The organism is Vogesella facilis (assembly GCF_042648525.1).
Taxonomy (GTDB): Bacteria; Pseudomonadota; Gammaproteobacteria; order Burkholderiales; family Chromobacteriaceae; genus Vogesella; species Vogesella facilis.
The window spans coordinates 1-57,485 of the sequence record NZ_JBHRXN010000002.1; the positions used below are offsets into that span (position 1 = coordinate 1).

At 64.8% G+C, this 57,485-nt stretch carries 47 protein-coding genes (1 of these 47 running past the window's edge); 31 read left to right on the forward strand and 16 right to left on the reverse strand.

Features of this window, described 5'->3' with window-relative positions:
* Window positions 1-250 precede the first annotated feature (250 nt).
* From ACFOLG_RS01180 to ACFOLG_RS01190, 3 genes are all read left to right on the forward strand, one after another.
* A complete protein-coding gene (locus ACFOLG_RS01180) occupies window positions 251-1,219 on the forward strand; it encodes a dipeptidase (protein WP_386087546.1) in 969 nt (322 codons plus the stop codon).
* Between the two features lie 78 nt (window positions 1,220-1,297).
* Entirely contained in the window at window positions 1,298-2,353 is a 1,056-nt protein-coding gene (locus tag ACFOLG_RS01185; protein WP_386087548.1) for a haloacid dehalogenase-like hydrolase, read from the forward strand.
* Window positions 2,354-2,423: 70 nt separating this feature from the next.
* On the forward strand, window positions 2,424-3,278 hold the full coding sequence (locus tag ACFOLG_RS01190; RefSeq protein ID WP_386087550.1) for a glycine betaine ABC transporter substrate-binding protein: 855 nt from the start codon (window positions 2,424-2,426) through the stop codon (window positions 3,276-3,278).
* A gap of 76 nt (window positions 3,279-3,354) precedes the next feature.
* Here ACFOLG_RS01190 and ACFOLG_RS01195 read toward each other — a convergent pair whose 3' ends face one another.
* Entirely contained in the window at window positions 3,355-4,701 is a 1,347-nt protein-coding gene (locus ACFOLG_RS01195) for a sensor domain-containing protein (protein ID WP_386087552.1), read from the reverse strand.
* Window positions 4,702-5,137: 436 nt separating this feature from the next.
* Between ACFOLG_RS01195 and gspG the strand changes: the two genes are divergently transcribed.
* From gspG to ACFOLG_RS01255, 12 genes are all read left to right on the forward strand, one after another.
* Window positions 5,138-5,656, forward strand: a complete 519-nt coding sequence (gene gspG, locus ACFOLG_RS01200; RefSeq protein ID WP_386087554.1) for a type II secretion system major pseudopilin GspG — start codon at window positions 5,138-5,140, stop codon at window positions 5,654-5,656.
* 7 nt (window positions 5,657-5,663) lie between these two features.
* A complete protein-coding gene (locus tag ACFOLG_RS01205; protein ID WP_386087556.1) occupies window positions 5,664-6,854 on the forward strand; it encodes a type II secretion system F family protein in 1,191 nt (396 codons plus the stop codon).
* Entirely contained in the window at window positions 6,851-8,548 is a 1,698-nt protein-coding gene (locus tag ACFOLG_RS01210) for a GspE/PulE family protein (RefSeq protein WP_386087558.1), read from the forward strand. The genes ACFOLG_RS01205 and ACFOLG_RS01210 overlap by 4 nt, the downstream gene beginning before the upstream one ends.
* Entirely contained in the window at window positions 8,529-9,356 is an 828-nt protein-coding gene (locus ACFOLG_RS01215; RefSeq protein ID WP_386087560.1) for a hypothetical protein, read from the forward strand. Before ACFOLG_RS01210 ends, ACFOLG_RS01215 begins: the two co-directional genes overlap by 20 nt.
* Entirely contained in the window at window positions 9,353-9,883 is a 531-nt protein-coding gene (locus ACFOLG_RS01220; protein WP_386087561.1) for a hypothetical protein, read from the forward strand. The genes ACFOLG_RS01215 and ACFOLG_RS01220 overlap by 4 nt, the downstream gene beginning before the upstream one ends.
* Window positions 9,880-10,422: a GspMb/PilO family protein gene (locus tag ACFOLG_RS01225; RefSeq protein WP_386087563.1), complete on the forward strand. Its 543-nt coding sequence runs from the start codon at window positions 9,880-9,882 to the stop codon at window positions 10,420-10,422. The genes ACFOLG_RS01220 and ACFOLG_RS01225 overlap by 4 nt, the downstream gene beginning before the upstream one ends.
* Window positions 10,419-10,919, forward strand: a complete 501-nt coding sequence (locus tag ACFOLG_RS01230; protein ID WP_386087565.1) for a hypothetical protein — start codon at window positions 10,419-10,421, stop codon at window positions 10,917-10,919. Before ACFOLG_RS01225 ends, ACFOLG_RS01230 begins: the two co-directional genes overlap by 4 nt.
* The gene (locus tag ACFOLG_RS01235) at window positions 10,916-12,871 is read left to right on the forward strand and encodes a secretin N-terminal domain-containing protein (RefSeq protein WP_386087567.1); all 1,956 of its coding nucleotides are present in this window, start codon (window positions 10,916-10,918) and stop codon (window positions 12,869-12,871) included. The genes ACFOLG_RS01230 and ACFOLG_RS01235 overlap by 4 nt, the downstream gene beginning before the upstream one ends.
* Before the next feature lie 10 nt (window positions 12,872-12,881).
* Window positions 12,882-13,361, forward strand: a complete 480-nt coding sequence (locus ACFOLG_RS01240; RefSeq protein WP_386087569.1) for a type II secretion system protein — start codon at window positions 12,882-12,884, stop codon at window positions 13,359-13,361.
* Window positions 13,303-13,743: a type II secretion system protein gene (locus ACFOLG_RS01245; RefSeq protein ID WP_386087571.1), complete on the forward strand. Its 441-nt coding sequence runs from the start codon at window positions 13,303-13,305 to the stop codon at window positions 13,741-13,743. Before ACFOLG_RS01240 ends, ACFOLG_RS01245 begins: the two co-directional genes overlap by 59 nt.
* Complete coding sequence (locus ACFOLG_RS01250; RefSeq protein WP_386087573.1) at window positions 13,718-14,359, forward strand: type II secretion system protein; 642 nt, start codon at window positions 13,718-13,720, stop codon at window positions 14,357-14,359. Before ACFOLG_RS01245 ends, ACFOLG_RS01250 begins: the two co-directional genes overlap by 26 nt.
* A 770-nt stretch (window positions 14,360-15,129) precedes the next feature.
* Entirely contained in the window at window positions 15,130-17,151 is a 2,022-nt protein-coding gene (locus ACFOLG_RS01255; protein ID WP_386087575.1) for an Ig-like domain-containing protein, read from the forward strand.
* Between the two features lie 96 nt (window positions 17,152-17,247).
* Here ACFOLG_RS01255 and ACFOLG_RS01260 read toward each other — a convergent pair whose 3' ends face one another.
* Complete coding sequence (locus ACFOLG_RS01260; RefSeq protein WP_386087577.1) at window positions 17,248-18,567, reverse strand: choice-of-anchor Q domain-containing protein; 1,320 nt, start codon at window positions 18,565-18,567, stop codon at window positions 17,248-17,250.
* A gap of 68 nt (window positions 18,568-18,635) precedes the next feature.
* Window positions 18,636-21,623, reverse strand: coding sequence for a hypothetical protein (locus tag ACFOLG_RS01265; RefSeq protein WP_386087579.1), 2,988 nt, complete (start codon window positions 21,621-21,623; stop codon window positions 18,636-18,638).
* Between the two features lie 486 nt (window positions 21,624-22,109).
* Here ACFOLG_RS01265 and ACFOLG_RS01270 point away from each other — a divergent pair, with 486 nt between their 5' ends.
* Both ACFOLG_RS01270 and ACFOLG_RS01275 read left to right on the forward strand, forming a co-directional pair.
* Entirely contained in the window at window positions 22,110-22,844 is a 735-nt protein-coding gene (locus ACFOLG_RS01270) for a DsbC family protein (protein WP_386087580.1), read from the forward strand.
* 727 nt (window positions 22,845-23,571) lie between these two features.
* Window positions 23,572-25,587, forward strand: coding sequence for an NEW3 domain-containing protein (locus ACFOLG_RS01275; protein ID WP_386087582.1), 2,016 nt, complete (start codon window positions 23,572-23,574; stop codon window positions 25,585-25,587).
* Between the two features lie 66 nt (window positions 25,588-25,653).
* Here ACFOLG_RS01275 and ACFOLG_RS01280 read toward each other — a convergent pair whose 3' ends face one another.
* From ACFOLG_RS01280 to ACFOLG_RS01315, 8 genes are all read right to left on the reverse strand, one after another.
* Window positions 25,654-27,453 carry a hypothetical protein gene (locus ACFOLG_RS01280; RefSeq protein ID WP_386087584.1) on the reverse strand — a complete coding sequence of 600 codons (1,800 nt, stop codon included), beginning with the start codon at window positions 27,451-27,453 and terminating at the stop codon, window positions 25,654-25,656.
* A 339-nt stretch (window positions 27,454-27,792) separates the two neighbouring features.
* Window positions 27,793-28,434 (reverse strand): lytic transglycosylase domain-containing protein, encoded by a 642-nt coding sequence (locus tag ACFOLG_RS01285; RefSeq protein WP_386087586.1) that lies wholly within the window; start codon window positions 28,432-28,434, stop codon window positions 27,793-27,795.
* Between the two features lie 12 nt (window positions 28,435-28,446).
* The gene (locus ACFOLG_RS01290) at window positions 28,447-29,220 is read right to left on the reverse strand and encodes a general secretion pathway protein GspB (RefSeq protein ID WP_386087588.1); all 774 of its coding nucleotides are present in this window, start codon (window positions 29,218-29,220) and stop codon (window positions 28,447-28,449) included.
* 10 nt (window positions 29,221-29,230) lie between these two features.
* Window positions 29,231-30,856, reverse strand: coding sequence for an ExeA family protein (locus ACFOLG_RS01295; protein ID WP_386087590.1), 1,626 nt, complete (start codon window positions 30,854-30,856; stop codon window positions 29,231-29,233).
* A 183-nt stretch (window positions 30,857-31,039) separates the two neighbouring features.
* On the reverse strand, window positions 31,040-32,845 hold the full coding sequence (locus tag ACFOLG_RS01300) for an amidohydrolase (RefSeq protein ID WP_386087592.1): 1,806 nt from the start codon (window positions 32,843-32,845) through the stop codon (window positions 31,040-31,042).
* A 131-nt stretch (window positions 32,846-32,976) separates the two neighbouring features.
* Entirely contained in the window at window positions 32,977-34,077 is a 1,101-nt protein-coding gene (locus ACFOLG_RS01305) for a helix-turn-helix domain-containing protein (RefSeq protein WP_386087593.1), read from the reverse strand.
* Window positions 34,078-34,260: 183 nt separating this feature from the next.
* Window positions 34,261-34,632 (reverse strand): gamma-glutamylcyclotransferase family protein, encoded by a 372-nt coding sequence (locus tag ACFOLG_RS01310; RefSeq protein ID WP_386087594.1) that lies wholly within the window; start codon window positions 34,630-34,632, stop codon window positions 34,261-34,263.
* 3 nt (window positions 34,633-34,635) lie between these two features.
* Entirely contained in the window at window positions 34,636-35,310 is a 675-nt protein-coding gene (locus ACFOLG_RS01315) for a M24 family metallopeptidase (RefSeq protein WP_386087595.1), read from the reverse strand.
* Window positions 35,311-35,613: 303 nt separating this feature from the next.
* Between ACFOLG_RS01315 and ACFOLG_RS01320 the strand changes: the two genes are divergently transcribed.
* A complete protein-coding gene (locus ACFOLG_RS01320; protein ID WP_386087597.1) occupies window positions 35,614-36,042 on the forward strand; it encodes a TOBE domain-containing protein in 429 nt (142 codons plus the stop codon).
* Between the two features lie 143 nt (window positions 36,043-36,185).
* On the opposite strand, the gene ACFOLG_RS01325 is transcribed toward ACFOLG_RS01320, so the two are convergent.
* Window positions 36,186-37,430, reverse strand: a complete 1,245-nt coding sequence (locus ACFOLG_RS01325; protein WP_386087599.1) for an NADH:flavin oxidoreductase/NADH oxidase family protein — start codon at window positions 37,428-37,430, stop codon at window positions 36,186-36,188.
* A gap of 286 nt (window positions 37,431-37,716) precedes the next feature.
* Here ACFOLG_RS01325 and ACFOLG_RS01330 point away from each other — a divergent pair, with 286 nt between their 5' ends.
* Window positions 37,717-38,520, forward strand: a complete 804-nt coding sequence (locus ACFOLG_RS01330; RefSeq protein WP_386087601.1) for a type 1 glutamine amidotransferase domain-containing protein — start codon at window positions 37,717-37,719, stop codon at window positions 38,518-38,520.
* A gap of 39 nt (window positions 38,521-38,559) precedes the next feature.
* Window positions 38,560-38,982 (forward strand): MerR family transcriptional regulator, encoded by a 423-nt coding sequence (locus ACFOLG_RS01335; protein ID WP_386087603.1) that lies wholly within the window; start codon window positions 38,560-38,562, stop codon window positions 38,980-38,982.
* On the opposite strand, the gene ACFOLG_RS01340 is transcribed toward ACFOLG_RS01335, so the two are convergent.
* Entirely contained in the window at window positions 38,979-39,947 is a 969-nt protein-coding gene (locus tag ACFOLG_RS01340) for a LysR family transcriptional regulator (protein ID WP_386087605.1), read from the reverse strand. The two genes, ACFOLG_RS01335 and ACFOLG_RS01340, sit on opposite strands and share 4 nt — an antisense overlap.
* A gap of 136 nt (window positions 39,948-40,083) precedes the next feature.
* On the opposite strand from ACFOLG_RS01340, the gene ACFOLG_RS01345 reads away from it, so the two are divergent.
* The 4 genes from ACFOLG_RS01345 to ACFOLG_RS01360 all read left to right on the forward strand — a co-directional run bounded on the left by ACFOLG_RS01345 (window position 40,084) and on the right by ACFOLG_RS01360 (window position 44,249).
* Window positions 40,084-41,232: an iron-containing alcohol dehydrogenase gene (locus ACFOLG_RS01345; protein WP_386087607.1), complete on the forward strand. Its 1,149-nt coding sequence runs from the start codon at window positions 40,084-40,086 to the stop codon at window positions 41,230-41,232.
* Between the two features lie 247 nt (window positions 41,233-41,479).
* The gene (locus tag ACFOLG_RS01350; protein WP_386087609.1) at window positions 41,480-42,922 is read left to right on the forward strand and encodes an MFS transporter; all 1,443 of its coding nucleotides are present in this window, start codon (window positions 41,480-41,482) and stop codon (window positions 42,920-42,922) included.
* A gap of 21 nt (window positions 42,923-42,943) precedes the next feature.
* On the forward strand, window positions 42,944-43,795 hold the full coding sequence (locus tag ACFOLG_RS01355) for an aldo/keto reductase (protein WP_386087611.1): 852 nt from the start codon (window positions 42,944-42,946) through the stop codon (window positions 43,793-43,795).
* A gap of 25 nt (window positions 43,796-43,820) precedes the next feature.
* Window positions 43,821-44,249: a (R)-mandelonitrile lyase gene (locus ACFOLG_RS01360; protein WP_386087613.1), complete on the forward strand. Its 429-nt coding sequence runs from the start codon at window positions 43,821-43,823 to the stop codon at window positions 44,247-44,249.
* 245 nt (window positions 44,250-44,494) lie between these two features.
* On the opposite strand, the gene ACFOLG_RS01365 is transcribed toward ACFOLG_RS01360, so the two are convergent.
* Window positions 44,495-46,582: a TonB-dependent siderophore receptor gene (locus tag ACFOLG_RS01365; RefSeq protein ID WP_386087615.1), complete on the reverse strand. Its 2,088-nt coding sequence runs from the start codon at window positions 46,580-46,582 to the stop codon at window positions 44,495-44,497.
* 130 nt (window positions 46,583-46,712) lie between these two features.
* Here ACFOLG_RS01365 and ACFOLG_RS01370 point away from each other — a divergent pair, with 130 nt between their 5' ends.
* Window positions 46,713-47,798: a PepSY-associated TM helix domain-containing protein gene (locus ACFOLG_RS01370; protein WP_386087617.1), complete on the forward strand. Its 1,086-nt coding sequence runs from the start codon at window positions 46,713-46,715 to the stop codon at window positions 47,796-47,798.
* An 87-nt stretch (window positions 47,799-47,885) separates the two neighbouring features.
* Here ACFOLG_RS01370 and ACFOLG_RS01375 read toward each other — a convergent pair whose 3' ends face one another.
* Together ACFOLG_RS01375 and rsxC are read right to left on the reverse strand one after the other, a co-directional pair.
* Complete coding sequence (locus tag ACFOLG_RS01375; protein ID WP_386087619.1) at window positions 47,886-48,830, reverse strand: RnfABCDGE type electron transport complex subunit D; 945 nt, start codon at window positions 48,828-48,830, stop codon at window positions 47,886-47,888.
* A complete protein-coding gene (gene rsxC, locus ACFOLG_RS01380; protein WP_386087621.1) occupies window positions 48,827-50,215 on the reverse strand; it encodes an electron transport complex subunit RsxC in 1,389 nt (462 codons plus the stop codon). Before rsxC ends, ACFOLG_RS01375 begins: the two co-directional genes overlap by 4 nt.
* Window positions 50,216-51,003: 788 nt before the next feature.
* On the opposite strand from rsxC, the gene ACFOLG_RS01385 reads away from it, so the two are divergent.
* The 6 genes from ACFOLG_RS01385 to ACFOLG_RS01410 all read left to right on the forward strand — a co-directional run.
* The gene (locus ACFOLG_RS01385; RefSeq protein WP_386087623.1) at window positions 51,004-52,278 is read left to right on the forward strand and encodes a quaternary amine ABC transporter ATP-binding protein; all 1,275 of its coding nucleotides are present in this window, start codon (window positions 51,004-51,006) and stop codon (window positions 52,276-52,278) included.
* Entirely contained in the window at window positions 52,275-53,150 is an 876-nt protein-coding gene (locus tag ACFOLG_RS01390; protein ID WP_386087625.1) for an ABC transporter permease, read from the forward strand. Before ACFOLG_RS01385 ends, ACFOLG_RS01390 begins: the two co-directional genes overlap by 4 nt.
* A gap of 188 nt (window positions 53,151-53,338) precedes the next feature.
* Complete coding sequence (locus ACFOLG_RS01395; protein WP_386087627.1) at window positions 53,339-54,217, forward strand: glycine betaine ABC transporter substrate-binding protein; 879 nt, start codon at window positions 53,339-53,341, stop codon at window positions 54,215-54,217.
* 140 nt (window positions 54,218-54,357) lie between these two features.
* Window positions 54,358-55,653: a serine hydroxymethyltransferase gene (gene glyA, locus ACFOLG_RS01400; protein WP_386087629.1), complete on the forward strand. Its 1,296-nt coding sequence runs from the start codon at window positions 54,358-54,360 to the stop codon at window positions 55,651-55,653.
* A 185-nt stretch (window positions 55,654-55,838) separates the two neighbouring features.
* Window positions 55,839-56,723: a dihydrodipicolinate synthase family protein gene (locus ACFOLG_RS01405; RefSeq protein ID WP_386087631.1), complete on the forward strand. Its 885-nt coding sequence runs from the start codon at window positions 55,839-55,841 to the stop codon at window positions 56,721-56,723.
* A 6-nt stretch (window positions 56,724-56,729) separates the two neighbouring features.
* Window positions 56,730-57,485 carry the 5' portion of an NAD(P)/FAD-dependent oxidoreductase gene (locus ACFOLG_RS01410; RefSeq protein WP_386087633.1) on the forward strand. 576 nt of this gene lie beyond the right edge of the window, so the window shows 756 of its 1,332 coding nt (coding positions 1-756); the start codon lies at window positions 56,730-56,732; its stop codon lies off the right edge, out of view.

Sequence of the window (57,485 nt, forward strand, 5' to 3'; positions counted from 1 at the left end):
GTTCCTGATCATCCGCCGCAGCTTTGCCGACTACCTGTGGCTGTTGCTGCGCAAGGTGGCAGCGCCGTATCGCTTTGCGGTGACCAAGCTGCCGGAATCCGGCAGCCACCCGCTGCTGCGCTTGCTGGACAGCCAGCACGGCACGCCGTCGCGCAAGGCGGTCACCGCCTGATCCGTCACTGTTAATCCTGTCTCGGCGGCGCGCCTGGCGCCCCGCTGCGGCCAACTCATGCTCAAAGGAAACGCCATCATGTCATTGCATCAAGACAGCGTCGTCATCGACGGCCTGATTATTGCCAAGTGGGAGCGCTCGGTCTTCGAGGACATGCGCAAAGGCGGGTTGACCGCGGCCAACTGTACCGTGTCGGTGTGGGAAGGCTTTGCCGATACCGTGAGCAACATCGCCGAGATGAAGCAGAAGATCCGCCAGTACGACGAGATTCTGTCGCTGGTGCGTACCACCGACGACATCCGCCAGGCCAAGGCCGACGGCAAGACCGGCATCATCCTGGGCTTCCAGAACGCGCATGCCTTCGAGGACAACATCGGCTACATCGAGGCCTTCGCCGACATGGGCGTGCGCGTGGTGCAGCTGTGCTACAACACGCAGAACCTGATCGGCACCGGCTGCTACGAGCGTGACGGCGGCCTGTCCGGCTTCGGCCGCGAGGTGATCGCCGAGATGAACCGCACCGGCATCATGGTTGACCTGTCGCACGTGGGCGGCAACACCTCGAAAGAGGCGATCCTGGAATCCAAGAAGCCGGTGTGCTACTCGCACTGCCTGCCGTCCGGCCTGAAAGAGCACCCGCGCAACAAGAGCGACGAGGAGCTGAAGTTCATCGCCGACCACGGCGGTTTCATCGGCGTCACCATGTTCCCGCCGTTCCTGAAGCGCGGCATCGAAGCCACCGTCGACGACTACGTCGAGGCAATGGACTACGTGATCAACCTGGTGGGCGAGGACTGCGTCGGCTTCGGCACCGACTTCACCCAGGGCTACGACAAGGGCTTCTTCGACTGGATCACCCACGACAAGGGCCGCTACCGCCGCCTGACCAGCTTCGGCACCATTCTCAACCCGGAAGGCATCCGCACCATCGGCGAGACCCCCAACCTGACCGCCGCGATGGAAAAGGCCGGCTGGAGCGAAAGCAAGATGCGCAAGGTACTGGGGGAAAACTGGCTGCGGGTGTTTGGCGAGGTGTGGGGGGCATAAATTCATCCCGACCCGGCATGTCAGGCATGCCGGGTTTTTTGTTGTCGGCAGTTTTGTCCCCACCTACAGGAGTTGCTGATGAATCGTTTCAAACGCCTTGCCGTTTCACTGTCATTGCTGCTGGCCGCCGGCGGCAGCCAGGCCACCGAGTTGCAACACTGGCCGGCCGAGGTGGCCGGCAAGCTCAACGGCTTGATTGCCAAGCACGCCAACAAGGGCGAGTACGCGGTGTTCGATATGGACAACACCAGTTACCGCTACGACCTGGAAGAATCGCTGCTGCCGTACCTGGAAATGAAGGGCGTGCTGACGCGCGACAAGCTGGACCCGTCGCTGAAGCTGCTGCCGTTCAAGGACACGGCGGGCTTCAAGGAAAGCCTCAATAGCTACTACTACCGGCTGTGCGAGGTGGACGACCTGGTGTGCTACCCGTGGGTGGCGCAGGTGTTCTCCGGCTTCACGCTGAAGGAGCTGAAGGGCTATGTCGACGAGCTGATGGCCTACGACAAGCCGATCCCGATCAAGTACTACAGCGGCGAGCAGGTGGTGGAGGGTACGGTGAACCGGCCGCGCATCTACACCGGCATGCAGGAGCTGTACAACAAGCTGCGGGAAAACGGCATCGAGGTGTACGTGATGACCGCCGCCAGCGAGGAGCTGGTGCGCATGGTGGCCAGCGATCCCAAGTATGGCTACAACGTCAAGCCGCAGAACGTGATCGGCGTGAACCTGCTGCTGAAAGACCGTGCCAGCGGCGCGCTGACCACCTCGCGGCTGCAGATCAAGAAGGGCAAGTACGACGCTGCGGCCAACCTTGGGCTGGAGCTGACGCCGTTCCTGATGAACCCGATGACCTGGTACGAAGGCAAGCTCGGCAGCATCGTCGGCTGGATCGACCAGTGGCGCAAACCGGTGCTGGTGGCGGGCGACACGCCGATTTCCGACGGCTACATGCTGCTGAACAGCACCGACGTGGACAAGGGCGGCATGCGGGTGTGGGTGAACCGCAAGGCCAAGTACATGCCGGCGATGCAGTCGTGGTGGGAAAAGGCCGCGCAGCAGCAGCAGGCGCTGGGCCAACCGGTGACCGCCGACAAGAACTGGCTGGTAGTGAAGCCGGAAGACATTCAATAAGAAGTGCCATACAGGCATTCGCAGTGGGCAGTTTCTCGTCATTACTTACATAACAGGCTGAGGAATAGAGATGAACACGAATCGCAAGTACTTCACCCGTATGACCTTGCTGGCAGCTGCCGTGGCATGTAGCAGCGGCGCCTTTGCCGCCGACAAGCCGACGATCAAGCTCGGCTACGTGGAGGGCTGGTCCGACAGCGTGGCCACCACCCAGGTGGCGGCCAGCATCATCAAGACCAAGCTGGGTTACCCGGTGGAACTGGTGCCGGTAGCTGCCGGCATCATGTGGCAGGGCGTGGCGCGCGGCGATCTGGACGCCACGCTGTCGGCCTGGCTGCCGGCCACCCACGGCGACTACTACCAGAAGCTGAAGGACAAGGTGGTGATCGCCGGTACCAACTACCCGGGCGCCAAGATCGGCCTGATCGTGCCGGAATACGTGCCGGCCAAGAGCATTGCCGACCTCAACAAGTTCAAGGAAGTGTTCCAGGGCCGCATCGTCGGCATCGATGCCGGCGCCGGGGTGATGAAGAAGACCGAGCTGGCGATCAAGGACTACGGTCTGGATGTGAAGCTGCTGCCTAGCTCCGGCCCGGGCATGGCCTCCGAACTGGCGCGCGCCATCAATGCCAAGCGCCCGATCGCGGTGACCGGCTGGATTCCGCACTGGATGTTCGCCAAGTGGCGCCTGCGCTTCCTGGAAGACCCGAAAAAGGTCTACGGCGAGGAAGAGCACGTGGATACCGTGATGAACCCGGGCCTGGCGACCAAGGCGCCGCAGGTGGCCAGCTTCCTGAAGAAATTCAGCTGGAAGGCGGAAGAGGTGGGCAACGTGATGCTGGACGTGGAGAACGGCATCAAGCCGGCCGCGGCAGCGGAAAAATGGGTGGCTAGCAACGGCACCCGCGTGGCCGGCTGGCTGTAAGCCACGCCGCCAACGCAGTACAAAGCCCCGGTAGCGCAGGCTGCCGGGGCTTTTTGCCGTCCAGGGTTGGCCGCAGTCAGAGCGCGGGCAGGCCGCGGCGCTGTTTTTTCATCTGGTACATCATGTCGTCGGCGTGGCTGAGCAGCTGCTGCCCGTTGCTGCCGTGCTCCGGGAAGTGGGCGACGCCGACGCTGACATTGATGTGCAGCGTGCTGGTCTTGATGTCGATCGGCATGGCAAACGCCTGCTGGATTTTCTCCGCCACCAGGCTGGCGTGCTCCTGGCGCTGCAGGTCTTCGATCAGCACGATGAACTCGTCGCCGCCGATGCGCGCCACCGAATCCGCGCCGCGCACGCACTGGCTCAGGCGCTGCGCCACCGCCTGCAGCAGCAGGTCGCCGGCGCTGTGGCCCAGGCTGTCGTTGATGTGCTTGAAGTTGTCCAGATCCAGGTACAGCAGCGCCACCCGGCTGTTGTGGCGGATCGCCTTGGCCAGCGCATCCTGCAGCTTGTCGTTCAGCAGCGCGCGGTTGGGCAGCCCGGTCAGCGCGTCGTGCTGCGCCATGTGCTGCAGGCGGCTGTGCAGCTGCTTGCGCTCGATGGCGGTGGCCACCTGGGTGGACACGTATTGCAGCAGCTCCTGGTGCTGCCGGGTGTAGGCCATGCTGACATGGTAGCTTTTCAGGATCAGCACGCCGATCACGCCCTGCTTGGTGCACAGCGGCACGCCCAGCCAGCTTTGCAGCAGCGGGTCGCCCAGCGCCTCGCAGTCATCCGCCGGCTGCGGCGGGCTGCGCTGCCACAGCAAAGGTTGGCCGCTGCCGATCACCTGGGTGCCCAGTTCGCACAGATCCGGCGGCGTCAGCGGCGTGTCGGCCGGCCGCGTATCCACCTGGTAGGGCACGCTCAGCTGCCGGCTGGCGGCGTCGTACAGCGCGACCGCGAAATTCTGCGCCGGCAGCAGCTCGCCGATGATCTGGTGGATGTGCTGATACAGCGCCGACAGGTTCTCGGCGGCGTGTGCCGCCTCGGAGATGGCAAACAGCGCGGCCTGCATGGATTCCGCCCGCTTGCGTTCGGTGACGTCGCGCGCCACGGCAATGCGCATCTGGTTGGATTCCGACCAGCGTGCCGACCACATGATGTGCACCACCTGGCCGTCCTTGCGGATGTAGCGGTTCTCGAAATGCGGGTTGGGCTGGCCGGTCATGATCTTGCCGGCGGCGGCCAGCGTGCGCTCGCGGTCGGCGGGGTGGATGAAGGCCAGCATGGAGCGGCCGACCATTTCTTCCGGCGGGTAGCCGAAGATCTGCTCGCCGGCGGCGCTGACAAACACAAAGCGGCCGTCGCTATCCACCGCGCACACGGCATCCAGCAGCAGCGCCATGAAGGAGGCCGGGTTGAGCTGCTTGTTCATCGCCATGGTGGAATCCTGCGCAGTGGTTGCTTTGCCGTGCGGCAGCGGGTTGGCCGCATCTAAACGGGCGCGCCCAATACGACAATACAATACCCGATGGGCATTGTCTGCCCGGAAATGCCTGGCCGCCGCGCTGTGTTTGGCGGCGCTTTGCGGCCATGCGGCCAACCTTGTCGCGCGGTGGCGCCGTGCGCCGGTCTGGCGGCGGGTGTTTCGCTGGGGGAGTTTCCGGGCTGACTCATGCCGGCGGTCTGACTTGGGCGCGTATTCCGTGCGCCATCGTGGTTGATGCTTATTGCAATGAAATTGACACTTCCATTAATAATTAATTACGCGATTTAATTATTATTATTGCATTGATGGCGTTATGCTTTTTAGCGCAGGTTAACATGAATTTCGTGGCGGAAAGCAATAGCTGCGCTATAAAGAAGCCAAGCTAAATATGCAGCATGCGCAATCTATTGCAAACCATGATGAACAGCTGCATTGCTTTCCCGAACTTTATGTTTGCAGGGAGTGCTGCGTGTTATTTTTTTCTATTGCACCCGCGCACAATGCCAGGCAAAGCGGTTTTACCTTGCTTGAGCTGCTGGTGGTGCTGGTCATTATCGGCTTATTGGCCGGCTATGTCGCGCCGCGCTATTTTGCGCAGGTTGGCAAGGCCGAAGTAAAAACGGCGCGGGCGCAAATAGACGCCTTCGAAAAAGCGCTGGATCAATATCGCCTCGATACCGGCCATTATCCATCCAGCGAGCAAGGCTTGACGGTGCTGTATGGCAAGCCAGGCGACGAGCCGAACTGGCAGGGGCCGTATCTGAAAAAAGCCGCGCCGCAGGACCCTTGGGGGCGTAATTATATTTATCGCTTTCCCGGTGAGCATGCCGAATTCGACCTGTTCAGTTATGGCAAGGATGGCCAGTTAGGGGGTAGCGGCGAGGACGCCGATATCGGAAATTGGTAGCGCAGCCATGCAATTCGAGATCAAGGCAGTCGATAGGATCGGCAAGATACAGCTGCTGACACTGGATGCGGCAAGCGACGACGATGCGCTACGCCAGGCCGGCGATCAGGGCTATGCGGTATTGGCGATGAAGCGCCAGTTGCGTGGCGGTTTATTGGCGGCCAGGAAACATGCCGGTTTTCAATTGAACCTGTTTACCCAGGAATTACTGGCATTGCTGGCTGCCGGCCTGGTGCTGGTCGAAGCCATTGAAACGCTGAATGAAAAAGAACAGCGCGCCGAATCCCGCCAGGTGTTATTGCAGATTGTCGGCCTGCTGAAGGAAGGTAAATCATTCTCCGATGCCCTGCAGTCTTTTCCGGGTATTTTCCCGGCGCTGTATATCGCCACCGTGCGCGCCAGTGAAAAAACCGGCGATCTGCAACAGGCATTGCGCCGTTATGCCGCCTATCAGGAGCAGGCAGACCAGGTAAAGAAAAAACTGGTGAATGCCTCTATTTACCCGGCGCTGCTGATGCTGATGGGTTCGCTGGTTTTCCTGTTCCTGCTCGGTTATGTGGTGCCACGGTTTTCCCGGGTGTATGAGGCGGTGGGCAGCGAGCTGCCGCTGTTTTCCCGCCTGCTGCTGCAGTGGGGGCAGTTTATCGAGGGCCACGCGCTGACGCTGTTGCTGCTGGTGGTGGCCGGGCTGGCGCTGCTGGGCTACCTGCTGAGCAGAACCGGCATGCGCCACTGGCTGTTCGATCGCCTGTGGCAGCTGCCGGTGCTGGGCGTGCACATGCACCTGTACCAGCTGGCGCGCTTCTATCGCATGCTCGGCATGCTGCTGGTCAGCGGCATTCCGGTGGTGCCGGCGCTGGGCATGGTGGCGGGGCTGCTGCAGTTTTCGATGAGCGACCGCCTGCAGCTGGTGGCGGCGCAGATTGCGGAAGGCAAGCCCTTGTCGCAGGCGATGCACGGCAACGACCTGACCACGCCGGTGGTGCTGCGCATGTTGCGGGTGGGGGAAAAAAGCGGGCAGATGGGCGCGATGATGGAGCACATCGCCAAGTTCTATGAAGACGAAATTGCCATGACCGTCGAGCGCTTCACGCGCTTGTTCGAGCCGGTACTGATGGCATTTATCGGTTTGCTGATCGGCGCGGTGGTGGTGCTGATGTACCTGCCGATTTTCGAGCTGGCCGGGAGCATACGATGAGCCAGGACGCCTTATTGCCCAGCCGCAGCCTCGCGTGGTCGGATGCGCAGTTGCGCGAGTCGCGCGAGCAGGCCCGGCTGGGCAGCCGGCCGCTGATTGCCATCCTCGAGGAGCGTTCCGGCCTGGCGCCGGAGGCGTTCGTGGCGGCGCTGGCGCAGAGCTTTCACTACCCGGCGCGCGATATGGCGGACTTGCAGCAGCTGACGCCGGCCTTCGACATCGTGCCCTACCTGGAAGCCGCCCAGCACGAGTGCATGCTGTGCCGCAGCGCGGACGGCGCGCTGCAGCTGCTGTTCGTCGACCCGTTCGATGCCGATTTCCGCGCCTGGGCCAACTGCGCGGTACCGGCCGCGGCCAACTGGTGCCTGGTGCACCATGCCGATCTGGCCGCCTTCCTGCTGCGCTCGGAGGAATCCTGGCGCGCGGTGGACCTGCTGCTGGGGCACGACGGTACGGCGCAGGTGGCGTCGACGGCGATCGAGGACATTTCCTACAAGTCCATCAGCGAGGACACCAGCCAGGTGGTGAAACTGGTGCACTCGGTGATCTATGACGCCCTGAAGATGGGTGCCAGCGACATCCACCTGGAAGCCGAGGCCGGCGGCCTGGCGATGAAGTACCGGGTGGACGGCGTGCTGCTGCCAGCCGGCAGCCTGCGCGGCGCGGATCTGGCCGAGCAGATGGTGTCGCGGGTGAAGGTGATGTCGGAGCTGGACATCACCGAGCGGCGCATCCCGCAGGACGGCCGCTTCAAGATCGCCATGCAGGGCCGCGAGGTGGATTTCCGCGTCTCCATCATGCCCAGCCTGCTGGGCGAGGATGCCGTGTTGCGCATCCTGGACCGCCAGGCGCTGACCGACCAGCTGCATGAGCTGCGGCTGGACAGCCTGGGTTTTGACCAGGGCCTGCTTACCGAGATGCGCCGCTACATCTGCGAGCCCTACGGCATGGTGCTGGTCACCGGGCCGACCGGCAGCGGCAAGACCACCACGCTGTATGCCGCCGTTACCGAGATCAATTCCGGCCGCGACAAGATCATCACCATCGAAGAGCCGGTGGAATACCAGCTGCCCGGCGTGCTGCAGATCCAGGTCAACGAGAAAAAAGGCCTGTCGTTTGCCCGCGGGCTGCGCTCCATCCTGCGCCACGACCCGGACAAGATCCTGGTGGGCGAGATCCGCGATACCGAAACCGCGCAGATCGCGGTGCAGGCGGCGCTCACCGGCCACCTGGTGTTCACCACCGTGCACGCCAACAACGTGTTCGATGTGATTGGCCGCTTCGTGCACATGGGGGTGGAACCGTACAGCTTCGTGTCCGCGCTGAACTGCATCTTCGCGCAGCGGCTGGTGCGGCTGAACTGCCCGCATTGCTCGCACCCGGAGCAGCCGTCGGCGGCACTGTTGGCCGCATCCGGCATCACCGCGGAGCAGACCGCTGCGGCCAACTTCCGCGCCGGCAGCGGCTGCGGCCATTGCCGCGGCACTGGCTTCAAGGGCCGCCGCGCGATCGGCGAGATGCTGCGGCTGACGGACGAGATTCGCGAGCTGATCGTGATGCGCGAGCCGATCCGCACCATCAAGGAGGCGGCGCGGCGCAACGGCACGCGCTTTTTGCGGGAGGCCGCCATGGACATGGTGGTGCGCGGCGAGACCACATTGCAGGAAGTCAATCGTGTTACTTTCGTGGCATGACCGGCTATTGCTGGCAATCACCCCCGAGCAGCTGGTGCTGCGCCATGCCAAGGCCGGCTGGCGCCCGCAGTTTGCCGACATCGCGCTGACGGTCGACACCGCCGCCACGCCCGGCTGGCAGGCACTGCTGCCGCAACTGGAGCAGCTGCTGCACAGCCGGCAGTGGCAGCGGCCGGTGCTGAGCGTGGTGCTGTCCAACCGTCTTGCGCGCTACCAGTTGCTGCCGTGGAGCGACGAGCTGCACGGCGCGGCCGAATGGCTGGCGCTGGCGCGACATAGCTACCGCCAGGTGTTCGGCGAGTTGGCCGCAGGCTGGCGCTACCGCTTGTCCGGCAGCGGCTATGGCCGCCCGGTGCTGGCCTGCGCCATCGACGAGGCGCTGCTCGCCGGCCTGCAGGGCATCTGCGAGCGGCTGGCGATCCGCCTGCAGCTGGTGCAGCCCTATCTGATGGTGGCGTTCAACTTGTGGCGCAAACAGCTGAACGTGCAGGATGGCGGCCTGCTGCTGGCCGAGCCGGGGCTGCTGAGCCTGGCCAGCTTCCGCCAGGGCAGCTGGCAGAGCCTGCTGTTTGAAACCCTGCCGGCCGGGCAGCCGGGCGCGGCGTCGCTGGCGCTGCACCGCATGCTGCTGCAGCTGGAGCAGGCGCAGCTGCCCAGCGAACTGGCCACCTTTACCCCCGGTCATGCCATCGCGCCGACGCGGCCAAGCCCGCGCCTGCGCGCGCTGCAGCTGCCGGACGATGCCGGCCGGCCCGGTGCGGCGTTGGCCGCATGCTATGGCATGGCCGCCAGCGGAGGAGGCCGATGATGCGCGCCCTCGAACTCGATTTCGTGCCGGCCCGCGGCGTGCGCCTGGGGCGCGTGCTGTGGCTGCTGCTGGCGCTGGCGGCGCTGCTGGCCACCGGCTGGCATTACCGGCAGTCGCTGCGCAGCCTGCAGCAGTTGCAGGCGGTCGCCAACCATAACCAGCAGAGCCTGCAACGGCTGAATGCCGGCGGCGAGCAGAAGCCCGACCCGGCGCTGCACAAGCAGATCGTGCAGGCCAACGCGGTGTGGGATGCGCTGTCGCAGCCGTGGGATGCGCTGTTCGCCGAGCTGGAGACCGCGGCCAACAAGCAGGTGGCCCTGCTGGCGCTGGAGGCGGACGGCAACAAGCGGCTGCTGCACATCACCGCCGAGGTCAAGCAGCGGCAGGCGCTGCTGGACTACATCGCCCGGCTGGAACGGCTGCCGGGCCTCAGCGCGGTGACGCTGCAGGAGCATCACATCAATGTGCAGGACAAGGAACTGCCGATCCGCTTCACGCTGCAGGCGCACTGGGAGACGGCATCATGAGCGCCGCCCGCTGGCGCTACCTGCTGGCGCAGACCGACCGCGCCGTGTGGCTGTTGCTGCTGGTGCTGCTGGGCTGTGCGCTGTTCTACCTGGCGGTGAGCCGGCCGCTGCAGGCGCAGCTGACGGCCACGCAGCAGCAGATCCAGTCGCAACGGCAGGTGCTGGCCAGGCTGCGCTACCAGCATGCCCACCCGGTGGCCAGCCCGCAGCTGCGGCTTGGCCAGTTTTACCGCTCCTTCCCGGCGCAGGGCGAGGCGGAACTGTGGCTGCAGAAGGTCTATGCCGCGGCCGATGCGCAGCAGCTGCTACTGCCGCGCGGCGACTACAAGCTGCAGCCGCAGCCGGGCAGCCAGCTGCTGCGCTACGAAATCACCCTGCCGCTGCGCGGCAGCTACCGCCAGCTGCGCCAGTTCCTGACGCAGGTGAGGCAAGACAACCCGGCGCTGCTGCTGGACGACCTGCGCTTCAAGCGTGACAACATCGGCCAGGAACAGCTGGAGGCCAGCCTGCACCTGGCCATGCTGATGAGGGGGAAATGAGCATGCTGACCCCACGGCAACGTTTCCTGCTGCTCGCCGCCGCGCTGCTGCTGACGCTGGGGTTGGTGGTGATGGCGCCGGACGACGAACCGCAGGCGCCGGCGGTGGAAGCCAGTGGCGAGCGGCTGCGCCCGGCCCGGGCCGCAGCACCGGCGCCGGAGCTGCGCGCGCTGTCGCTGGCCAGCCTGTCGCGGGCGGCGGCACCGGCCGGCACTGCGGCCAACCTGTTCCCGGTGCAGAGCTGGTATGTGCCGCCGCCGCCGCCGAAACCCGCCCCGCCGGCCCCGCCGCCGTTGCCGTTTACCTATCTTGGCAAGCTGATCGACGGCGAGCAGGTCACGGTGTTTGTCAGCAACGGCAACCGCAACCTGGTGCTGAAGAATCATGATGTCATTGACGGCACCTACCAGGTGGACGCCATCACGCCGCCCGTCATGCGGCTTACCTATTTGCCGCTCCAGATGCAGCAAACCATGAATATAGGAGGCGCAAATTGAAACGCTTAATCGTGTTGCTCCCCACCGTGCTGCTGCTGTGGGCTTGCGCCAGTAACAAGGAATTCATGGAAGGCAAGCAGCTATTGCTGGACGGCCATGTCGAGGAAGGACTGGCCCGCCTGGAGCGGGTGGTCAAGGCCGAGCCCGGCAATGCCGAGTACAAGAGCTACCTGTTCACCCAGCGCGAACGGGCCGTCAACCAGTGGCTGGCGGCGGCCAACAGCGCCCAGCTGAGCGGGCAGCTGGACGACGCCGAGCAGCTGTACCAGCGCGTGCTGCGGCTGGATGTGCAGAACCAGCGGGCGCTGGGCGGGCTGGAGGCGCTGACGCTGGCCCGTCGCCATGCCCGCCTGCTGGACGAGGCGCAACAGCAAATGCAGAAAGGCGACCGCACCGCCGCGCTGGCCACCGTGCAGCAGGTGCTGACCGAGAACCCGCGCCAGCGCGACGCCCGGGTGCTGCAGCGCAAGCTGTATGACCAGCAGGGCGCCCCCTCGCTGCTCAGCCCGCAAATGCAGAGCGCGATGTCGCGGCCGATCACCCTGGAGTTTCGCGATGCGGCGCTGCAGGCGGTGTTCGAGGTGATCTCGCGTACCGCCGGCATCAATTTCGTGTTCGACAAGGACGTGCGGCCGGACCTGCGCGCCACCATCTTCGTGCGCAATACCCGCATCGAGGACGCGGTGCAGCTGCTGCTGGTGACCAATCAGCTGAGCCAGCGCGTGCTCAGCGACAACACCATCATGGTGTACCCCAACAACCCGGCCAAGCTGAAGGACTACCAGGAGCTGGTGATCCGCAGTTTCTTCCTGGCCAATGCCGAGGCCAAGGATGCGGCCAACCTGATCCGCTCGCTGGTGAAAACCCGCGACGTGTACGTGGACGACAAGCGTAATCTGGTGGTGATGCGGGATACCCCGGAGGCGGTGCAGCTGGCGGAAAAACTGCTGGCCACCCAGGACCTGGCCGAGCCGGAAGCCATCCTGGAGGTGGAGGTGCTGGAGGTGAACCGCGCCCGGCTGCAGAACCTGGGCATCGAATGGCCGGCGCAGATCGGCTACGGCCTGCTGGATAAAGGCAGCACCACGTCTTCCACCACCGGCGGCGTGATCGTGTCGTCGTCCACGCCCGGCGGCAGCCTGTCCACGGGCATGATCGACCTGCGCGCCAACCCGCTGGGCCTGACCACCTTCATTCCCAACCCGGCCATTCTGGTGCGGCTGCGGGCACAGGACAGCAATGCCAACGTGCTGGCTAACCCGCGCATCCGCGTGAAAAACCACGAGAAGGCCAAGATCCACATCGGCGACAAGGTGCCGGTATTTACCAGCACCGCGGTGGTGAATGCCGGCATCGCGCAGTCGGTGTCCTATCTGGATGTGGGGGTGAAGCTGGAGGTGCAGCCCAGCATCGGCCTGGATGACGACGTCACCATCGATGTCGGGCTGGAGGTGAGCAGCATCGTCAAGCAGGTGGACTTTGGCAGCAGCACCGCGTACCAGATCGGCTCGCGGGCAGCGGATACCGTGCTGCGGCTGCGCGATGGCGAGACGCAGGTGCTGGCCGGGCTGATCCAGGACGAAGACCGCAGCTCGATCACCAAGGTGCCGGGCCTGGGCGATCTGCCGCTGCTGGGCCGGCTGTTTTCCAGCAATAACGACAACCGTTCCAAGACCGAAATCGTGCTGCTGATTACGCCGCACATCGTGCACAACCTGGCGGTGCCGGACCCGCGCTTTACCCAGCTGCGGGCCGGCACCGAAAGCACGGTGGGCGGTGGCGGCGGGGCGGCCGGCAGCACGCAGCCGGTGACCATCGTCGCTACGCCGGCCATCGTGCCGCCACCGCCGCCGCCCAGCATGGTGCCGGTGCCGGGCATCGTGCCGTTCCGGCCGACGCCGGCCGTGCCACCGGCGGCAGCGCCGCCGGGCGGGGCCGCCCCGGCGCAGTAAGGGAGTGACGATGTTTGCGCGGCGGATGCAGGGTTTCACCCTGGTGGAACTGGTGGTAACGGTGGCCATTGTCGCCTTGCTGGCCAGCGTGGCGCTGCCGCTGGCCGAGCTGACGGTGCAGCGGCAGAAGGAGCAGGAGCTGCAGCTGGCGCTGCGGCAGCTGCGCGGCGCCATCGATGCCTACAAGGTGGCGGTGGATCAGGGCAAGATCCCGCGCGCGGCGGATGAAAGCGGCTACCCGAAAACCCTGGCGGTACTGGTGGACGGCGTGGTCGACCCCAAGGACCCGGATGGCAAGCGCCGCTTCTATTTCCTGCGCCGCATTCCCCGCGACCCGCTGGCCAGCAACGAGCAGGCGCCGGGCGAGAGCTGGGGGCTGCGCAGTTATGCCAGCCCGGCGGACCGGCCCGAGGAGGGCGAGGATGTCTACGATGTTTACTCATTGGCGCAAGGCGTCGGGCTTAACGGCATCCCCTACCGGCAGTGGTAGCGGCCGGCGGCGTGGCACGGCCGGTTTTACCCTGATCGAGCTGATTGTGGTGATGCTGATCATCTCGCTGCTGCTCACCATTGCCGTACCCCGCTACCTGGATAGCGTGGCCAGGGCACGCGAGGCGGTGCTGCTGAGCGATCTGTCCACCATGCGCGACGCCATCGACAAATACTACGGCGACCGCGCGCGCTACCCGGACAGCCTGCAGGCGCTGGTTACCGATCGCTACTTACGCAAACTGCCGGCCGATCCGTTTACCGATACCGAGACCAGCTGGGTGGTGGTGCCGCCGGAGGATCCGAGCAAGGGCGCGGTCTACGATGTGCGCAGCGGCGCGGAAGGGGAGACCCGAGATGGCACGCCGCTACGCGAGCTGTAGCCGCCCGGTGCCAGCGTGTCGCAGTTGGCCGCGCCGGCAGCGCGGCTTTACCTACCTGGGCCTGCTGGCGGTGCTGCTGGTGCTGGGCTGGTGGCTGGCCGCCACCGGGCAGCTGTGGTCCACGGTGGCACGGCAACAGCGCGAGCAGGAATTGCTGTTCATCGGCGATCAGTTCCGGCAAGCCATCGCGCAATACTATGAACAGTCTCCCGGCGGCGCCAAACGCTTCCCGCCGAGCATGGCCGCGCTGCTGCGTGATCCCCGGCTGCCATTTACCCGCCGCTATCTGCGGCGGATCTATCCAGACCCGTTTACCGGCAAGACGGAATGGGGGCTTATTCGCGCACCGGATGCCGGCATTGCCGGGGTATACAGCCTGGCGGAAGGCAAGCCGCTGAAGCGCGATAATTTTGCCCCGCAATACCGCGAGTTTGCCCAGGCCGACAGCTACGCCGATTGGCGCTTTGCCTATAGGCTGGTGACATCCGCCGCCGGCACCCCCGAGCCGGTGGCTTCCCAGCCCGCCACAGAGGCACCTTCCGCGTCGGCGGTAACTTCCACGCCCGCCCCGCCGGCCGAGACGGGGAACGACACGGGAGAACTCTCGCCCGAATAACGGCCCGCCGCTTGCCGGCGATCGCGTTTTTGATCCGTTTTGTTTTGCAATTCGAATAACCGCCGCCAGTTTGGCGGCTTTTTTTTGCCTAAAACTGGCTGTTAAGTAATGATTGCAAATTTTTATAAAAAAGCACGCGTGTATTTTTGCTTGCAACTGCCGAGATGGCTTATTTTTTTGATTTGCATGCAATATGATATGCCACGGTTTTTATTTTAGGAATAGATGGATGTAATTAGCTGCTCGATAATGGTCACCATTTGTGTGACGGTGTGTGTAGGCCGTGTATTAGTTTGTTGACTGCCCGGTGTTGTAAAAAATAACACGGTAAGTGGGTGATTTTGCAGTATTATTCTTTTTGAAAAATGCCAATTTAATAAATATACAAACAGTATTTATTTTATGTGCTAATTTTGTCATAAAAAAAATTGCCTGTTTTTTTTAAAACTGAGCTGTGTATAGTAGGGGCTAGATCCTAAACAAAGCGCTGGGAATTCAGCAGGGGTCAGGCCCGGTTGGGTATGATTTCTGGTTAATTAGCGTGATGGATCGAATTGAAAGCTTTGTTATCAATTTTGGAATCTAACAAGCAATATATTTAAAATAGTCGCGAGGCTTTTTCTGCTTGTAGAACTTTAAACCGAATGATCTCGTCGTAAATAGGCTGGGTAATTGGATAAAGTTGCAGAAAAAAGCGAAAGTCAGCGCCCTTGCGGCGCATGGCAACAGCGGCAAGCAGGTTCCAGGGCATTTGTGAAAGGAAGTAGTCGATGTTTACCCAAGCCAAAACCACCGCTCGGCAGCTAGGTCAGGTTTTTCAGGTCGCACTGGCATTGCCATTGCTGGCCGCCGCAGGCGGTATCACCCCGGTGCACGCGGCGCAGCCGCTGCAGGCGCAACAGGCCGCCGGCAAGGTGGAGATGGAAGGTGAGCTGGAGGTGCTGCATGTACACAATGCAGACAAGACAAGCGGCTATCGCTATTTCCTGCATACCAGCAAGGGCCGTGTCGAACTGAAGTTCAAAGGCAAGGGGCCGCGCCAGCCCAGCGGCAGCAAACTGCGGGTGAACGGCAGCCAGAGCGGCAACGTGCTGGCGCTGGATTCATCCACCTCGGGCAGCGTGCAGGTATTGGCGTCGCCGGAACCGAATACCTTCGGTGCGCAAAACACCGCAGTACTGCTGGTGAATTTCCAGGATAACCAGACCCAGCCCTATACCAAGGACCAGGCCAACACGGTGGTATTTGGCGAGGGCAACAGCTTCATCAAGGAAAACTCGTCGCAGCAGACCTCGATCAGCGGCAGCGTATTCGGCTGGATCACTATGCCGATTGCGCAGACCTGCGATTACATGGTGATTCGCGATGCGGCGCTGCAAGCGGCAAGCAATGCGGGGGTGAACCTCTCCGCCTATGGCCGCCACGTGATTGTGATGCCGAAAAACAGCACCTGCTCCTGGGCGGGCCTGGGCACCGTGGGCGGTGCGCCGTCTACTGCCTGGATGAATGGCAACCTGACCCGCAAACCGTTTACCCATGAATTCGGCCATAACCTGGGCATGTGGCATTCGCATTCGCTGGAATGCGGCAGCACCACGCTGGGCAGCAGCTGCACCCGCAGTGAATACGGCGACTGGTTCGACACCATGGGCGGTGGCGAGGGCGTGCACTACAACGCGTTCCAGAAAGAACGCCTGGGCTGGCTGAACTATGGCGTGTCGCCGGCGATTGCCACCGTGCAAAGCGGCAGTGCCACCGTGATGATCGAGCCGTATGCGGCCAGCAGCAACGGCACCAAGGCGGTAAAACTGCTGAAGTCCGTCAATGCCACCACCGGCCAGAAAAGCTGGTACTACCTGGAGTATCGCCAGGCCGTGAACCTGGATGCACCGCTGGTGAACCGTCCGGGCGTGACCAGCGGGGTGCTGGTGCACATGGCCACCGAAGGGGATGGCGACAGCAGCGATCTGCTGGACATGACCCCGGCCAGCAACAGCAACATCGCTTACGAGTGGAATGATGCCCCGCTGGCGGTGGGCAAGACCTACACCGATGCCAATGGCGTCAGCATGACGGTACTGTCGGCCGACAGCACCGGTGCGGCGGTGAGCGTCAGTACCACCGGCCAGGTAACGCCCAGCTGCGTGCGGGCCAACCCGACGGTGACCTTGACCAGCAGCCAGAGCGGCAGCGCCACCCCGGGCAGTGCGGCCAACTACACCCTGAGTGTGACCAATACCGATGGCAGCGCCTGCAGCGGCAGCACCTTCAACCTGGCATCGGTCGTGCCTTCCGGCTGGAGCGGCAGCCTGGGCGCCGCATCGCTGACCCTGGCGGCAGGCGCCAGCGGCAGCACCACCCTGACCGTGACTTCGGCCACCACCGCCAGCAACGGCAGCTACAGCATCAATGCCAATGCCAGCAATGTGTCGCAGTCCGGCTACCAGGGTACGGCCAGCGCCAGCTTCAGCGTGCAGGCCACTACCAGCAGCGGCGGCAGCACTACCACTCCCAACCTGGCCCCGGTCGCCGTGAGCGATAGCGCCGCCACCCGCATCGGCACTGCCGTGAGCATCGTGGTACTGGGCAACGACTACGACCCGGAAGGCAAGGCGCTGACCGTTACCGCGGTAACCACCCCCAGCAAGGGCAAGGTCAGCATCAACAGCAACGGCACGCTGACCTACACCCCGAACAGCAAGGCCAAAGGTGGCGACAGCTTCAGCTACACCATCAGCGATGGGGTCAACAAAGCCAGCACCAGCGTGGCCGTACAGATCAACAACCGCTAACAACCGTATGAATGCCCTGTTGTGCCCGGCAAGCCTGCCGGGCATTTTTTTTTGCGCCGCCGCCAGCGGCAGCAGGCGCGACGAAGGGGCGGCGGCTTAGTCCTGCACGGCAATGCCCAGCAGCTGCAGCTTGCCGCTGCCGGCAAACGCGGCCCCGGCGCCGCGCAGGGTGATGGCGGCACAGTTGGCCGCATCCAGGGTCAGCGGCGTGCTGGGCGCGGGCAACGGCGTGGCCAGCGTGATTTGCAGGGGCGCGTGGCAGAGTTGCGGGTCGAAGCGGATGGTGGCGGCCTGGCCCATGGCCTCGGTCAGGCTGAGGGCGCCACGCAGCGAGCAGTCGCCGCGCGTGCCGCTACAGGCGGCGGCCGGGCTGTCGTCCAGCGCGTTCACCACCAGCCGGGGGTAGGCCTGCACTTCGAAGGCGCCAATGTCGACGATGCCGGCCACAATGCGCGGGTCGCCGTTGCCGCGCTGATCCCACTCCAGTGGCTGCGCCTGGGCGTCGGTGGCTGCCGCATTGCTGCCCAGGTTGATGGCCGGGCTGCCGCCGCCCAGCGGCAGCGTGGGGGTCGGGCCATTGTAATAACCCAGCGCCTCCAGCCGCGGTTCCTGCTGGCTGACAGGTTGGCCGCAGCCCTGGTGTTGCATGATCAGGTTGTGGTCGCTGGCCGGGTGCAGGCTGCCGGACAGCTCGCAGTCGCTGGCGCTGTCGCTGTTGGCCAGCAGGCTGTTGCGTAGCCACAGCCCGCCCAGGCTGTACAGGGCGCCGCCAGCGCGCGCGGCATTGTGGGCAAAGGTGCTGTTGCCCACCTGCAATTCCCCGCCGGACTGCGCGATGCCGCCACCGTAGCGCCCGGCGCGGTTACGGTAAAAGGTGCTGTTGACGATGCTGGCGTGGCCGGCGACCTGCAGGATCGCGCCGCCATCGTCGTCGGCCTGATTCTGCAGAAAGCTCACGCCGCTTACCTGCAGCTGGCCGCGGTTCAGAATGGCGCCGCCGCCCGGTGCCCGGCCTTCGGTCAACGTCAGGTCGCTTAGCGTCAGCTTGCCGTCGGCGGCGACTTCCAGCAGCCGGAAGCGCTGGGCGCCGCTGATGATGATGCCGCCGCTTTGCCAGAGCGGGCTTGCCTGCCCCTGCAGTGTCAGCTCGCCATGCAGCAGCGGCAACGGCGAGCGCAGGGTGAGGGTGGCCGGTGCGGCCAACGTGTCGAGTTCAAAGCGCACCAGCTGCGCGCCGCGGTGCTGCTGGCTGTCCAGCAGTGCCTGGCGCAGCGAGCCCGGGCCGCTGTCGTGCACATTCAGCACCCGGTGCAGCAGCGGTGGCGGCGGCTCGTTGCCCAGGGCAACGGTGGCGATCAGGCACAGCAGCAGTAGGGCGCTGGCGGCTGCCGGCCGCAAAGGTAGGGGGGACAACATGGCCGCTCTCCCATCGGGATGAAAAAAGGCCGGTCCGAAGACCGGCCTGCCTGGTTTGGCGACTACGCTCAGTTGCAGTCTGCCACCGGGATGTAAGCACCCTGACGCGAGGCACGCGGGTCGGCATGGTTCACCACGGTGCCATCGGTATCGATGATGGCGGTGTTGTCACCAGAGCCGTTGTAAGTACCCAGCAGGTCTTTCAGACGCAGGATGTTGTTACGGTCACATACCGTGCTGCTGTTATTGTCATAGCAGTAGGTTAGTGCCTGTTGCTCGGCTTTTACGATGTCCAGTCCGGATTTCGGATCAATCGGGAGCGATTTACCGTTATCCAGGGCCGAGTTGAGGATGGCGGCAAGCAACTGGAAGGATGCCAGTTCCGTAGCCTGACACAGCTGGCTACGTTTCGTGCCGTTGCTGGTCTTGGCCGGGCTGGCCCAGAAGATGCCCATTACATCGCTGCACTCTTCAAGGTTCCGCCATCCAAGGCTGATACTGCCAGCCAGATGCTCTTCGAACACGTGGCAAGTGTAGCCATCGGTGAAGCCATGGGTCTGCCAGAAGCCCGGGGTGCGGGTAGCGCCGCCTTGTTGCACCGTGCAACTTGAGCTTGCGCTGTGGTTGATCACATTCGGCAAGCCATACTGCGCCGGCAGGGTGGCGGTGGCGTCAACGGTGTTGCTTACGCTGGTGCCGGTGGCGATCATGCTGCCTTGTGCCAGGTAGCAGCCGTCAGCGGCGTTGTTGTCGTAAACGCAGTTGTTGTTCACCACTTTGCCCAGCGAGATGCCGCTCAGGTTGATGCCGGTTGCCGGGTCGCTCAGGCCGAGTACCAGCGGGATATCGCCGGTATTCATTACCTTGATGTCGAAGTTGGCGCTGGCACCGGCCGGAACCGGATCGTTGACGCAAGACTTGCTAACCGTGTAGGCCGGATGTACCAGGTCCACTGCGTGCGATGCCGTGGCCGTAGCGGTGTTGCTGAATGCATCCAGCAGTACCACTGTCACGGTATTGTTCAGCGGATCCGGGTCGCCAGCCTGTATGGCGCGCGAAGCGGTAAAGGTACAGCTGTCACCGGGGGTGCCGGCGGCGGTCAGTTGATCGGTGCCACAACCGGTAACAGCTTTCATGTCGTCCAGCAGGTCACCCAGCACGGTATCGGTGAGTGAGGTTACTGTGGTCGGCACATTGCTGCCGCTGGTTACTTTAAAGGTGTAAGTGGCGGTGTCGCCCACCTTGGCGTATTGCGGACCGGATTTCTGGACCGTCACATCCACTGTTGCCAGTGTTACGACGACTTTGGCGCTTGCTTGTTTACTCAGCACGTTCGGCCAACCTGCTGGCGAGCAGGTAGCTACCGCGGTGTTGGTGCATTCCACCCCTACCAGGCCAGCTTTACACCAGCTGAGTGCGCTTGGGTTGTTGAACAGGAACTGCGGTGTCAGTTCCACTTTGTCGTTTGCCACCAGCGATACCGTGCCCTGAGCAGGGTAGGTTATGCCCAGCATGGCGTCGGTGATGGTGCAATCGAGATTAGGCGTATCAGACGAGCTGGTGTTGGTCAGCGTGATCTTATAGTTCACGGTGTCGCCTTGCAGGATCGCAGTCGGGTCGGCGGTTTTGGTCAGCGTGATCGAAGGCTGGAACAGGTTGACTTCGTGGCCGGAGGTTTCCGTCAGCGAGGTGCCTGTCAGGTTCGATTTTTCACGGTAGGTTGCCGTTGCCGTGTTGGGCAAAGGATCGGGATCCCCGGCTTGTACGGTACGACGCAGGGTTACGACGCAGCTTGCGCCACCAGCCAGGCTGGCACCGCAGGTGTTGCCGATAACATAGCTGTTGCTTTGATCCACACCGTTGACGGTGATGGCGCCCAGTACGCTATCGCTGATGGCCTGTTTGTACAGGGTCTGTATCCCGGTGTTGGTGATGGTGATGCTGTAGTCGACCGGGTCGCTGACTTTCGACAGTGTGTCACCTGTTTTGGCCACTGCCAGACCGCAGACGTTGAATTGGCCCATGGCAAAGTCTTTCAGCTCGGCACTCAGCGAGTGCGAGGAGCGGGTTTCTGCCATGAAGGTGCTGAAGCAGCCCAGATCCAGCCCCAGGGCGGTCAGGTCTATGCCGGCTTCAAACAGGGCAGCCTTCTGGTAGCTGTGCTGGCCATCCTTGTTGGTGTAGCCCCAGGGCGGGGTTTCACCGGCGATATTGTTGATGACACCGCACGCCTGATCGCCGGCACCTACCAGCGAGCAGTCGGCGCCACTCTTGTCTGCTACCAGCGTCATGGTTGGTACGCCGGTTGCGCTTACCGCGCTGACTTTATAAATGGTGATGTTGCCGACATCGCCACCACCGACAAAGTCCACCAGTACCAGGATGTCACCTACGGCATGTACGCCGACAAAGGCGGGTTTCACACCCAGGCTGATCGGGTTGCGGAAGAACCAGAAACCCATCTCGGCATCACCGCTGGTATCGAAACGATCGGCACCAAAGTAGAAAATGATGTGATCGTCCGCTGCCTTGTATGCGGCGGCAAAAGCATGGGCAATGTCATCCTTGTCGGGGACAACATCATTGGCGTTGTCGTACTGCCAGGATTTGTTGGCACCTAGCGAGGTGTCGATAGCTTCCTCATCTTTGGAACCGCCACCGGTGTAAAAGCTGGTTTCTGCGGAACCGGTTGGATCGTCAACGAAGGCACGGGCAAAGGCGTGGTCGTTGCCGCCGTAGACATTGGCCCAGTCATCCGGCGAGCCGGCGGGGCTGTCTGCTACGTTGGCCGCACCACAATTGACCGTGGTGTCCTGGCCATTCACTTTCACCGTACAGGTGGTGGGTTGGTCAAGCTCAAACAGGTTGTCGTCGTGAACTGCCCAGACCGGGCTGGCTGCCAGGCTGGCCAGGATGATTGCCAGAACGGCCGGGGCACGCCGTATGTGTGCCATTAGCCGGCTCTGGACGCCGGGTTGTGGTGGCGCCGTACACCAGCTGTCTGTCGTGGAACAGGCAGCGGGGGTGTCCGGCAACCCCGTGACTAGATGACTCATGATTACACCTCCAGATACTTATAGAGGCGGTTCCTGCCAGGAATCGCTCGCCGATTCCCCTGTGACAAATCGAGCAGTGAAGAAGTAGCAACGCAGTTTTTTGTGCTTATGGGTTGGTGCCGCTTGGGAGGCAAGGTCGCCGACGGGCGCATGAGCAAAGGGTTCACACATCTGGTCGGGACAGCCCGATTTTAGGTTTTGCTGCAGTCAAATTCAACCGTTTGTTAAAAGTATTATTAATAAGTGTGATGTATGGTTAAGTATGCAACCGTCTAATGACAGCCATTTTCAGCGTCGGCATTTGTTGAAACTGTACTAAGCATCTGGCGATTTTTATTACTACAGCCGTGCCATTGCGCTGGCCGGGGCCGGGCGCGGGCTGGCCGCGCGTGCGGCGCCAGCGGCGTGCGCAATGCAGGAATGGCTGGCCGTGCAGCAGCAAACTGCTTGGCTATAGTGGTGGGGTAAATCGGTAGAGGAGGACGCATGATGAAGCACAAGGCGGGCTTGATACGGTGGCTGATAGCAGGTGCGCTGCTGGCGAGTAGTGCCAGCGTGGCGCAGGCCGACGAAGCGCAGGTGGCGCCGCTGCTGGAGCAGCGCTTTCCCGGCTTGAAAGTCGAGCAGGTGCGCAAGGCGCCAATGCCTGGCTGGTACGAGGTGTTCAGCAACGGCCAGTTGCTGTACGTGGATGCGGGCGTGGATTTTGTGCTGCAAGGCAGCGTCTTCGACGCCAAGACGCGGCAAAACCTGACCGCAATGCAATTGACCAAGCTGACGGCGCTGCCGTTCGACAAGCTGCCGTTCGCGCAGGCGATCAAGATCGTCAAAGGCAACGGCAAGCGCAAGATGGCGGTATTCGAGGATCCGCATTGCCCGTATTGCAAGCAGCTGGAGGGCGAGCTGCGCTCGGTCGACAACGTCACCGTCTACGTGTTCCTGTACCCGATCGAGCAGCTGCATCCCGGCGCCACGCTGAAATCGCAGCAGATATGGTGTGCCAGCGACCCGGCCAAGGCATGGTTGGCCGCAGTCAATGACGGCGTGGCACCTGGCGGCAGTGGCGACTGCGCGAACCCGGTGGCGGAGCTGGAGGCACTGGCGCGCAAGCACCGCATTACCGGTACCCCGACCATGTTTTTTGAGAACAACGAACGCGTGGCCGGGGCGGTGTCGGCGGCGCGCATCGAGGAGTTGCTGAACGCGGCCGCCAGCCGCTGAGTCATTTCCACCACTACTTCTGCACTGTTGCCTGTTTGCGGGCCGGGTGTTTGCCAACACCCGGCCCGCAGTCTTTTGTGCTTGTCTGCCGGCGCCTCGCAGCGCTTGCGCTGGCTGGCGCATTCAATATTTTTCCTTGCCGATTTAGAAAAAATCAAAGCTTCGTCATGGCTGTTTGGCGCGTAAGCCTTGCTGTGGTGGGCTAATTTTTTTACCCTGTAAAGCTTGGGTATTTTTTATCTGCTTTAAATTTATCTTTTTCGGATATTAATTGAAATATTAATTGCCGATTTGATTTTTTATGATGATGAAAATTTGCGGTGTGCATGCCTTCTGGCAAGTGGTTTAATATTGTCACTTACCTTAATCATATGAATTTAAACGGTAAATTATTTTATCGTAGGTGTATAGGTTGTTTTGCAGACAGGCTGGAAATAGCGTTGCAATTCATATTTTTCTCTGTATATTCTGGCCTTGTGTGTTAAGAAATTGTTGGAAGCAAAATTGTGGCGGACGAGGGCGTGATGTTGAATCTGGTGCTGCTTATTGCAGGTCGGTTATTTTAAACAGAACCCTAATTGTCTAAAAAGCGCTTTGCTTGATAAATATCGGGCAAATTGCCGGCTTGGTGAATATCGGGCCGGTGGCGCAGTTGGCCGCAAGCTGGTTTCCAGGGATGCAAAGGAATAAGTCAGTGCGTAATTCTCGATTCTCGTGCGGCCAACGTATGGCCAGGTGGGCAGCCTTGCTGGCCGGTTTGTTGCTGGCTGGCCAGGCCGCATCGCTGCAGGCGGCAGTGCCCGCCGCGCAGGCGTCGGCCCAGGCGCAGGTCGGCAGCGCGGCAGCGGTGGACCTGGAAGGCGAACTGCAGGTGCTGCACGAGGATGACCTCAAGAACCGCAAGAGCCGTACCCGGCATTTCCTGAAAACCGATGCCGGCGAGCGTCTGGAGCTGCACTTCAAGGGCGCGGCCGCGCGCTATGCGACGGGCAGCCGCGTGCGGGTGCGTGGGCAGCAAAGCGGCAGCCAGCTGGCGCTGGACAGCAGCAGCGGCAGCGTGCAGGTGCTGGCACAGGCGGCCGGCTCCAACCCGCTGGGCGTGCAGAATACCGCGGTGCTGCTGGTGAACTTCCAGGACAACCCCGGCGATCAGCGCTGGACCCAGGAGCAGTGGCGCACGCTGGTGTTTGGCCAGGTAAGCGACTTTGTCCGCGAGAACTCCTTCCAGCAGACCTCGCTGACTGGCCAGGTGTACGGCTGGTATACCCTGCCGATCAGCAGCACCAGCACGTGCGATACCGATGCCATCGCCACGGCGGCCAACCAGGCGGCTGCCGCGGCAGGGGTAAACCTGGCCGCCTACACGCGGCTGGTGTATGTGTTCCCGCCGGTTGCCAGCTGCGCGTTTTCCGGTGCCTCCACCATTGGCGGCGTGCCGTCCAAGTCGTTCATCAACGGCGACAACAGCTTCCGCGTGGTGACGCATGAGCTGGGGCATGGCCTGGGGCTGGACCATACCCATGCCAATGACTGTGATACCAGCCCCACCGGCGCCACCTGCACCTACTACGAGTACGGCGACCGTGCCGACGTGATGGGCTCCGGGCAGGGGCATATCAATGCCGCGCAGAAAGAGCGCCTCGGCTGGCTGAATAACGGCGTCGCCCCGGCGGTGACTACCGTGCAGCAGAGCGGCACCTACGTGATCGAGCCGTATGAAAGCAGCGGCAGCAGTGCCAAGGCGCTGAAGATTCTCAAGGGCGTGAACCCCACTACCGGCCAGCGCAGCTGGTACTACCTGGAATACCGCCAGCCGCTGGGCGCGGACAGCTACCTGGCCACCGACCCGTATCTGAAAACCGCCAACGTGTTCAACGGGGTGACGGTGCATCTGGATACCGAGGGCAGTGTGTACGACAACTACCTGCTGGACATGACGCCGGGCAGCCTGTCCTGGTACTCGCGGGCCGACCTGGACGACCCGGCGCTGGTGGTGGGGCAAAGCTATACCGACAGTGCCGCCGGCGTGACCATTACCCCCACCTGGGCCAACAGCAGCGGTATCGGCGTGCAGGTAAGCTTTAGTGCTGGCAGCTGCACCCGCGGCCAACCTTCCGTGCTGCTGTCGCCGCTGCAAAGCACCAGCGTGTCTGCCGGTGCGGCGGTGGGGTATAGCGTGGTCGTCAGCAACCATGACAGCAGCGGCTGTGCCGCCACCACCTTCAACCTGGCCTCGGTATTGCCGAGCGGCTGGTCCGGCACGCTGGCTGCCAGCAGCCTGAGCATTGCTGCCGGCGGCAGCGGCAGCACCACGCTGACGGTAACCTCGTCCGGCACGGCCATTGCCGGTAGCTATGGCGTAACGGCCTCGGCCAGCAACGTGGCCGCCAGCCAGTACAGTGCCAGCGGCACCGCCAGCTACAGCGTGCAGGCGCAGGTCGGCACCCTGGCGGTGAAAGTGGCGACCGACAAAGCCAGCTATAGCCTGGGGGCCACCGTCACCAGCACGGCAACCCTCAGCAATGCCAGCGGGGCAGTGGCCAATACGCCGGTTACCCTGCTGTTTACCAAGCCCAACGGCAGCACCGTCAGCCAGACGGTAACCAGCGACAGCAAGGGCGTGGCCAGCTACAAGCTGCGTCTGGGCAAGCAGAAAGACGCGCTGGGCAGCTACCAGGTGCGGGCCAGCGCCAGCAGCGGCGGACAGAGCGCCAGCGCGACTACCACTTTTGCCGTGCAATAAGGCCGGCGGAAATGAAAAAGGCGGAGGGGTTACCCTCCGCCTTTTTGCTGCCGTAGACAGGCAGGCTTAGTTGGTCGGAATCTCCAGCACGTCCGGGACGCCATCGACATCCAGGTCGCACAGGTAGCAGGTGGCGTCATCGCTGGCTGTACGCGATACACCGGACAGCACGCCGGTAGCGGTTGCCGTGGCAGTGTCCGAGAACTTGGCGTTGGACGGGCCACTCGGCACATCGGCCGCGGTCGGCACATACGAACCAGCCCAGCAGGCCTGGTCTCCCGGCTTCAGTTGGGTTGGTGCGGTGGCGGCGGTTTTGTAGTCGCTGCACAGTACCGGTTTCAGATCCGCGGCTTTGACCTTGGTATCGCTTACCAGCAGGCCATCCACCGCCTCGTTACCGCTGTTGGATACCTTGATCTTCACATCGGTTGCCAGGGTCAGCGGGTTGCTGCCGTTGACTACCAGGCGCATGCCGGCGCAATCCTTGACTACATCCAGCACGGAGTTCGGCGCGGCCTTGCAGGCATTGGCGCCAGTATCTCCGACTGTGGCAGAGGTCGACAGATCGCTGCCACCGGCTGCCGAGCCGGCAGTGACGGCAATCGAGTTGTTGAAGCTGTTCTTCGAGCCATCGCAGCTGATCGCTACCGTGACGGGCGCCGAACTATCCAGCGTATCGGCCACTTTCACGAAGGTATTGGCTGTTAGCGGGCCAGCTTTGGAGGTGTCGCCGTTGACGCTGACAATCTGGCAGCTTTCCCCAGTCAACGCGTCGGTTTCCTTGAACTGCACATTGTTCACCGCACCAGCCCCGGTGCTGTAAATCTTGATGGTGAACGGGCTGATGAAGGACACCGCATCACTATCCACCGTTGCCTGGCCGCAGGTTTTCTCGGCGCGGATGCCGCACAGTTTGAAGTCACCGACGGTGAAGTCGAACAGGGTGGAATTAGGCGTGGCGGAAGAACGAGTATCGGCCATGAACAGCGAGAAGCAGCTGGACAGATTGTTGGCGGTCAGGTCGATGCCGCCTTCAAAGAACATGCCCGTATCCAGGTCGGCCGCAGTCAGCCCCGGCTCGCTGGGGTTGGATTGCTTGGCCTTGGTCAGCCACGGGATGTCGGTACCGGCTTTCAGCGCCTTGCTGTTGACGGTGGCGCAGATGGTGCCGGTGGTGTTCTTGCAGTCCGCCCCGGTTACCACCGGGTTGTTAACGTCCAGGCTGCCATTGGCGCCGCCGTTCCAGCGGAATGCCTTGATGGTGCTGACGCCGCCACCCTTGGTGTACTCGGAGACGATCAGCAGGTCACCGTCCTGGTGGTTACCGCTGAAGTTGGTGGCCTTGGTGCCGGCAGTACAACCCACGGTGCCGTCTTTCAGAAACCAGAAGCCCACATCCTTGGTGCCCTCGTTGGAGGCCACCTCCATGGCGAAGTAAATGATGATGTGGCCGTCACCCGGGTTTTTGTACGCCACTGCGTACGCGTTCAGCACATCGGTCTTGTCGTTGACGTTATTGCTGCCAACGCACTGCCAGCCGCCACCGCCGATATTCAGGGTGTCCTTACTGCCGGTGGTGAAGGTGGTGCTGTCCTTGTTGGAGTTCGGGTCGAAGTCCCGCGAGAACGTGGGAGCAAAGAAGTTGGTGGGGGGCGACGTCTTGGGGATGCCGATGCCGCCGGTGACGGTGTACATGTCGGCCCAGTCGTTTGGCGCTGGGTTGAGGCTGTCGGCGATGATATTGCCGTCCATCTCCATATCCAGCTGATTGACGTTGGCCGCCGCCGCAGGTGTCAGGGTGCCCAGCATCATGGCCAGGCCCATACACACTGCCTTGAGCGTGCTGCTCAGTGTTGAAGATTTCACGATGACCTCCTCTGAATTCTCAAAGGCGGTTCCTGCCAAGGAATCGCGCGCGTGATCCCCCGCTCGCGGCAATGGTCGCGAGAATGTTCAAACCATATTGCTTGCTGTCGGCCACCGCTTCAGACAGCTGGTGTCTGCAGTTGGCCGCGGGTTGATGTGCTCGTTGACGACGCCTATGGACAGGTCGCGTATCCACCTCCTTCCAGCCGGATGGTATTAGGCACGCTTTATCCTAGGTTATTGTGAATTGAGTTTCAAAACTATGTGTAAAATATCCTGCTGGCAACAGTCGGCCATAGTCGTGCGCGAGTTGGCATGTTTGCGGCAGATCAGCGGGGTTCAGGGGCGCTGCAGGTTGCGGCTGTAGTGGTCCAGCACGCGCGGAATGTAGTTGCGGGTTTCCTGGTATGGTGGCACGGCGTTGTTGTAGCGCAGCACCGCCTGCTCGCCCGCGTTATAGGCGGCCAGCACCAGGTGCAGATTGTTCTGGAAGCGCGTCATCAGGTCGCGCAGGTACAGGGCACCGCCACGCATGTTCTGCTCCGGGTCGAGCGGGTCGGCCACGCCGTAGCGCTGCGCGGTGGCCGGCATCAGCTGCATCAGCCCGAGCGCGCCTTTCGGGGACACCGCCTGCGGGTTGTAGCCGGATTCGGCGGCGACCACGGCATGCAGCAGCGCCGCGTCCATGCTCAGGTCCTGCGCGGTGCGATCCACCAGCCCGCCCCAGCGCTGGCGCAGCTGCTGGCTGACGGCCAGATGCCGGCCGTGGCCCGTCGCCTGCGGCGGTTCGGCGGGGCCGCGCTGCAACAGGCGGTAGCGGTGATCCTGCGGCACATTGCTCAGATGCACCACGCCGTCGCTGTCGGTAAAGGCGTAGATGTCGCCGCTGCCGCCCCGCGCCAGGCCGCTGCCTGCCAGCATGAGCAGTGCCAGCAGCACTGGTCTGGTCAGCTTGGGGCGGGGTGGGGGGCGGCGGAACATGGCCATCTCCGGTCAGTACAGCCCGCGGCGGAAGCGGTAGCCCTTGTAGCGCAAGACGACGCCATCGGCCTGGATGCGCTCCAGTGTCATGCCGGCAATGATGTCGTCGCCGGTGCGGCGGGCACGGTCGTTGATGATGGCCAGCTGCTCGCCGTTGTCCGGCGACAGCGACAGCCCGGACACCACCACGCTCTTGTCCACCTCCTGCCGTAGCGCGGGCGGCAGCTCGCTGATGTCCAGCACCCGGTCACCATTCGCCGTGACGCCCTCGGCGGCGGCAGTCGCGGTTTTGGGCGGCACCTTGCTTGCGGGCGGCGCAGCGGGCAAGGGCGCAGCCTTGGCCTGCCGCTCGGGTTCGCGCCGTGCGCTCGTGCTGGTCGTTGTGGTGGCGGGTGGCGCGGCAATGGCGCGGCGTGGGGTGGCTTCCGGTGCGGGCGGCGGGACTGGCGCTGCCTGCTCGTCCGCGATGGCGGTGGGCGGCGCGGCGGGGGCGGCGGCTTGTGCGGCCAACGTTACGGGCGGGTGGGCGGCGACGGCTGCCGCCGGAGGTGGCACCTCGGCCACCTTGGCGCTGCTGGCGGGGGTGACGGCGGGACGCGGCCACCAGACTGCGGCCAACCCTGCCGCACACAGCAGCGCGCCAAGTGCCAGCAGGGCCGGTCGTGGCCGCTGCCGGCGCAGCGCGCGGCTCTCCGCCGGCTGGCTGTACACGCTTTGCAGCGTGGGCGCCGCCGCGCGCTGGCGTTCCTGTTCGGCTTTCAGCAGGGCATCGAGAATGTATGACATAAGCTGTTCCTCAGGCCGAGGTTGGCCGCAGCGTCAGCTGCGGGGCATCACGGCTGTCGTCGCCGTGCGCCAGCAGGATCAGCGTCAGCGGCCCGGCAATGCCGTCGGCGGGCACCCCCATGCGTTGCTGGAATTCGCGCAGCCGCTGTTCCAGCTGCTTGTCGAAGATCACGTCCCAGCGCTTGGGCGCACTGCTGCCGGCTTGCCGCTCCAGCCGTTGCCACAGCCAGGTGACGCCCAGGCCGCGGCTGCCCTGGCTCATCGGCCCCAGGTAGCCCGGCGGCGGGCGCCACAGCAGTTGATAGTTGCCATCCCACGCCGTCTGCAGCAGGCGGGTGGGCACGCGACGGCGCTCCTGGCCATTGCCGAGGATGGCCTGCTCCTGCTGCAGCTGTTCCAGCAGCAGATAGCCGTCTTCGCCGGCGATTTGCACGTGCAGCAGCGCCGGCAGGTTCAGCTGCTGCAGCAGCGCCAGATCGCCACGGCCGTGCAGGCAGGCCAGGCCGGCGAGCGCCACTTGCTGGCAGAATTCGTCCGCCGCGCCGCTGCCGGCGCTGAGCTGCCATTGCTGCAGCAAGGCAAGGTTGGCCGCCGGGGCGGCGGCCGGGGCGGGCAGGCTGTCGGCGGTCACGGGTGCCGGCGGTGTGGCGGTGGCCGGCCGCGGCGCCGGCGGCGCCTTGGGCGCGGTGCCGACCACGGCGACCGGCCGGGCCGGCGCTGGCGCCGTCGTCGGCGCCTGGCGGTACAGCAGCAGGGTGGAGGCGAGCGCGGTGGCGCTGACCAGCAGCGCGCCGGCGGTCAGCAGCTTCTGCCCGCGGCGGTGGCGCAATTCCGGGCCGAACACCTCGCTGGCAGCGGTGCGCAGGGTGGCCTTGTCGACCTCGCTCTTGCCCTGCACATAGCAGCCCAGCAGTGCGCGGTCGCACAGCAGGTTGAGCTTGCGCGGTATGCCGCCGCTGTAGCGGTGCAGCAGCGGCGTCAGCTTGTCCGGGAACAGGCTGCGGCTGCAGTCGGCTATCGCCAGCCGGTGATGGATGTAGTCGGCGATTTCGGCCGGCGGCAGCGGCCCCAGGTGGTAGCGCGACACGATGCGCTGCGACAGCTGGCGCAGCGACGGCTGCGCCAGCTTGTCGCGCAGCTCCGGCTGCCCCAGCAGGGCGATGTGCAGCAATTTGCGCTGGTCGGTTTCCAGGTTGGTGAGCAGCCGGATCTGCTCCAGCACGTCGTCGTCCAGGTTCTGCGCCTCGTCGATGATCACCAGCGTGGTGCGGCCCCTGGCGTGACTGTCCAGCAGGTAGCGGTTGATCCGGTCGAGGTATTCCTTGGAGCCAGGCGTGTCCGGCAGCGGAATGTGCAGCTCTTCGCACAGCGTGGACAGCAGCTCCTGCGCATTCAGCTTGGGGTTGAAGATCAGCGCGACATCGCATTCCGCCGGCAGCTGCTGCAGAAAGCAGCGGCACAGCGTGGTCTTGCCGGTGCCGATTTCACCGGTCAGCAACACGAAACCGCCATTGCTCATCGCCCCGTACATCAGGTGGGCAAGCGCTTCGCGGTGCTGCTGGCTCATGAACAGGAAGTGCGGGTCCGGCGCGATGGAGAACGGCAAGCCAGAGAAACCATAATGGTGTGTGTACATGATGGTTGGCTTCGGAAAAGCAGTACGGCTGATGTCAAAAAGTATAGTTAGCGCGCGGCAAATTACTAAGCGCCGCGGCGCGCATGCGGCCAACCTGGCCGGGCGGAAAGGTTGGCCGCAACCGCCAATCGCCGCGCGGCCGGCAGCATGCTGGCTGCCGGCCGCGCCCGGCTTGGGCCGCCGCTAGTGGAACGACGGCGCGCGCCACACCGTGTTGCCGCCCACTATGGTCAGCAGCACGCGGGTGGCGGCCAGTTGCGCGAGCGGGGCGCGCATGAAGTTCCGGTCCAGCACGATCAGGTCGGCGTACTTGCCCGGCTCGATGGAGCCGACTTGCCGCTCCAGCCGCAGCTCATAGGCGGCATGCATGGTAATAGCGCGCATGACATCGGCGCGGGACAGCAGCGGGTCGAGGTTGAGGCGGCCGCGGTACTCGGCGCCAAAGCCGGCCGGGTGCTGCGGGTCGCCGCTGCGGGTAACGCCGACGCGCAGATTGTAGAAATAGGCCATCGGGTCCACCGGCCAGTCGCTGCCGTAGGCGATGCGGGTGTCGGCACGGCGCAGGCTGCCTTCCGGCTCCATGCGGGCATAGCGCTGCTTGCCCAGCTGCTTTTCCACCGCCTCCACCGAGTACGGCGCGCGCTGCGCCCACTGGAACGACATCACCGCGCTGGTGTTCAGCTGCTTGAAGCGGCGGTAGTCCGCCGGGTCCACCAGCTCGGCGTGGGCAATCGCCGGGCGGAAGTCCTGCAACCCCGGCTGGCTGCGGGTGTGCGCCACCGCGTCCAGCGCCTGGCGCACGGTGGCGTCGCCGATGGCGTGCATGTGCACGTCCAGCCCCTGGCGCGCCGCCTGCAGCAGCACGGCGTTCACCTGCTGCTGGCTGAAGTAGCCCTCGCCCAGCTGCTGGCCCGGCAGCCATTCGGCATGCTTGTCCTTGGCCGCTTCCACCCGGTACGGCGCCAGCAGGTGCGCGGTCTGCGCCGGCGCCTGCAGCACGCCGTCCATCCACAGCTTGATATTGCTGACGCGGATGCCCGGCTGGCTGCCGGCGTCGGCATTGTATTTGGCGGCGATGGCCTTGACGCCGGCCACCGCCGCCACCGGGTCGTTGGCCTCGTCCGGGGTGACCTTGATCGCGAACTGCGCGCGCGCGGTCAGCGCCTGCTGCCGCTGCAGCGCGGCGAACACCTGCACCTCGCGCTCGTCGCTCAGCGCCGACAGGAAGGTGGTGACGCCGGCCTCGCCGAACTTGCCCAGCGCCAGGCGCGCAAAGCGCTGCTGTTCGCTGTCGCTGGCCTGCGGCTTGCTGTTGTCGCTGAGCAGCACCGCGCCGTCTTCCAGCATGCCGCTGGGCTCACCGTTGGCCGCACGGCCGATCACGCCGCCCGGCGGGTTGACGCTTTGCGCGGTGATGCCGGCCGCCTGCAGCGCCGGGCTGTTGTTGAGGCGGGAGTGGTTGTCGATCGAGGTGACGATGATCGGGCGCTGCTGGCTGATGGCATCCAGATCGGCCTTCACCGGGTCGCGGTCCAGCTTCACCGTGGCCTGGCGATCCCAGTTCACCACCTCCAGCCAGGCGCTGTCCGGCGTGCCGGCCTTGTCGGCGAGACAGGCGCGCACCTTGTCCTGCAGCTGCGCCACCGTTACCGGCTTGTAATCCAGGCTGCACTTGGTCATGCCCTCGCCACCGGTCAGCGGGTGCACGTGGCCGTCCACCAGGCCGGGCATCAGCATCTTGCCGCGCAGGTCGATCTGCCGGGTGTGCGGGCCGATGTAGCGGGCCAGCGCGCGGTTGCTGCCGACAAACACGATGCGGCCATCCTTGACCGCCACCGCCTGGCGCACGGTGTCGTGGCGGTCGACGGTGTAGACGTAGCCATTCTTGAATACCGTGTCGGCGGCGGGGGCGGCGTGGGCCTGCGCCGACAGCAGGCTGATGATGGCCAGCGCCAGCGGCCGCTGGCAGGCAAACTGGGGATGCGACATGTTCTCCTCGTCTTTCTAATGGTTGGCCTTGCCGTGCCGGGCGGCATGGCAAGTGTGTCCACTATATGAAACGAGGGGTGGCGGCCGGGTATCTCCTCGCCTGGATTGTGTAGCCGCAGGCGCGGTGCGCGTCAGGTGCCGGCCTCGCGGGCAAACTGGCGCGGCGTTTTGCCGGTGTAGCGCTTGAAGGCGCGGAAAAAGCTCACCCGCTCGACATAGCCAAGCCGCGCCGCGATCTGCTCGATGCTCAGCACGCCCTGCCGCAGCTCGGCGCAGGCATAGGCCATGCGCACCTGTTCCAGCAGCGCGGAGAAGCTGGTCTGTTCGTCGCGCAGGTGTGCCTGCAGGGTGCTGGGCGCCAGGTGCAGTGCCTGCGCCGCCTGCTGCAGCGTGGGTGTGCTGCAGGCAATGGCGCCAGCCAGCCAGTGCAGCAGGCGCTCCCGGCTCGATGCCTCGCGGCGGCAGGCGGCCAGCTGTTTTTCGCAGGCGCGCAGCACCGCCGCCTGGGTGTCGGCATCGTACGACAGCAGCGGGGTGTCGACCCAGGCCAGCGGCAGGGTCAGCTGGTTGTGCCCGGCGGCGAACTGGATGTTGCCGGGAAAGCAGCGGTACATCTCGTCGGCGTAGCCGGGCTCGGGGTAGACGAAGGACAGCTCGGCCTGCTGCATCTCGGTGATGTACGGCAGCAGCTCGGCGATGCCGGTCCACAGCGAGAACATCCAGTCCTCGATCAGGCAGCGATGCTCGATGGCCGCCTGCTGCGGAAACTGCAGCACCAGCCGCTGCGGGGTGTAGTAGACCTCGAGCCCGCTGTAGCCGGCCAGCGTCTGGTAGCGGCGGGCGGTGGCGAACAGCTCGCGCAGGTTCCGGCTGCTGTGCAGCGCGTAGCCGAAGGTGCCGAGGTCGGTCAGCCGGCTCATCGCCCCCATGCGCACGCCCAGCGCCGGCAACGGTAGCTCGTTGACCAGCAGGGTCAGCAGCTGCGAGAAGTGGCGGGTCTCGAACGCCGGCTGGCCGTCCGCACCGGTGGCCGGCGCCGGTTGCAGGCGCGCCAGCCAGGCGGCGCGGTCGACGGTGAACTTGCTGCCGGCCAGCTGCAGCAGCAGCTCCATCCAGCGCGCCACGGTATCGGGCGCGGGCAGCTTGATCGGTGGCCGCTTGTGATCCAGCCCCTGGATGAAGTCGTAGCGGATGGGGCGGTCGGGGGTGTGGTCGGGTGTCTTGGGCGGCATAGGGTGCGAGCGGGGGCCGCGGCGGGATGCGGCCAACTTGGTGCCGTCCGGGGCGGCGCGGCGATTACGGCACAGGCTACCAACAAGCGGCGGCGGCAACAACGCGGGCGGGTGGACTCCCTGGCTGTCGCCTGCCCCGGCGAGTGCGCCACGCTCGCCCGTTGCGCGCCGGGGCCGGGCGCGCTATGCCTCCGCCGCCGGCTGGGGCGCGGCGGCGTAGACCCAGGCCTGGCGGCCCGATACCAGCTGCACCGCCACCCGGCTGTAGGCGGCCACCTCGTAACCATCCGCCGCCTGCAGCTCGGCGTCGGTCAGCAGCAGCACGGCGCCGGCCACGCTGTCTGCCGGGTTGCCGCTGGCGCGGATGATGGGATGGTGGCGCTTGCCGCTGGTCCTTATCACTTCCGGGTCGTGGATTTCCAGCTGTTCCAGCCGGTAGCCGGCGAGCACGTCCGGCCGGGTGTCCAGCTTGCGGCCGAAGGTGGCCAGCTGCACCTGTTCCAGTTGCAGGGTGCCGTAGGAAAACAGCGCTTGCGTGGCTTGCGGGTGGGACATCGCTTACTCCTCGCGGACCAGCAGGTCTTCGTAAAAGGCGCCGAACTGGCCGGCGGGGTCGGCAATCTGGATTTCCAGAATCCACAGCCCGCTGTCCGGGCAGGCGGCAAAGTCGCCCAGGCTGCCGGCCTGGTAGATGGCATGCGGAAAGTCGGACACCCGGTGGCCCTTGATGTCCAGGTTGAGCTGCCAGCCCATGGCCTGGGCGCGCTGCTCGGCAAAGTGGTACAGCGCCGGGCCGGCCAGCTGCTCGCGCAGCCATTTTTCCTTCACCTCCTGCCACAGCTGGCGTGCCGCGTGGGCACAGGCCAGTTTGCGCGGGTCGTCGCCGAGCACGAAGCTGTCGCCGGCATCGCCTTCGTGGCCTTCCCACACCACGCCCAGGTCGATGAAGAAGATATCGTCCGGCTGCAGCACATTGTCCGGGTCGATCGGCTGGTTGAAGGTTTTCAGCGTGCTGCGGCCAAAGCGGATGATGCTGCCGTGCCAGATGCGCTGCATGCCCATGCGCTCCAGCTCTTCCTTGGCCAGCTGCTTGGCCTGCAACTCGGTGATGCCGGGCTGCAGCAGTTTGGCGATGCGCTGCACCGCCAGCATGGTCTGGTCGCGGGCGATGATCATCTTGTCCAGCGCGAAGGCGGCGCCAGTAGCTTCCGGCGGGTAGGTGGCAACTGTCATGGCGGGGTGTCCGTTGAGGGGGAGCCACGAGTGTAGGGCCTGTCAGCGGGCGGCGCATGGGTAGTGCTGCGCCGCCGTATGCGGCCAACCTTGCGGCGTTGCTAGGGTGCCACGGCGGCGGCCTACGCCGGAAGAGGTACAGGCAAGGCAAACCCGGCGGCATATACTGCCGGGGCATGCCGAGGCACCCCGCGTTCCCCGGCGTCGCCGACACAAGCCCCGGCCAGCGCCGCGTTTGCCGAGCCTGGCGCAACGGTGTCGGCGCCTGTTAATGACATCACTCGGATTGCAAGGAATACACACATGCTGACCAGCGCACGTAACCAGTTTGCCGGCAAGGTAAGCGCCATCAAGCCCGGCGCCATCAATGACGAGATCGACCTCACCCTGCCCGGCGGCGATGTCATCACCGCCGTCATCACCCAGCAGAGCACCGTGAACCTGGAGCTGCAGGTGGGCAGCGACGCGCTGGCCATCATCAAGGCACCGTGGGTGATCCTGGCCAACCCGGATTCCGGCATCAAGCTGTCCACCCGCAACCGCCTGGAAGGCAGCGTAACCGCCATCCAGCAGGGCGCCGTCAATGCCGAGGTGGAGATCAAGCTCAACGGCGGCGACAAGCTGGTGGCCATTGTCACGCTGGACAGCGCTGCCGGGCTGGGCCTGGCGGTGGGCAAGCCGGTGGTGGCGTTCTTCAAGGCGTCGCACGTGATCGTGGGCGTCAAGGGCTGAGGCCCGCGCGCCGCCATTGCCTGCTGCCCCCGCCGCATCTTGCCGCCAAACCCCCGTGCCAAGGCCGGGGGTTTTTGCTGCCGCGCCGCGGCCAACCCTGGTGCCGCATGGCACGCTTGAGGGGGCCGAGCCGGCCGGGCGGCTCAGGTGGGGAGGGCGGCGGCCTGGGCCGCCATCCAGCGCCGATAGCGGTAGTTGCGCAGCTTGGTGTCGCATTGCTGCTGCAGCAGCGCCAGCGCCGGGGCCACCCCGGGGCGGCTGGCCAGGCCGCGGCTGAGGCGACGCAGCTGGTATTTCACCATTGCCATATAGCCGACCGAGGCCAGCACCTTGTTTTTCCAGGGGATGGCGCGCAGCTGCGGCGAGGCCGCGGTGTCGGCGCGCCAGGTGCGCGGCAGCTGCGGGTCGATCGCCAGCGCGGTGGCCATGCCGGCCACCGCCACGCCGCTTTGCAGCACCTGCTCTACCACCGGGTAACGGCGGATGCCGCCGGTGACCATGATGGGCATCTGCGCCACGGCGGCGATGTCGCGGGCGAACTCCAAGAAGTAGGCCTCGCGTGCCAGGGTGCGGCCGTCGCGCGTCTGGCCGTGCATCGCCGGTGCCTCGTAGCTGCCGCCGGACAGCTCGATCAGGTCCACCCCCAGCGGATTCAGCATCGCTACGACCTGTTTGGCGTCGTCGGCGCTGAAGCCGCCGCGCTGGAAGTCGGCCGAGTTGAGCTTCACCGCCACGGCAAAGCCGGGGCTGACCGCGGCGCGCACGTCGCGCACGATGTCCAGCAGCAGGCGGGCGCGGTTCGCCAGGCTGCCGCCCCAGCGGTCGCTGCGCTGGTTGCTCAGCGGTGACAGAAACTGGCTGAGCAGGTAGCCGTGCGCGGCGTGGATCTGCACACCGTTGAAGCCGAACTGCTCCGCCAGCTGCGCGCTGCGCACAAAGCGCGCCTGCAGCGCGGCGATGTCGGCTGCCGTCATGGCGCGCGCGGTGCGGAACTGTCTGGAGAACTTGCCCAGCGCCAGTGCCACCGCCGACGGCGCGATGGTGTCCTGCCCCAGCGCGGCCGGCATCTGGCGGCCGGGGTGGTTGAGCTGCATCCAGACCTGCGCCCCCTGCGCGCGGGCGGCGGCGGACCACTGCGCAAAGCGGGCGCCGTGCTGCGCCGACTCCAGCACCACGCCGCCGGGGCCGGTCATGGCGCGGCGGTCCACCATCACGTTGCCGGTGATCAGCAGCCCCACGCCGCCTTCCGCCCAACTGCGGTACAGGCGGATCAGCTCGGCGGATGGCGCGTGATCCTGGTCGGCCATGTTTTCCTCCATGGCGGCTTTGGCCAGGCGGTTTAGCAGCTGGCTGCCGTTGGGCAGCGGCAGGGTGGTGAAGGGGCTCATCGTGGTCTCCCGGGTAGCGAAGGCGGCACGATAAGCTTGAAGCGCGCTGCAAGGTCAAGCGCGGTGCGGCACGCATTTCGCCACGGCCGGCGGCGGCAGCATGGCGACACCGCAGTGGCGTGCATTGCGATTTTTGCCGGGATGGCGGCATGGAGCTGGCAAGCAAGGCGGGCGCTTGACATTAAAGTGCGCTGCAAACTTAGCATCGCGGTTGCCAGTTGCCGCACTGGCCGGCGCGGCCGGTGGGGGGCGGGCGAAATGTTCTACCATGGGGAGGAAATAACCGATGTCCATGTGCTACCGGCTTGCCTTGCTGCTCACGTCGCTACTGATGATGAAAACCGCCATCGCCGCACCCACTCCCGCATCGTTCGCCCGCGCCGGCAAGGTGCTGGTGGTGATGACCAATCACGACCACTACCCGGGCCGGAGCCAGCGTACCGGGCTGTGGCTCACCGAGTTGACCCACGTGTACGACGCGCTGCAGGGCGCCGGCTATGGCGTGGATTTCGTCAGCCCGCATGGCGGGGCGGTGCCGCTGGATCAGCGCAGCCTGGGCTGGCTGTATACCGATGCCGCGGCCAGGGCGCATCTGCAAGACCCGGCCTTCATGGCCCTGCTGCAGTCGACGACGCCTGCGGCCAACGTTGACCCCACCGCCTACCGCGCCATCTTCTACACCGGGGGGCACGGCACCATGTGGGACTACCGGGGTAGTAAGGAACTCAAGCGCATTGCCGAAGGCATCTACCGCCACGGCGGCATTGTGTCGTCGGTCTGCCACGGCGCGGCCGGCCTGCTGGACCTGCAGGCCGCGGATGGCAGCCCGCTGCTGGCCGGGCGTAGCGTGACCGGCTTTTCCAATGTCGAGGAGGCGCTGTCCGGGGTGAAGGACCAGGTGCCCTATCTGCTGCAAAGCGAGCTGGAAGCCAGCGGCGCCCGCTACGAGAAGTCGCTCATCCCGTTCGGCCGCTTCGTGCTGACCGATGGCCGCCTGGTCACCGGGCAGAACCCCGGCTCCAGCAAGGCGGTGGCGCAGGCGCTGCTGGCGGCCCTGCAGCAACAGGCCGCTGCGCGCCGCCAGCCCTGAGCCGGCCGGCATTCCGCTAATCGTTGCAGAGGAAAACGCATGAAAATCGGCGAACTGGCCAAGCGCAGCGGCATGGCGGCCTCGGCCATCCGCTTCTATGAATCCCGTGGCCTGCTGCCGCTGGCGAGCCGGCAGACCAACGGCTACCGCGACTACCCGCCGGAAGCGCTGGCGGTGCTGGCCATCATCCGCGATGCGCAGCAGGCCGGTTTCTCGCTGGCGGAAATCAAGCAGATCCTGCCGGCGGACATCACCGCCTGGCAGCACGACGCACTGCTGGCCACGCTGCGGCGCAAGGTGGCGGAAATCGAGGCGCTGCAGGCGCGACTGGCGCAAAACAAGGCGCACATCCAGTCGCTGATCGCGCTGATCGACGCCAGGCCGCAGGACATGGACTGCAAGCACAACGCCGCGCGGGTGATGGCCAGTCTGGGCATTGCCGGCGACAAGCAGGCCGGCTAACCGCGCATTGCCGCCAGCCCGGCGCCATTGGCCTGGGCCAGTTCCTTGCCGCTGAGCACGAAATCGGCGCTGTCCAGCAGCCGGTCCACTGCCAGGTCGATGAAGCGGCGCACCCTGGCCGGCTGCGCCGCGCGGCTGCCATAGTAGACGAACAGGCTGTAATGATCGGCCATGTGCTCCAGCAGGATGGGCACCAGCCGGCCGCTGCGGATCAGCGGCGCGGCGGTGGGGGCGGCCAGCTGGCCGATCACCTCGCCGGCCAGCACCGCGCGCAACTCCATGCCCTCGTCGTTGGTGCAGAACGCCGGGTTCACCGGCTGATCCTGCATGTTGTCGCCCACCCGTACCCGCCACGGCACCACCCGGCCGTCGCTGGCCCGGCGGAAGGCGCTGCAGCGGTGCGAACTCAGCTCGTACAGGCTCTGTGGCAGGCCGTGCTTGCGCAAATAGCTCGGCGCGGCGCAGATGATCAGCTGCATCGGAAACAGCCGCCGCGCCACCACGCCTTCCTGCGGCGAGTTGCCCAGCCGGAAGCCGACGTCGATGCGATCCTCCACCCAGTTGCCGATGCGGTCGTCCAGCTGCACATCGAGCTGCACCTCGGGGTAGAGCCGGCAGTATTCGTCCATCACCGGGCCGATCACCGACTGCAGCACCGAGCGCGGCCCGACCAGCCGCAACGGCCCGGCCAGGTCGTCCTTGCTCTGCCGCACGGCCGACAGCGCCTGCTGGAAGCCGAGTAGCGACGGCTGCACCGCCTCCAGAAAACGCTGGCCCTCCTCGGTGAGCGACATGCTGCGGGTGGTGCGGTGGAACAGCCGCACCCCCAGATGCTGCTCCAGCTGCCCCAGTGCCTTGCTCGCCGCCTGCGGCGAAATCTGCTGCGCCTCGGCGGCCTTGCTCAGGCTGCCGAACTCGGCGGTGCGCACGAAGGTGGTAATGGAACGTAGCTCGTTGATGGACATCGCCTGGCACCGTCAATCCGATTAACATCGAAAAGTTGTAGATAATTCAAATAATAGCCCACTAGTTTCATGCTTATCCAGCCACTAAAGTGGCGGCCATCAACTATCCCGCTCATCACGGAGCAAGAGGCCCAGCATGGACAACTTTACTTTCTTCAACCCCACCAAAATCGACTTCGGCACCGGCAAGGAGCAGCAGATCGGCCAGCACCTGGCCGAGCACGGCGTGCGCAAAGTGCTGCTGTGCTTCGGCAGCGAGCGCATCAAGCGCGACGGCCTGTTCGCCAGCGTGAGCACGAGTCTGGCCGCGCATGACATCGAGTGGGTCGAGTTCGGCGGCATCGTCAGCAACCCGGTGCTGTCCAAGGTGCGCGACGGCATCGCGCTGGCACGCGGCCACCAGGTCGGCGCCGTGCTCAGCGTCGGTGGCGGCTCGGTGCTGGACAGCAGCAAGGCCATTGCCGCCGGCGTGCCGTACCAGGGCGACGTGTGGGACCTGTTCATCGGCAAGGCCGCCATTGACGCGGCACTGCCGGTGTTCTCCATTCTCACCCTGGCCGCCACCGGCAGCGAGATGAACAGCGGCGCGGTGGTGACCAACGAGGCCACCAAGGAGAAGTTCGCCATCCAGTCGGTGCATTCCTTCCCGCGGGTGTCCATCGTCAACCCGGCGCTGATGCAGACCGTGTCGCGCGACTACCTGGTGTATTCCGCCGCCGACATCATCGCGCACTGCATCGAGGGCTATTTCACCGCCACCGTGCAGCCCACGCTGCACTCGCGCATGGTGGAAGCCATCATCAATACCGTGATCGACACCACCGAGACGCTGCTGGCCAACCCGGCCGACTACGCCGCGCGCGCCGAATTCGCCTGGGCCTCCACCCAGGCGCTGAACGGGCTGATCTACGCCGGCACCGCCGGCTTCAACTACCCGAACCACATGATCGAGCACGCGCTGTCGGCGCTGTTCAACGTGCCGCACGGCGCCGGGCTGTCGGTGATCATGCCGGCGTGGATGAAGTGGTATCACCAGCGCAACCCGGCGCAGTTCCAGCGCCTGGCGCACTACGTGTTCGGCGTGGATACCCCGCAGCAGGGCATCGCCGCGCTGGAAGCCTGGTTCGACAAGATCGGCACCCCCACGCGCCTGTCGCAGCTGGGCATCGGCGAGGCGGACCTGCCGGCCATTACCGACAACGTGCTGGGCAATGCGCAGTGGTTCGGCATCGCCGACATCTACAGCCGCGAGGTGGTGGCCACCATTCTGCGTAACGCACTCTGAGCACGCTGCCGCAGCGGGCGGCGGCTGGTGTCTGCCGCCCGTGGCCAGCCGCCTGGCCGCCAGCGGCCTGCGGCCAACCTTTCGCCACCGCCGCGCCCGCTACGGCGCGGCGGAAGACAAGCGCACGGATAGCCACACATGCACCGACTACTGAACCTGGGCGCGCGCCGCAGCATCCCCGACGGAGCGCCGGCCCGTCGCCTACGCCGCGCGCAGCTGGCCGCCGCCAGCCGGGAGTGAACACGCAATGAGCAGCAAACCAAGCCTGCCCGCCAACCGCCGGGCGGTGCTGGCCATCATCATGGCCAGCTATCTGATGATCCTGATCGACGTCTCCATCGTCATTACCGGCCTGCCCAAGATCCAGGCCGGGCTGGGCTTTGGCGCCGCCGGGCTGTCCTGGGTGCAGAACGCCTACACCCTGGCACTGGGCGGGCTGCTGCTGCTGGGCGCCCGCGCCGGCGACATCCTCGGCCGCCGCCGCATGCTGCTGCTGGGGCTGGCGATCTTCACCCTGGCCTCGCTGGCCATCGCGCTGGCGCAGACGCCGGCCTGGCTGTTGGCCGCACGGGCGCTGCAGGGGGCGGGTTCCGCCATCCTGGCGCCGGCGACGCTGGCGCTGCTGTCCACCCATTTTGCCGAAGGGCCGGAGCGCACCCGCGCGCTGTCCTTATATGCCGCCACCGCCGGCATCGGCGCCACGCTGGGGCTGGTGCTGGGCGGGCTGTTTGCCGAGCTGTTTTCCTGGCGCGCCGGCTTTCTCATCAACCTGCCGATCGGCGCCGTGCTGATGCTGGGCGCACGGCGCTACCTCCACGAAACCCCGCGGCAGGGCGGGCGGCTGGATATCGCCGGCGCCGCCAGCTCCACCCTGGGCATGACCGCGCTGGTCTACGGCCTGGTGCGGGCGGCGGAGCAGGGCTGGGGCGACTGGCTGACGCTGACAACGTTGGCCGCAGGGCTGCTGCTGCTGGGTGCTTTCCTGCTGCTGGAGGCGCGGGTACGCCAGCCCATCCTGCCGCTGCGGCTGTTTGCCAGCCGCGAGCGCAGCGGCGCCTACGCCGCGCGCATGCTGTTTCTGGGCGGCATGGTCGGGTTCTGGTTCTTTACCACCCAGTTCCTGCAGGGCGTGCTGGGCTTCACCCCCTTGCAGGCCGGGCTGGCGTTCCTGCCCACCACCTTGCCCAATTTCGTCTCTGCCATGCTGGTGCCGCGGTTGACGCCGCGGCTCGGCGGCGCCCGGCTGCTGGCCATCGGCTTGCTGGCGTGTCTGGCCGGGCTGGCCTGGCTGGGGCAGGTATCGGCCGGCACGCACTACTTCAGCGGTATTGCGCTGCCGATGCTGTTGATCGGCCTGGGCCAGGGGGTGGTGCTGCCGCCGCTGACCGTGTTCGCCGTCGCCGGGGTGAGCCGCGACGACGCCGGCGCCGCCTCGGGGCTGGTCAACGTGGCGCACCAGCTGGGTGGCGCCATCGGCCTGGGCGTGCTGGTGGTGGTGTTCGCCGCCGCGGTGCCGGTGCAGCTGGCCGGCGCGCCGCTGCTGGCGCACCGCATCGCCATGGTGATGGACGGCAGCGCGGTGATGCTGGCACTGGCACTGCTGGTGACGCTGCTATTGATCCTGCCGGCGCATGCCCGAGCGCGGGCGCCGCAGGCCGACAACGCGCAGTTGGCGCGCACGAAACCATAACGCTGCGAAAGGAAAGACCGCATGCAGACCACCACACTGAACAATGGCGTGCAGATGCCGCTACAGGGCTTCGGCGTGTACCAGATGAGCGACCCCGCCGAGTGCGAGGCCAGCGTGGCCGCCGCGCTGCGCACCGGCTACCGCCTGATCGATACCGCCGCCTCCTACGGCAATGAAGCGGCAGTTGGCCGCGCCATCGCCGCCAGCGGCATCCCGCGCGAACAGCTGTTCATCACCACCAAGCTGTGGCTGCACGACAGCGGCTACGACAAAACCCTGCAGGCGTTCGACCGCTCGCTGGCGCGGCTGCAGCTGGACTACCTGGACCTGTACCTGATCCACCAGCCCTACGGCGACGTGCACGGCTCGTGGCGGGCGATGGAGGCGCTGTACCAGGCCGGCCGCATCCGCGCCATCGGCGTCAGCAACTTCCAGCCGGACCGGGTGATGGACCTGGTGCTGCACAACCAGGTGCTACCGGCGGTGAACCAGATCGAGACCCACCCGTTCTGCCAGCAGAGCGCCAGCGCGCAGTTCCTGCAGCAGCTGGGCATACAGATCGAATCCTGGGGGCCGTTCGCCGAGGGGCGCCACAACCTGTTCGGCAATGCGCTGCTGCAAGACATCGCCACGCGGCATGGCCGCACAGTGGCGCAGGTGGTGCTGCGCTGGCTGCTGCAGCGCGGGGTGGTGGCCATTCCCAAATCGGTGCGGCCGGAACGCATGGCCGAGAACTTCGCCATCGGCGATTTCGAGCTGAGCGCGGCGGACATGGCCGCCATCGCCACGCTGGATACCGGCAGCAGCGCCTTCTTCGATCACCGTGATCCGGCGATGGTGAAGTGGCTGTATGAAGCGCATCGCCCGACCTGAGCCAGACTGCAAATAAGGAACCAAGATGACTGAACAAACCATCCCCACCGCCGGCAAGCTGGTGGTGGCCCGCGCCGGTGCGCAAGCCTCCTACCCGGGGCCGGCCGAATGCTTCACCGGTAGCGTGCGGGTGGACCCGCTGTTTGCGCCGCAAGCCCCCGCCGCCGGCTCCGGCGCGCTGGTGACCTTCGAACCCGGCGCGCGTACCGCCTGGCACAGCCACCCGCTAGGGCAGACGCTGATCGTCACCGCCGGCTGCGGCCGCGTGCAGCAGTGGGGCGGTGCGGTGCAGGAGATCCGCCCCGGCGACGTGGTGACCATTCCGGCCGACTGCAAACACTGGCACGGCGCCGCACCCAGCACGGCGATGAGCCACATCGCCATCCAGGAGCAGTTGCAGGGTAGCGCGGTGAGCTGGCTGGAACAGGTCAGCACCGCGCAATACCGGGGCTGACACCGGGGCGTGCTGCCCGCAAGCGGGCCGGTAGCATGCGGATCGCCGCTGGCCGCGGCGTTAAGGGCGTGCACCGTGGCCTGTCGCCTTGGCGGGCGGTAGAGCGTGGTCGCGCCAGCCATGCGGCCAACCTTTGCGCCGTCGTGCCGTCAGCGCGGCACGCTGCCCACCGCAAAACACCCCGGCCAATGGCCGGGGTGTTGCTTGGCCTGGCGCGCTAGCCGGGCCGGCGCTGGCGGCAAGGCTCAGAACGACAGCCGGGTCTGTACGCTGATCTCGCGCGGGTCGCCGATCTTCACCTGCAGCGCGCTGCCGCTGCTGGAGCTGTAGTAGGTCTTGTCGAACAGGTTCTTCACGTTCAGCTGCACGTCCAGTTTGTTGGCGCCCAGCTTGCTCTGCCAGGCGACGAAGGCGTCGGTCACCTGGTAGCGCGGCAGTTCGAAGCTGTTGCTGGCGTCGCCCTGGCGGGTGCCGACATAGCGCATGCCGCCGCCGGCACGCCAGCGCGCACCCTGCGCGTCGCGGCCGAAGTCGTAGGCCAGCGACACGCCGCCGCTATGGCGCGGCACGTTGAACAGCTGCTTGCCAACGTTGGCCGCAAGGTCCTCGGTGACCTTGGCGTCGGTGTGCGCGTAGTTGGCGATCACCGACAGCTGGCGAGTCAGCTGGCCGCTGACATCCAGCTCCAGCCCTTGCGAGCGCACCTTGCCCACCGCGCGGCTGACATCGTTCTCGCTCACCAGCACATTGCTTTTCTCGATGCGGAACAACGCCAGGCTGGCGCTGATGCCGCCGTGTTCGTACTTGCCACCCACTTCGTGCACGATGCCGCGCTCCGGGTCGAAGCTCACGCCGTCGCTGGCGGTGTTGGGCTTGAACGATTCGCTGTAGTTGCCGTACAGCGACCACTGCGGCGCCAGCTTGTACAGCAGCCCCAGCTGCGGCAGCAGCACGTCGCCGCTGCTGCGGGCGGTGATGCTGTACGGGCGGCCGCTGCCGTCTTCCTGCTGGTAGTGCTGGTAGCGGCTGCCCAGGCTGGCGGTCCAGCCGCTGGCGAAGTCCCAGTTGTCCTGCAGCACCAGCGCCTGGGTGTCGATGTCGCTGCGGGTGTCGCTCTTGCTGCTGCTGAGTTTGCTGGGGTAGGCCAGCGTGCCGTACACCGGGTTGTAGACGTTGAAGCTGCTGTTGTTGACGCCTTGCAGCACGTCGCCCTTGGCCTCGCGCAGCTGTTCGCTTTCCAGCACCACGGCCGGTTCGTGGCGCTGGCCGAACAGCAATACATCGCCCTGCAGGCGGGTGGACAGCAGCAGGGTGGTGTTGTCGAAGCCGCGGTTGCCGTCGGCGCGGCGGGTCAGCACGCCGGTAGTGGCGTTGTAGGACACCGGGCGCGCCTGGTTGTCGCTGTACTGCAGCTGGTTCCAGCCTAGGTTGGCCTTCAGCTGCCAGCTGTCGTTCAGCTGCCGGCTGTAGCTGCCGTTCAGCGCCTGCGAAGTGCCCTCGGCGATGTTCCAGGCCTCGTCCAGGCGCTGTTCGCGCGGGATATTGATTGGCTTGCCGTTGGCGAACACCGTGCCGCGGTCATACGGGGTCTTGAAGTCTAGGTATTCGTAGGCGAGCAGGGCGCTGCTGCTGCCGTCCTGCCAGGCCAGCGACGGCGCGATCAGCTTGCGGCGGGTGTTGCCGAAGTTGCGCCAGTAGTCGCTTTCTTCCAGTTCTCCAATCACGCGGTAGGCCAGGCCGCTGTCGCCCAGCGGGCCGGTGAGGTCGAAGTCGGTGGCGCCGCCGCCGAAGCTGCTGCTGCGCAGGCCGACACTGCCTTGCTGGCTGTACTGCGGCTTCTTGCTGATGACGTTGATCACCCCGCCCGGTTCCTGGATGCCGTACAGCAGCGAAGCCGGCCCCTTGAGTACCTCCACGCTGTCGCTGGTGACGCCGAAGTTGCGCAAGGTGGCGGCGCGCACGCCGTCGCGCAGGATGCTGCCGTCGCCGCGGCTGCCAAAGCCGCGGCGGATGAAGCTGTCGGCGATGCCGGCCAGGGTGTTGGTCTCCACCACGCCGCTGACATTGTTCACCGCCTCCTGCAGCGTGCGCGCCTGCTGGTCGCGGATCACTTGCGGCGGCACCACCGCCACTGCCTGCGGCGTGTCGAGCGCGGCGCGCTCGTAGCCGCTGCTGACGGACTTGGCGGGCTGGTAACTGTTGGCTTGCTGCGCGGGGGCGGTTACCACCACGGTGGCCAGCTCGGTGCTGTCGCCGGCATCGGCGGCGTGGCTGGCGGCGGGCAGCAGCTGGCCCAGCAGCAGGGTGGTGGAAAGCAGGGAGGGCGTTTTCATGCGTGTTAGCTTGGTCTTGTTGTAAATGCGACGAATTATCGTTCGTGATACAATTTGCTGCAATGCCACAACCGGCTGTTTACCCAATTCACCCGCCTGGCATGTCACGCATGCCGGCACCGGATACTTCATGAAACGTTACCTGATACTGCTGCACCGCTACCTGGGCCTGGGCTGCGCCGGTTTCCTGCTGCTGCTGGGCCTTAGCGGCAGCCTGCTGGTGTTCCGCGCCGAAATCGAAACCGCCGGCGGCCTGCGCCCGGCGCCTGCGGCCAACGTGGCCGGCTACCAGGCGCTGGCCGACGCGGTGCTGGCGCGCTATCCCGGCGCCGATTTCAACCTGCGCTTTGCCGCGCCCGGCGAGGCGGTGCAGGTGCGGCTGCATCTGGCGGATGCCGAGCGGCGCCTGTGGCTGGACGGCGGCAGCGCCGCCATAGCCTCGGACCAGGCCGATGGCCAGGGGCTGTTCGACTGGCTGCTGCAACTGCACGAAACCCTGCTGCTGGGCGAGGCCGGCGAAACCCTGGGCGGCATCTGCGCGCTGCTGCTGATGCTGCTGGCCATCAGCGGCCTGGTGTACTGGTGGCCGCGTGACTGGTCGCGCGCCTGGCAGCTGCGCCGTGGCAAGGGCGCGCGGGTGTGGCTGGGCGATCTGCACCGGCTGGTGGGCATGGGTTGCAGCGTGCTGCTGCTGAGCGCCGGCCTGACCGGTGCCTACCAGGTGTTTAACCGCCCGGTGAATGGCTGGATCAACGGCTGGTATGGCTACCACGCGCCGGCCAAGCTGAAGCTCAAGCCGGCGCCGGGTGCGGCGCGGCTGCCGCTGGACCTGCTGGTGCGCAACGCAGCGCAGGCGCTGCCGGGCGCGCGGCTGGTGGACATCAAATATGAATCGAAAGCGGGCAAGCCCTTGCTGCTGCGCTGGCGGCAGGCCGGCGAGCTGCATCCCAACGGCCGCAGCAATGTGGAGGTGGACCCGTACAGCGGCCGGCTGCTGCGGGTAACGCCGGTGGCACAGGCGGCGCCGGCGGTGCGGCTCACCAGCTGGGTGTACGGCCTGCACACCGGCAGCATCGGCGGCTGGCCGCTGCGCGTGCTGCTGCTGCTGGCCGGCGCGGGCCTGGCGCTGCTGTCCGCCAGCGGGGTGTACCAGTGGCTGGCGCGCCGCCACAAACAGCGGCAGGCCAGGGCAACGTTGGCCGCCAGCCGCGCCTGAGCTGGCGGCGGCCAAGCCATGCCGCCACATAAAGCAACACCCCGCCGATGTGCGGGGTGTTTTGCTTGCCGGCCGCTGCGGGGCGGGCTACTTGCGCACGCTGTGCCAGCCCAGGCCCGGCGGGTTGAGTTTGCGCGCCAGCTGGTTCAGCTGCGGCACCAGCATATTGGCCGCCAGCACGGCAAAGCACAGGCCGTCGGCGTACAGGCCGAACTCGCGCACCAGCTCGGTCACCACGCCGATGGCCAGCCCGAACAGGATGCGGCCAACCTTGCAGTCCGGGCTGGTCACCGGGTCGGTGGCGATGAAGAACGCCGCGAACATATAGCCGCCCAGTGTCAGGCTGTGCAGGCTTTCCTGCAGATTGTGGCCGGCGGCCATGCACAGCAGCACCGAGCTGGCCATCATCGCCAGCGGGATCTCCAGCCGGCTCACCCGCAACAGCCCCAGCAGCAGGCCGCCGGCCAGGTAGCCGCTCCACGACACGAGCGGCGCAGGGCTGTCCAGCAGCTCGTGCGCCAGCGGCGTGGCGCTGCTCAGCGCGTCCAGCTCCAGGCGCGGTGCCAGCAGCAGCTGTTGCTGCAGGATGGTGGCGACATCCAGTTGCAGCGTCCACGGTGCGTGGAAGCCGGGCGCCGGGTACTGCAACTGGTAGAAGCACACCGCCACCACGCCCAGGCCGGCCATCACCGGGTTGAGGCGGTTCTTGCCCAGGCCGCCGCTGCCATGCTTCACCAGCCCCAGCGCCACCAGCGTGGCCAGCGCCATCAGCCACAGCGGCGACAGCAGCGGCAGCGCGCGCGCCATCAGGCAGCCGCAGACCAGCCAGCTCATATCGCCCAGGCCGTGGCGGATGTCCTCGCGGCGCAGGTGCAGGCACAGGGTTTCCACCAGCAGCGCCAGCAGGATGCACCAGCCGGCCTGCAGCCAGACCACGGCGCCAAACTGCCAGGCATGCAGCACGGTGCCGGGCAGCAGGGCCAGCACCACGGCCAGCATGATGCCGTGGACGGTAGTGGGCCGCAGCGTCATGGCCGTACTCCCAGCCAGATGGTGCGCTTGGCCTGGCGGAAGCTGTCGCGCAGCGGCAGCTTGCTCGGGCAGACATGGCTGCAGGCGCCGCATTCGATGCAGGCGCCCAGCTGTTCCTGTTGCAGCGCGGCGCGATCCTGCTGCTGGCAGGCGCTCAGCAGCTGCAGCGGGCGCAGCGCCATCGGGCAGGCGTCGACGCAGCGGTTGCAGCGGATGCACGGCCGGCTGGCCGCCGCCGCCGGCCGGAAGGCCCCGGCCTGCACCAGCAGCCCGCTGGTGGTCTTGCTGACCACGGCGCCGGCGTCGGCCAGCGTGCGCCCCATCATCGGGCCGCCCACGTGCACGCAGCCATCGCCCTGCGCTTGCGCCGCCGCCAGCACGCTGGCCACCGGCAGGCCGATCGGCACCTCGACATTGCCCGGCTGCGCCACCGCGCCGCTGACGGTGACAATGCGGCTGACCAGCGGCCGGCCGTGCAGCACGGCGCGCCCCAGCGCGTAGACGGTGGCGACATTCAGCACCATCACCCCCACCTCGGCCGGCAGTTTGCCGGGCGGCAGTGTGCGCCCGGTCAGGCTCTTGATCAGCAAAGGTTGGCCGCCGGCGGGGTAGCGCAGCGGCAGTGGCAGCACTTCGATCGGGCGTTCATGGCCGGCTGCGGCCTGGCGCAGCGCAGCAATGGCCTGCGGTTTGTTGGGTTCCACGCCAATGCGCACGCGGCCGATGGCGAACACGCTGGCCAGCAGCGCCGCCGCGGCGATGATCTCGCCGGCGCGCTCGCGCATCAGGCGGTCGTCGCAGGTCAGGAACGGTTCGCACTCGGCGCCGTTGATCAGCAGCGTGTCCGGGCTGGCGCCCTGCAGCTTCAGCCCGGTGGGAAAGCCGGCGCCACCCAGCCCCACCAGCCCCATCTGCATGGCGAATGCCGCTAGCAGGCCGGGCGTGAGTGGGCCGTCCGGGTGGCAGGGCGGCGCCCATTCATCCAGGCCGTCGGCGGCGATGCGCACCGCCGGCTGACGCTGCTCGCCATCGGCCACGGGGCAGTCGTCGATGGCGGTGACCACGCCGGAGGTAGAGGCGTGCGCCCACACCGTGCCGGCCGGGCCATCGCCGATCACCTCGCCCTTGCGCACGCGCTGGCCGACCTGCACGCAGGCTTGCGCCTGGCTGCGGCCGTGCGTCAGCGGGATGGCCAGCTCCAGCCCGGCCACGGGCAGCGAGCGGATGGGGCTGTGGTTGGACAGCTGCTTGTGGCCGCGCAGGCGCACCCCGCCGCGCCAATGTCCACGCTGTTGCACGCTGTCGAGCAACTGTCTGAGCAGGGGGAGCTGGCGGACGGCAAACGGCAGCTGCTGGGAGAAGCGGGCAGAAATCGTCAATGTCATGGGAACTTTTAGACGCGGCAGTAATCGGCTCGCGCCGCAGTGTATCCATGTATCAAAACAAATACAAATCGTTATCATTTTTATACAAAACTGCAGGTGGACGGCGCGGCGGCGCTGGCCGGCAGCGCGCTGCCGGGCGGGGTAGGGCGGCTGTACGGGGCGGTGTGCTTGGCTTGGCGTCGCGGGGCGGTGCGGGGCGGCTAGTCATGCCAAGGTTGGCCGCAGCGCCGGCCTGCCGTTGCGGCCAACCTTGCGTATGCCGGCGCCGGCGCTACGCCAAGCGCACCCCACCTTCGCCGTGTCGTGCCGGCCGCCGGTGATCCCCCCCAACCCCTGCCGCGGCAGTACCTGACGGCTCCATCCCCATGCACCACCCCGCCGGCTTGGCGCTTGCTGCAGTACGGCGGGTCTTTGTGCGCCGTGCCGGGCGGCGGCCGCGTTGCGCCGCTGTCATGGTCGCCGCCGCGGGCTTTGCATAACTGCATTACCAAAAGTATGTGAAAGGGTGCAGAAAATGTAACTGGATGCAGTGAATAGAATTGATACGCTGTAGTTAAGCATTACACGCAGATGACGGCTGTTTCCGGGCACTGTGTAACGAGTCCAATTTGTATGGCTTGTGCTGCTTGCAACGTTTGCTTTCGATTGCTTCACCATTATGCCGGGAAGGTTTTGTGGAATGGCTGGCTTACAGCCCGTCAAACCAAATCGCAGAGCCAGCGCTGCAGGCAGCAGGTGACAGGTATTGAGAGCACCAATTTCTTGAACTTGCAAATTGGGATAAGAGAATGACCCCAAATCTGAAATATGCACTGAACGATGTAAGCAGTTCAGCTGCAATAGAGGAAGCCGTGGTGCCCGTGACGGCATCCGGGGCCGATGTTCTTACGGTCAAAAATCTGTCGAAGATATTCGGGCAAAAACCCGAGCGGGCAGCGGATCTGCTAAAGCAGGGTCTTGGCCGTAATGAAGTTTTCGACAGAACCGGCAATATGGTGGCAGTAAATGACGTGAGTCTCAGCGTCAAGGCCGGTGAAATCTTCGTCATCATGGGGTTGTCCGGTTCGGGCAAATCCACGCTGGTGCGGCTGTTAAACCGCCTGATCGAACCGACTTCCGGCAAGGTAATTCTGGAAGGGCGCGATATCGCCCCGATGTCTACCGCGGAATTGCGTGAAGTCCGCCGCCAGAAAATGGCCATGGTATTCCAGTCGTTTGCGCTGCTGCCAAACCGCACCGTGCTGGACAATATCGCCTATGGCCTGGAAGTTTCCGGCATGAAAAAGGCGGAGCGATACGAGATTGCCAGAGCGGCGCTGACTCGCGTCGGCCTGGGCTCATATGAAAAGCTGTTTCCGAACGAACTGTCTGGCGGCATGCAGCAGCGGGTCGGCCTGGCCCGGGCGCTGGCGGTAAACCCGGCGGTATTGCTGATGGACGAGGCGTTCTCCGCGCTGGATCCGCTGATCCGTTCCGAAATGCAAAACGAGCTGCTGCGCCTGCAACGGGAGGAGCAGCGCACGATTGTCTTTATTTCCCATGATATTGAAGAAGCAATCAAGATTGGTGGCCGTATCGGCATCATGAAGGATGGCTGTCTGATTCAAGTCGGCACGCCGGCCGAGCTGATTCATTCACCGGCCGACGATTATGTGCGTGATTTTTTCCGGCACGTGGATATTTCGCGTTTCCTCAAGGCATCCAGCATGCTGAGCAAGGTGGAAAAAGGCCTGATCAGCTGTGATGTGAATGCCCCGGCGGCAAAATACCTTAACCAGCTGATCGATAGTGGTGCCGAATGTGGTTACGTGTGCGACGAGTATGGCCGCTTTCAAGGCTGTGTCACGCCGGAAACGCTGCACAAATCGGCGGACGGCGCGATTCGCCATGCGTTTATCCCGGGCATCAGCACGGTAACGCTCGATGCAGACCTGCATCAATTGGCGGCCATTTCATTAAGCCAGGAACATGATGTGCCGGTAATCGATGGCGCCGGAAATCTGGCGGGTGTGGTGTCCTGCCGCACGATACTCAAACAGGTAATGGAACGGAGGGGCGTATGAACTCGTCAATTATCGGTAAATCGGTAGAAGAAACCGTCAATTATCTGTTTCTGCATTTCAGAACCGGTTTCGACGCATTCTCTGCCGGGCTCGGCGCCGTGGTCAAGCTTTTGGAAGATGGCCTCGGTATTGTGCCGTTCGCCGCCATGCTGGTTTTTCTGGTCGGCATCGCCATTTGGCGTCGCGGCATTGTGTTTGCCGTGTTTGTCGGGCTGGCGCTGCAGGCAATCCAGTATATGGGCCTGTGGAGCCAGACGATTTCGACCCTGGCGCTGGTGATTGCGGCCACCTTCTTTAGTCTGGCACTGGGTGTGCCGCTGGGTATCTGGGGCGCGCGCAATAACCGGGTGGAAGTAATTCTGCGCTCGCTGCTGGATTTCATGCAGACCATGCCGGCGTTTGTTTACCTGATTCCGGCCGTGATTCTGTTTGGCCTGGGGCGGGTGCCGGCGGTTATTGCCACCATTGTTTTCTCCATGCCGCCGGTAGTGCGTCTGACCACGCTGGGTATTCGCCAGGTGCGTGAAGAATTGCTGGAGGCCGGCCGCTCGTTTGGTAGTACCGATGCGCAGCTGTTGTGGAAGATCCAGCTGCCGAATGCGCTGCCGTCGATTATGGCCGGGGTAAACCAGACCATCATGATGGCGCTGTCCATGGTGGTGGTGGCCTCGATGATTGGTGCCGGCGGCCTGGGCGAATATGTGCTCAGCGGTATTCAGCGTCTCGATATCGGCATCGGTTTTGAAGGCGGGCTGGGCGTAGTGCTGCTGGCTATCGTGCTGGATCGCTTGACCGAGAGTTTTGGCGTCAAGTCGAAAAAATCGAAACCGGCAAACCGTTTCAATAAGGCAGGTACCGGCGGCAAGGCTTAACTGGTTGTTGTGACTGATTACTCCCGGGCAGTGTAGTGATTGCTGGCGATATTGCCGGGGTATTGGGTGGCGATGCAGTTGTTTTCTGGCTGTATCTACCGCAGTAGGTAGTACGGAGTTTGTTTTAAAACGCGGTAAAACATTAAGCCGTGAAATTTTAAAATTCTGTAGTCACAAAGGAGAATCACATGAAGAATAAAGCGCTTCTTGGAAAGAAGCTGGCAATCTCGGTTGCCGTGGCATTCGGTGCCGCTTTTGCTCCCGCAGCGTCCGCCGCCGAGCCGGTGAAGCTGGCGGTAACCAACTGGGCGGATGTGCTGTCGGTGGCCAACGTGGTCAAGTACGTACTGGAAACCAAGCTGAATCAGCCGGTGCAGTTCGTGCAGGCCGCCATCGGGATTCAATATCAAGGCGTAGCCCGTGGTGATCTGGATTTGATGGTCGGTGGCTGGCTGCCGGTTACGCACGGCACCTACTACGAAAAATATAAAAACGATATGGATGATGTAAGCATCATCTATACCGGCGGTAAAAACGGCTGGGTCGTGCCGGATTATGTGCCCAAGTCTCTGGTGTCGTCGATTGCCGACCTGAACAAGCCGGAAGTGAAAAGCAAGCTGAATAGCATTATTCAGGGCATCGAGCCGGGTAGCGGCGTAACCCAGGCATCGCAAAATACCGTCAAGGCTTATAACCTGGCCGGTTATAACCTGCAGACTTCCAGCGAAGCCGGCATGCTGGCCGGTGTGTCGCGCGCCTACCAGTCCAAACAGTGGATCGTGGCCACGGTATGGAGCCCGCACTGGCTGTTCCAGAAATGGAAAATGCGTTATCTGGACGACCCGAAAGGCACCATGGGCGGTGAGGAAAAGATTCACGCCTTTGCGTCCAAACAATTTGCCGGCAAGTTCCCGCGCACCAATGTGTTCATGAAGAAATTCAAGATGACACTGGCCGATGTGGAAGCCATCGAGTTCGAAGGCAATAACACCAACGACTATGCCACCGCGGCGAAGAAGTTTGTTGATACCCATCCGGAAAAACTGAAAGCCTGGCTGCAGCAATAATATCGACCTGGCTCTCCGCGGTTTTTTTGCGGAGAGCCAGATAATCGCATCGCTGCAATGGCATGAGAATCGTTGTATCTGTCCGGTAATTTTTCTGGCTTGTGTGACGTGCTTTGCACAATGGCTTCCGGAGTATCCCTGTGAACGAGAACGCGCGCTTCTTTTCTGAAACACTCATGAGTCGTGACCCGGTGATCGCCTCCGAGATCGCGCTGGAGTTTCGTCGCCAGCACGCGCAGATCGAGTTGGTCGCGTCAGAAAACCTCGTCTCCGCCGCGGTGCTGGAAGCCCAGGGCACGGTGCTGGGCAACAAGTATGCGCAGGGCTATCCCGCCAACCGCCATTACGCCGGCTGTGAGCACGTAGACCGGGTGGAGGCGCTGGCAATCGACCGCTGCCGGGCTCTGTTTGACGCGGACTATGCCAACGTGCAGCCGCATTGCGGCGCACAGGCCAATGCCGCGGTGCTGCGCACGCTGCTCAAGCCCGGCGACAGCATGCTGGCCATGTCGCCAGCGGCTGGCGGCTTGCCGGGCTTTGCCAGCGGGCAGGGGCATTACGGCAGTGCCGGCAAGCTGGTCACCTATGGCGTGGACGCCGACAGTTGCCGTATCGACTACCAGCAGCTGCTGCGCCTGGCGGAGCAGCACCGGCCGCGGCTGATCATCGCCGGCTATGCCGCGTATCCGCGCAGCCTGGATTTTTCGGCCTTCCGCGAAATCGCCGACAGCGTGGGCGCCATGCTGCTGGTGGATATGGCGCACATGGCCGGCATTGTGGCGGCGGGGCGGCATCAGAACCCGCTGCGCTTTGCCGATGTGGTCACCGCCACCACCCATATGACCTTGCGTGGGCCGCGTGGGGGTTTTGTGCTGACCAATCGTGGCGACCTTGCCGAGAAAATCGACGCGGCGGTGTCGCCCGGCCTGCAGGGGGCGCCGTTGATGAATGTGCTGGCCGGCAAGGCGGTGGCGTTTGGCGAGGCGCTGCGCCCCGAGTTTCTCGGTTATATCGATCTGGTGCTGCGCAATGCCCAGGCGCTCGGCAAGGTATTGCAGTCCGGTGGCCTGCGTCTGCTGAGCGGCGGCACCGACAATCACCTGCTGCTGCTGGATGTGCGCAGCAAGAATATTAGCGGCGCGCAGGCGGAAAAGGCGCTGGAGCGGGCCGGTATTACCTGCAACACCATTGCGCTGCCATTCGAGCAGGAAAATCCACTGCCGGCGACCGGTATTCGGCTGGGCACGCCGGCCGGCACCAGTCGCGGATTCGGTACCGCACAGTTTGAAGAAATCGGGGTGATGATACTTGACGTGCTGTCTGCGCTTGGCAATAGCCCGGAGGGCGACGAGCAGGTGGAACGTGCGGTACGGGGCCGGGTAAGAGATTTATGCAGTAGGTTTCCTTTCTATCCGCATGCGGATTTACACATTTAATTTCTGACGCAGCGATTCCCTGCGGCCAACCTGCAGGGACGCTGTGGTCAATTAACAGGCCATGCTGATTTTCAGCATGCCGGGGACGGCTTTTGCTTTTTAAACGCTGCGCTTTGGGAAATGCCGCCTTATGGCGGCAGTAATGACGAAGGCTGCGGCATGTTTTCTCAACAAGGAGAAATGTCATGAGTTTTGAGGGAGTTCATACGCCACTCGTTACCCCGTTCCACGCCGACGGGGAGATTAACCATGATCTGCTGGGCAAGCATGCCGCGGATCTGGCCGGCCGGGTTGCCGGGCTGGGAGTAGGTGGCACCACCGGCGAATACTACGCGCTGAGTTTCGACGAGCGCGTGCAGACGTTCAACACCGTGGCGGCCGCCGCCGGCGACAAGAGCTTTCTGACCGCCGGCATCAACGCCACCACCACGCGCGAAGTCATCCGCCTGGGCCAGGAAGCCAAGCGTGCCGGCCTGAATGCCTTGCTGGTGGCCGCGCCGTACTACGCGCAGCCGACGCAGGAAGAGCTGCTGGCGCACCTGCTGAAAGTGGACGACAGCCTGGACATGCCGATCATGCTGTACAACTTCCCGGCCCGTACCGGTACCGCCATCAGCGACGAGGTGCTGGAAGTGGTGCTGGCGCGCCCGAACTTCATCGCCATGAAGGAAAGCACCGGCGATGTCTCGCACCTGCACCACCTGGCCACGCACTTCCGCGACAAGCTGGTGCTCAGCTGCGGCATGGATGACCAGGCGCTGGAGTTCTTCGCCTGGGGCGCCAAGAGCTGGGTGGGCGGCGCCTCCAACTTCCTGTCGGAAGCGCATACCGAGCTGTTCGATGCCTGCGTCAAGCGCGGCGACTTTGCCACCGGCCGCCAGCTGATGGCGCAGCTGCTGCCGGTGCTGGAGCTGCTGGAGCGCAGCGGCAAGTTCATCCAGTACGTGCGCTACGGCTGCGAACTGGCCGGCAAGCCGGTGGGCGTGGCCCGCGCGCCGCTGGGCACGCTCACCGCGGACGAGTGCCAGGCCTTTGCCAAGCTGGTGACCCCGCTGCTGCGTAGCGAGTGATCTGACATGGACGCGAAACTGGAATTCGTTCGGCTGCCGGCACCGGACGGGGTGAACGGCTGGTGGGAATGCCTGCCGCCTGCTGCCCCGGCCCACAAGGTGACGTCTGACAGCCGGTTTGACTGGGTGGTGGTCGGCGGCGGCATCACCGGCCTGTGTGCGGCGCGGCGCTTGGCCGAGCTGGCACCGGAGGCTTCGATTGCGCTGGTGGAGGCAGATCGGATCGGGCGCACGACGGCCGGGCGGAATTCCGGTTTCTTCGTTGACCTGCCGCACGACATCAGCAGCGAGAGCTACTCGCGCAGTGTGGCGGCGGACAAGGCGGATGTGCGTCTGCAGCGCCATGGCATCGACTATGTGCGCAGCGCGGTGCGGCAGCACAACATCGCCTGCGACTGGCGCGACGACGGCAAGTTTCACGCCGCGGTAAACCAGAAAGGGCAGTCGGCGCTGGCGCATTTTGCCGATGGCCTGGGGCGGATTGACGAGCCGTTCCAGTGGCTGGATCAGCCCGCCATCCAGCAGGTGACCGGGACGGGCTTCTACCAGGGGGCGATCTTCACCCCCGGCTGCAGCACCGCCCAGCCGGCCGCGCTGATGCGTGGTCTGGCGGCCAACCTGCCCGGCAATGTGACGGTGTTCGAGATGAGTGCGCTGCGCGACATCGCGTCGCAGGGCGGCTCGCAGCTGCTGCGCTTCGATGGCGGCCGGATCACCGCCAAGCGGGTGATCCTCTGCACCAATGCCTATGCGGCCAGGTTC

Bases quoted from the DNA above. Each gene is read 5' to 3' on its own strand.
- ACFOLG_RS01180 (WP_386087546.1), top strand. From the start codon at position 251: ATGTCATTGCATCAAGACAGCGTCGTCATCGACGGCCTGATTATTGCC.
- ACFOLG_RS01185 (WP_386087548.1), top strand. From the start codon at position 1,298: ATGAATCGTTTCAAACGCCTTGCCGTTTCACTGTCATTGCTGCTGGCC.
- ACFOLG_RS01190 (WP_386087550.1), top strand. From the start codon at position 2,424: ATGAACACGAATCGCAAGTACTTCACCCGTATGACCTTGCTGGCAGCT.
- ACFOLG_RS01195 (WP_386087552.1), bottom strand. From the start codon at position 4,701: ATGGCGATGAACAAGCAGCTCAACCCGGCCTCCTTCATGGCGCTGCTG.
- gspG (WP_386087554.1), top strand. From the start codon at position 5,138: ATGCAGCATGCGCAATCTATTGCAAACCATGATGAACAGCTGCATTGC.
- ACFOLG_RS01205 (WP_386087556.1), top strand. From the start codon at position 5,664: ATGCAATTCGAGATCAAGGCAGTCGATAGGATCGGCAAGATACAGCTG.
- ACFOLG_RS01210 (WP_386087558.1), top strand. From the start codon at position 6,851: ATGAGCCAGGACGCCTTATTGCCCAGCCGCAGCCTCGCGTGGTCGGAT.
- ACFOLG_RS01220 (WP_386087561.1), top strand. From the start codon at position 9,353: ATGATGCGCGCCCTCGAACTCGATTTCGTGCCGGCCCGCGGCGTGCGC.
- ACFOLG_RS01225 (WP_386087563.1), top strand. From the start codon at position 9,880: ATGAGCGCCGCCCGCTGGCGCTACCTGCTGGCGCAGACCGACCGCGCC.
- ACFOLG_RS01230 (WP_386087565.1), top strand. From the start codon at position 10,419: ATGAGCATGCTGACCCCACGGCAACGTTTCCTGCTGCTCGCCGCCGCG.
- ACFOLG_RS01240 (WP_386087569.1), top strand. From the start codon at position 12,882: ATGTTTGCGCGGCGGATGCAGGGTTTCACCCTGGTGGAACTGGTGGTA.
- ACFOLG_RS01245 (WP_386087571.1), top strand. From the start codon at position 13,303: ATGTTTACTCATTGGCGCAAGGCGTCGGGCTTAACGGCATCCCCTACC.
- ACFOLG_RS01250 (WP_386087573.1), top strand. From the start codon at position 13,718: ATGGCACGCCGCTACGCGAGCTGTAGCCGCCCGGTGCCAGCGTGTCGC.
- ACFOLG_RS01255 (WP_386087575.1), top strand. From the start codon at position 15,130: ATGTTTACCCAAGCCAAAACCACCGCTCGGCAGCTAGGTCAGGTTTTT.
- ACFOLG_RS01260 (WP_386087577.1), bottom strand. From the start codon at position 18,567: ATGTTGTCCCCCCTACCTTTGCGGCCGGCAGCCGCCAGCGCCCTACTG.
- ACFOLG_RS01265 (WP_386087579.1), bottom strand. From the start codon at position 21,623: ATGAGTCATCTAGTCACGGGGTTGCCGGACACCCCCGCTGCCTGTTCC.
- ACFOLG_RS01270 (WP_386087580.1), top strand. From the start codon at position 22,110: ATGATGAAGCACAAGGCGGGCTTGATACGGTGGCTGATAGCAGGTGCG.
- ACFOLG_RS01275 (WP_386087582.1), top strand. From the start codon at position 23,572: ATGGCCAGGTGGGCAGCCTTGCTGGCCGGTTTGTTGCTGGCTGGCCAG.
- ACFOLG_RS01285 (WP_386087586.1), bottom strand. From the start codon at position 28,434: ATGTTCCGCCGCCCCCCACCCCGCCCCAAGCTGACCAGACCAGTGCTG.
- ACFOLG_RS01290 (WP_386087588.1), bottom strand. From the start codon at position 29,220: ATGTCATACATTCTCGATGCCCTGCTGAAAGCCGAACAGGAACGCCAG.
- ACFOLG_RS01295 (WP_386087590.1), bottom strand. From the start codon at position 30,856: ATGTACACACACCATTATGGTTTCTCTGGCTTGCCGTTCTCCATCGCG.
- ACFOLG_RS01300 (WP_386087592.1), bottom strand. From the start codon at position 32,845: ATGTCGCATCCCCAGTTTGCCTGCCAGCGGCCGCTGGCGCTGGCCATC.
- ACFOLG_RS01305 (WP_386087593.1), bottom strand. From the start codon at position 34,077: ATGCCGCCCAAGACACCCGACCACACCCCCGACCGCCCCATCCGCTAC.
- ACFOLG_RS01310 (WP_386087594.1), bottom strand. From the start codon at position 34,632: ATGTCCCACCCGCAAGCCACGCAAGCGCTGTTTTCCTACGGCACCCTG.
- ACFOLG_RS01315 (WP_386087595.1), bottom strand. From the start codon at position 35,310: ATGACAGTTGCCACCTACCCGCCGGAAGCTACTGGCGCCGCCTTCGCG.
- ACFOLG_RS01320 (WP_386087597.1), top strand. From the start codon at position 35,614: ATGCTGACCAGCGCACGTAACCAGTTTGCCGGCAAGGTAAGCGCCATC.
- ACFOLG_RS01325 (WP_386087599.1), bottom strand. From the start codon at position 37,430: ATGAGCCCCTTCACCACCCTGCCGCTGCCCAACGGCAGCCAGCTGCTA.
- ACFOLG_RS01330 (WP_386087601.1), top strand. From the start codon at position 37,717: ATGTCCATGTGCTACCGGCTTGCCTTGCTGCTCACGTCGCTACTGATG.
- ACFOLG_RS01335 (WP_386087603.1), top strand. From the start codon at position 38,560: ATGAAAATCGGCGAACTGGCCAAGCGCAGCGGCATGGCGGCCTCGGCC.
- ACFOLG_RS01340 (WP_386087605.1), bottom strand. From the start codon at position 39,947: ATGTCCATCAACGAGCTACGTTCCATTACCACCTTCGTGCGCACCGCC.
- ACFOLG_RS01345 (WP_386087607.1), top strand. From the start codon at position 40,084: ATGGACAACTTTACTTTCTTCAACCCCACCAAAATCGACTTCGGCACC.
- ACFOLG_RS01350 (WP_386087609.1), top strand. From the start codon at position 41,480: ATGAGCAGCAAACCAAGCCTGCCCGCCAACCGCCGGGCGGTGCTGGCC.
- ACFOLG_RS01355 (WP_386087611.1), top strand. From the start codon at position 42,944: ATGCAGACCACCACACTGAACAATGGCGTGCAGATGCCGCTACAGGGC.
- ACFOLG_RS01360 (WP_386087613.1), top strand. From the start codon at position 43,821: ATGACTGAACAAACCATCCCCACCGCCGGCAAGCTGGTGGTGGCCCGC.
- ACFOLG_RS01365 (WP_386087615.1), bottom strand. From the start codon at position 46,582: ATGAAAACGCCCTCCCTGCTTTCCACCACCCTGCTGCTGGGCCAGCTG.
- ACFOLG_RS01370 (WP_386087617.1), top strand. From the start codon at position 46,713: ATGAAACGTTACCTGATACTGCTGCACCGCTACCTGGGCCTGGGCTGC.
- ACFOLG_RS01375 (WP_386087619.1), bottom strand. From the start codon at position 48,830: ATGACGCTGCGGCCCACTACCGTCCACGGCATCATGCTGGCCGTGGTG.
- rsxC (WP_386087621.1), bottom strand. From the start codon at position 50,215: ATGACATTGACGATTTCTGCCCGCTTCTCCCAGCAGCTGCCGTTTGCC.
- ACFOLG_RS01385 (WP_386087623.1), top strand. From the start codon at position 51,004: ATGACCCCAAATCTGAAATATGCACTGAACGATGTAAGCAGTTCAGCT.
- ACFOLG_RS01390 (WP_386087625.1), top strand. From the start codon at position 52,275: ATGAACTCGTCAATTATCGGTAAATCGGTAGAAGAAACCGTCAATTAT.
- ACFOLG_RS01395 (WP_386087627.1), top strand. From the start codon at position 53,339: ATGAAGAATAAAGCGCTTCTTGGAAAGAAGCTGGCAATCTCGGTTGCC.
- ACFOLG_RS01405 (WP_386087631.1), top strand. From the start codon at position 55,839: ATGAGTTTTGAGGGAGTTCATACGCCACTCGTTACCCCGTTCCACGCC.